The organism is Plesiocystis pacifica SIR-1 (genome assembly GCF_000170895.1).
GTDB lineage: Bacteria > Myxococcota_A > Polyangia > Nannocystales > Nannocystaceae > Plesiocystis > Plesiocystis pacifica.
Genome location: NZ_ABCS01000047.1, coordinates 1 through 57,671 on the forward strand (window position 1 = coordinate 1; position 57,671 = coordinate 57,671).

General features: G+C 71.7%; 43 protein-coding genes (1 of these 43 running past the window's edge). 31 read left to right on the top strand and 12 right to left on the bottom strand.

Features of this window, described 5'->3' with window-relative positions; all coding sequences use genetic code 11:
* The 4 genes from PPSIR1_RS22445 to PPSIR1_RS22460 all read left to right on the top strand — a co-directional run.
* A partial coding sequence (locus PPSIR1_RS22445; RefSeq protein WP_006973449.1) for a DUF6603 domain-containing protein occupies positions 1 to 4,733 on the top strand: 4,733 nt, incomplete at its 5' end.
* Positions 4,733 to 6,475: a hypothetical protein gene (locus PPSIR1_RS22450; protein WP_045116545.1), complete on the top strand. Its 1,743-nt coding sequence runs from the start codon at positions 4,733 to 4,735 to the stop codon at positions 6,473 to 6,475. The genes PPSIR1_RS22445 and PPSIR1_RS22450, both read left to right, overlap by 1 nt.
* 8 nt (positions 6,476 to 6,483) lie before the next feature.
* Positions 6,484 to 7,632: a hypothetical protein gene (locus PPSIR1_RS22455; RefSeq protein ID WP_006973451.1), complete on the top strand. Its 1,149-nt coding sequence runs from the start codon at positions 6,484 to 6,486 to the stop codon at positions 7,630 to 7,632.
* A complete protein-coding gene (locus PPSIR1_RS22460) occupies positions 7,632 to 11,789 on the top strand; it encodes a hypothetical protein (protein ID WP_006973452.1) in 4,158 nt (1,385 codons plus the stop codon). The genes PPSIR1_RS22455 and PPSIR1_RS22460 overlap by 1 nt, the downstream gene beginning before the upstream one ends.
* A 103-nt stretch (positions 11,790 to 11,892) precedes the next feature.
* Here PPSIR1_RS22460 and PPSIR1_RS22465 read toward each other — a convergent pair whose 3' ends face one another.
* The 6 genes from PPSIR1_RS22465 to PPSIR1_RS22490 all read right to left on the bottom strand — a co-directional run bounded on the left by PPSIR1_RS22465 (position 11,893) and on the right by PPSIR1_RS22490 (position 23,209).
* Positions 11,893 to 13,068 carry a cystathionine gamma-synthase gene (locus PPSIR1_RS22465; protein ID WP_006973453.1) on the bottom strand — a complete coding sequence of 392 codons (1,176 nt, stop codon included), beginning with the start codon at positions 13,066 to 13,068 and terminating at the stop codon, positions 11,893 to 11,895.
* 4 nt (positions 13,069 to 13,072) lie between these two features.
* Entirely contained in the window at positions 13,073 to 14,479 is a 1,407-nt protein-coding gene (locus PPSIR1_RS22470) for a cystathionine beta-synthase (protein ID WP_006973454.1), read from the bottom strand.
* Positions 14,480 to 14,645: 166 nt separating this feature from the next.
* Positions 14,646 to 17,801, bottom strand: a complete 3,156-nt coding sequence (locus PPSIR1_RS22475) for a serine/threonine-protein kinase (protein WP_006973455.1) — start codon at positions 17,799 to 17,801, stop codon at positions 14,646 to 14,648.
* Positions 17,802 to 17,932: 131 nt separating this feature from the next.
* Positions 17,933 to 20,971, bottom strand: coding sequence for a tetratricopeptide repeat protein (locus PPSIR1_RS43505; protein ID WP_006973456.1), 3,039 nt, complete (start codon positions 20,969 to 20,971; stop codon positions 17,933 to 17,935).
* A 218-nt stretch (positions 20,972 to 21,189) separates the two neighbouring features.
* Positions 21,190 to 22,107, bottom strand: coding sequence for a hypothetical protein (locus tag PPSIR1_RS22485; RefSeq protein WP_006973457.1), 918 nt, complete (start codon positions 22,105 to 22,107; stop codon positions 21,190 to 21,192).
* Between the two features lie 133 nt (positions 22,108 to 22,240).
* Positions 22,241 to 23,209 carry a UbiA-like polyprenyltransferase gene (locus PPSIR1_RS22490; RefSeq protein ID WP_006973458.1) on the bottom strand — a complete coding sequence of 323 codons (969 nt, stop codon included), beginning with the start codon at positions 23,207 to 23,209 and terminating at the stop codon, positions 22,241 to 22,243.
* Between the two features lie 73 nt (positions 23,210 to 23,282).
* On the opposite strand from PPSIR1_RS22490, the gene PPSIR1_RS22495 reads away from it, so the two are divergent.
* The 6 genes from PPSIR1_RS22495 to PPSIR1_RS43515 all read left to right on the top strand — a co-directional run bounded on the left by PPSIR1_RS22495 (position 23,283) and on the right by PPSIR1_RS43515 (position 28,049).
* Complete coding sequence (locus tag PPSIR1_RS22495; RefSeq protein WP_157595846.1) at positions 23,283 to 24,287, top strand: hypothetical protein; 1,005 nt, start codon at positions 23,283 to 23,285, stop codon at positions 24,285 to 24,287.
* 55 nt (positions 24,288 to 24,342) lie between these two features.
* Positions 24,343 to 25,050, top strand: a complete 708-nt coding sequence (gene ung / locus PPSIR1_RS22500) for a uracil-DNA glycosylase (protein WP_006973460.1) — start codon at positions 24,343 to 24,345, stop codon at positions 25,048 to 25,050.
* A 38-nt stretch (positions 25,051 to 25,088) separates the two neighbouring features.
* Positions 25,089 to 25,799 (top strand): arsenical resistance protein ArsH, encoded by a 711-nt coding sequence (arsH, locus tag PPSIR1_RS22505; RefSeq protein WP_157595856.1) that lies wholly within the window; start codon positions 25,089 to 25,091, stop codon positions 25,797 to 25,799.
* Between the two features lie 72 nt (positions 25,800 to 25,871).
* The gene (locus PPSIR1_RS22510) at positions 25,872 to 26,336 is read left to right on the top strand and encodes a hypothetical protein (RefSeq protein ID WP_157595847.1); all 465 of its coding nucleotides are present in this window, start codon (positions 25,872 to 25,874) and stop codon (positions 26,334 to 26,336) included.
* A 151-nt stretch (positions 26,337 to 26,487) separates the two neighbouring features.
* Positions 26,488 to 27,681: a hypothetical protein gene (locus tag PPSIR1_RS43510; protein WP_006973463.1), complete on the top strand. Its 1,194-nt coding sequence runs from the start codon at positions 26,488 to 26,490 to the stop codon at positions 27,679 to 27,681.
* Between the two features lie 65 nt (positions 27,682 to 27,746).
* Entirely contained in the window at positions 27,747 to 28,049 is a 303-nt protein-coding gene (locus PPSIR1_RS43515; RefSeq protein WP_006973464.1) for a putative quinol monooxygenase, read from the top strand.
* Positions 28,050 to 28,149: 100 nt separating this feature from the next.
* Here the strand turns inward: PPSIR1_RS43515 and PPSIR1_RS22525 are convergent, their stop codons facing one another.
* The 3 genes from PPSIR1_RS22525 to PPSIR1_RS22535 all read right to left on the bottom strand — a co-directional run bounded on the left by PPSIR1_RS22525 (position 28,150) and on the right by PPSIR1_RS22535 (position 30,556).
* Positions 28,150 to 29,088: an NAD-dependent epimerase/dehydratase family protein gene (locus tag PPSIR1_RS22525; protein WP_006973465.1), complete on the bottom strand. Its 939-nt coding sequence runs from the start codon at positions 29,086 to 29,088 to the stop codon at positions 28,150 to 28,152.
* Positions 29,089 to 29,106: 18 nt separating this feature from the next.
* Positions 29,107 to 29,928: a lysophospholipid acyltransferase family protein gene (locus PPSIR1_RS22530; protein ID WP_006973466.1), complete on the bottom strand. Its 822-nt coding sequence runs from the start codon at positions 29,926 to 29,928 to the stop codon at positions 29,107 to 29,109.
* 73 nt (positions 29,929 to 30,001) lie between these two features.
* Positions 30,002 to 30,556: an Lrp/AsnC family transcriptional regulator gene (locus PPSIR1_RS22535; RefSeq protein ID WP_006973467.1), complete on the bottom strand. Its 555-nt coding sequence runs from the start codon at positions 30,554 to 30,556 to the stop codon at positions 30,002 to 30,004.
* A gap of 201 nt (positions 30,557 to 30,757) precedes the next feature.
* Between PPSIR1_RS22535 and PPSIR1_RS22540 the strand changes: the two genes are divergently transcribed.
* The 5 genes from PPSIR1_RS22540 (at position 30,758) to holA (ending at position 36,638) form a co-directional block, all read left to right on the top strand.
* A complete protein-coding gene (locus PPSIR1_RS22540; protein WP_006973468.1) occupies positions 30,758 to 31,972 on the top strand; it encodes a threonine/serine exporter family protein in 1,215 nt (404 codons plus the stop codon).
* A 101-nt stretch (positions 31,973 to 32,073) separates the two neighbouring features.
* Positions 32,074 to 33,291 (top strand): hypothetical protein, encoded by a 1,218-nt coding sequence (locus PPSIR1_RS22545; protein ID WP_006973469.1) that lies wholly within the window; start codon positions 32,074 to 32,076, stop codon positions 33,289 to 33,291.
* 18 nt (positions 33,292 to 33,309) lie between these two features.
* The gene (locus tag PPSIR1_RS22550) at positions 33,310 to 34,044 is read left to right on the top strand and encodes a DUF434 domain-containing protein (RefSeq protein ID WP_006973470.1); all 735 of its coding nucleotides are present in this window, start codon (positions 33,310 to 33,312) and stop codon (positions 34,042 to 34,044) included.
* A 57-nt stretch (positions 34,045 to 34,101) separates the two neighbouring features.
* Positions 34,102 to 35,550 carry a class I SAM-dependent RNA methyltransferase gene (locus PPSIR1_RS22555; RefSeq protein ID WP_006973471.1) on the top strand — a complete coding sequence of 483 codons (1,449 nt, stop codon included), beginning with the start codon at positions 34,102 to 34,104 and terminating at the stop codon, positions 35,548 to 35,550.
* Positions 35,547 to 36,638, top strand: a complete 1,092-nt coding sequence (gene holA, locus PPSIR1_RS22560) for a DNA polymerase III subunit delta (RefSeq protein ID WP_006973472.1) — start codon at positions 35,547 to 35,549, stop codon at positions 36,636 to 36,638. The genes PPSIR1_RS22555 and holA overlap by 4 nt, the downstream gene beginning before the upstream one ends.
* Before the next feature lie 87 nt (positions 36,639 to 36,725).
* On the opposite strand, the gene rpsT is transcribed toward holA, so the two are convergent.
* Positions 36,726 to 36,998, bottom strand: a complete 273-nt coding sequence (gene rpsT / locus PPSIR1_RS22565) for a 30S ribosomal protein S20 (protein WP_045116556.1) — start codon at positions 36,996 to 36,998, stop codon at positions 36,726 to 36,728.
* A gap of 242 nt (positions 36,999 to 37,240) precedes the next feature.
* On the opposite strand from rpsT, the gene PPSIR1_RS22570 reads away from it, so the two are divergent.
* Positions 37,241 to 38,062: a peptidylprolyl isomerase gene (locus PPSIR1_RS22570; protein ID WP_232296533.1), complete on the top strand. Its 822-nt coding sequence runs from the start codon at positions 37,241 to 37,243 to the stop codon at positions 38,060 to 38,062.
* Positions 38,063 to 38,473: 411 nt separating this feature from the next.
* A complete protein-coding gene (locus tag PPSIR1_RS43520; protein ID WP_157595848.1) occupies positions 38,474 to 40,630 on the top strand; it encodes a serine/threonine-protein kinase in 2,157 nt (718 codons plus the stop codon).
* On the opposite strand, the gene PPSIR1_RS22580 is transcribed toward PPSIR1_RS43520, so the two are convergent.
* The gene (locus PPSIR1_RS22580; RefSeq protein ID WP_006973476.1) at positions 40,600 to 41,130 is read right to left on the bottom strand and encodes a hypothetical protein; all 531 of its coding nucleotides are present in this window, start codon (positions 41,128 to 41,130) and stop codon (positions 40,600 to 40,602) included. The two genes, PPSIR1_RS43520 and PPSIR1_RS22580, sit on opposite strands and share 31 nt — an antisense overlap.
* A gap of 249 nt (positions 41,131 to 41,379) precedes the next feature.
* Positions 41,380 to 45,294 carry a hypothetical protein gene (locus PPSIR1_RS22585; RefSeq protein ID WP_157595849.1) on the bottom strand — a complete coding sequence of 1,305 codons (3,915 nt, stop codon included), beginning with the start codon at positions 45,292 to 45,294 and terminating at the stop codon, positions 41,380 to 41,382.
* Positions 45,295 to 45,520: 226 nt separating this feature from the next.
* Between PPSIR1_RS22585 and PPSIR1_RS43525 the strand changes: the two genes are divergently transcribed.
* From PPSIR1_RS43525 to PPSIR1_RS43530, 14 genes are all read left to right on the top strand, one after another.
* Positions 45,521 to 46,258, top strand: coding sequence for a YceD family protein (locus PPSIR1_RS43525; protein ID WP_086001606.1), 738 nt, complete (start codon positions 45,521 to 45,523; stop codon positions 46,256 to 46,258).
* Between the two features lie 100 nt (positions 46,259 to 46,358).
* On the top strand, positions 46,359 to 46,544 hold the full coding sequence (gene rpmF / locus PPSIR1_RS22595; RefSeq protein ID WP_045116547.1) for a 50S ribosomal protein L32: 186 nt from the start codon (positions 46,359 to 46,361) through the stop codon (positions 46,542 to 46,544).
* 144 nt (positions 46,545 to 46,688) lie between these two features.
* Complete coding sequence (locus PPSIR1_RS22600) at positions 46,689 to 47,876, top strand: phosphate acyltransferase (protein WP_006973479.1); 1,188 nt, start codon at positions 46,689 to 46,691, stop codon at positions 47,874 to 47,876.
* A gap of 11 nt (positions 47,877 to 47,887) precedes the next feature.
* Positions 47,888 to 48,841 carry an ACP S-malonyltransferase gene (fabD, locus tag PPSIR1_RS22605; RefSeq protein WP_045116561.1) on the top strand — a complete coding sequence of 318 codons (954 nt, stop codon included), beginning with the start codon at positions 47,888 to 47,890 and terminating at the stop codon, positions 48,839 to 48,841.
* A gap of 361 nt (positions 48,842 to 49,202) precedes the next feature.
* Positions 49,203 to 49,973, top strand: a complete 771-nt coding sequence (locus PPSIR1_RS22610) for a 3-oxoacyl-ACP reductase family protein (RefSeq protein WP_045116548.1) — start codon at positions 49,203 to 49,205, stop codon at positions 49,971 to 49,973.
* A gap of 59 nt (positions 49,974 to 50,032) precedes the next feature.
* On the top strand, positions 50,033 to 50,269 hold the full coding sequence (locus tag PPSIR1_RS22615) for an acyl carrier protein (protein ID WP_006973482.1): 237 nt from the start codon (positions 50,033 to 50,035) through the stop codon (positions 50,267 to 50,269).
* 96 nt (positions 50,270 to 50,365) lie between these two features.
* A complete protein-coding gene (fabF, locus tag PPSIR1_RS22620; RefSeq protein WP_006973483.1) occupies positions 50,366 to 51,610 on the top strand; it encodes a beta-ketoacyl-ACP synthase II in 1,245 nt (414 codons plus the stop codon).
* A 139-nt stretch (positions 51,611 to 51,749) separates the two neighbouring features.
* Positions 51,750 to 52,217 carry an RpiB/LacA/LacB family sugar-phosphate isomerase gene (locus tag PPSIR1_RS22625; protein WP_006973484.1) on the top strand — a complete coding sequence of 156 codons (468 nt, stop codon included), beginning with the start codon at positions 51,750 to 51,752 and terminating at the stop codon, positions 52,215 to 52,217.
* A gap of 6 nt (positions 52,218 to 52,223) precedes the next feature.
* Positions 52,224 to 53,012, top strand: a complete 789-nt coding sequence (nrdR, locus tag PPSIR1_RS50810) for a transcriptional regulator NrdR (protein WP_086001607.1) — start codon at positions 52,224 to 52,226, stop codon at positions 53,010 to 53,012.
* A gap of 13 nt (positions 53,013 to 53,025) precedes the next feature.
* Complete coding sequence (ribD, locus tag PPSIR1_RS22635; RefSeq protein WP_006973486.1) at positions 53,026 to 54,126, top strand: bifunctional diaminohydroxyphosphoribosylaminopyrimidine deaminase/5-amino-6-(5-phosphoribosylamino)uracil reductase RibD; 1,101 nt, start codon at positions 53,026 to 53,028, stop codon at positions 54,124 to 54,126.
* Between the two features lie 66 nt (positions 54,127 to 54,192).
* Positions 54,193 to 54,813 carry a riboflavin synthase gene (locus PPSIR1_RS22640; RefSeq protein WP_045116549.1) on the top strand — a complete coding sequence of 207 codons (621 nt, stop codon included), beginning with the start codon at positions 54,193 to 54,195 and terminating at the stop codon, positions 54,811 to 54,813.
* 39 nt (positions 54,814 to 54,852) lie between these two features.
* Positions 54,853 to 55,998, top strand: coding sequence for a 3,4-dihydroxy-2-butanone-4-phosphate synthase (gene ribB / locus PPSIR1_RS22645; RefSeq protein ID WP_157595851.1), 1,146 nt, complete (start codon positions 54,853 to 54,855; stop codon positions 55,996 to 55,998).
* Between the two features lie 134 nt (positions 55,999 to 56,132).
* A complete protein-coding gene (locus tag PPSIR1_RS22650) occupies positions 56,133 to 57,482 on the top strand; it encodes a bifunctional phosphopantothenoylcysteine decarboxylase/phosphopantothenate synthase (RefSeq protein WP_006973489.1) in 1,350 nt (449 codons plus the stop codon).
* On the top strand, positions 57,479 to 57,671 hold the beginning of the coding sequence (locus tag PPSIR1_RS43530) for a uracil-DNA glycosylase (protein WP_006973490.1). The gene runs 1,202 nt beyond the window's last position; the window shows 193 of its 1,395 coding nt (coding positions 1-193); its start codon is at positions 57,479 to 57,481; its stop codon lies off the right edge, out of view. The genes PPSIR1_RS22650 and PPSIR1_RS43530 overlap by 4 nt, the downstream gene beginning before the upstream one ends.

Genomic DNA, 57,671 nt, shown 5'->3' on the forward strand with positions numbered 1-57,671 from the left:
CCGGCGCCGCAGATCGTCCAGCTCACGTCGACGACGCCCACCAGCGCGCGTGCACCCTCGACGTCCTCGGCAGCGACGCGCTGCTCGTCGACCTGGGCCGGCTCGCCGCCTTCGTGCTCACGGCCTGGCTTCACGACGAAGCCGACAGCTCCTCTGGGGGCCCGCCCTCCGAGGTGTTCACGCGCCTCGACACCCACCTGCTCCCGCTGCTCGGCGGCTGCGGGCTCATGGACACGCCGATCGGGCCGTTCCCGATCTTCGACGCGCACGCGGCCATGGGCCAGGCGCCGAGCTTCGACCCCTGGGTCGACTCGATCTTCACCACCAACGACGACGGCGCCGGCCCGCTCACGGCGCTGTGGCACCTCAAGGCGCTGATCACCGGCGACGAGAGCAAGAGCCTGTTCGGCGGCTCGTGCTGGATCCCCCTGCACACCATGGTCGGCAGCGCGCTCGGGGCCCTCGACCCCAGCGGCCGGCTGGCGGGGGACACCAGCATCGCCAACCTGACCGCGCTGAGCTCGGTCGCGAACGCCGACGGCGTATGGCTGGGCCTCGACGACTCGACGGCGGGGGAGTACGCGCTGGTCTTGCGCCTGCGTCAGGGCGCCATGGACCTGCCCCTCGACCTCCTGCGCTTCGCCCAGGACCCGAGCGGGAAGTGGTCGCGCATCGCCCAGGTCTCGGCCACGGGCATCGAGCAGCTCGTCGGCAAGGACTTCAGCGAGCTCCTGCGCATCGACCAGGGCCCGTGGCGCTTCACGCTGCTCGACGAGGCCCTCGGGACCCCGCCGTGGGCGGAGCCGGCGGCCCCCGAGTGGTTCGTGACCATCGAGCTCGAGGTCGGCCACGACGGCTCCAGCGTCCTGGCCGTCGAGCTCGGCCCCGAGGGCAGCCCGCTGATCGAGCTGCGCCTGTCCTCGACGGGGGACCCCATCGAGCTCGTCGCGCCCGGTATCGACGCGATCGTGGCGATGCTCGGCGTCCCGGTGCTGACGGCGTTGGCCGAGGTCATCGACGATGTCATCGACGACGACGGCAACCCGACGGGCGCGCCCTCGTTCCCGGCCATCGTCCGCCTGCTCGAGGCGATCCGCGGTGCGGACGAGCTGTCCTTCGACTTCGGCCCGCTGACGCTGACCATCGACGACGAGCCCAACTCGGTCATCATCGAGCCGCACCTGCGCCTGACCGGGCTGCAGCCCGAAGAGGGCGAGGGCGCGATCCACATCGGGGGCGTCGACGCCTCCGTCGAGATCGAGGTCTCGGACAGCTCGGCGCAGATCAAGTCCATCTCGCTGAAGTTCGAGGACCTGCGCTTTGGCGAGCTGGGGGGCGAGGAGGCGGGCGGGCTGATCGGCTCGCTGATGCCCGATCTGCGCGAGGTCGAGGGCCTGGACCTGGGCCTGAGCTGGACGGGGGCGGGGGACGTCATCCCCAGCGGCGGCGCCGTGATCCCGATCCAGCGCTCGATCGGACCCTTCGAGCTCAGCACCATCGAGTTCGAGATCGACCGCGACGGCCTCGACGTCGGCATCGACGGCGAGTTCTCTTTGGACGGGCTGATCGTCGCGCCCTACGGCTTCGGCTTCTCCGTACCCTTCGGCTCGGGCGGCCCCGAATTTCGCCTCGACGGCCTCGGCGTGCACTTCGACGCGGGCGGCCTGCGCCTGTCGGGGATGTTCGCCAACATGGGCGGGGACTTCCTCGGGGCCGCGGTGCTGTCGTGCTTCGACCTGTTCGAGCTCGCGGCCATCGGCGGCTACACGGAGATCCCCGTCAGCCCCGACAGCAGCGACACGGAGCCCTCGCTGTTCGTATTCGCGGCCCTCGACGCGCCCTTGGGGGGGGCCCCGTGGTGCTTCGTCACCGGGGTCGCGGCCGGCTTCGGCTACAACCGCCGGCTCCCGACCTCGGGCAAGGTGTCCGACAACGCCTTCTTACGCGTGCTCAAGGGCGAGCCCCTCGACACGAGCAGCGCCGAGGCGATGCGCGCCTCGCTCGAGCGCCTCGGCCAGCAGTTCGCCCCGGAGAAGGGCAGCTTCTGGGTCGCGGCGGGCGTCGAATTCCTGTCCTTCGGGCTGATCCAGGGCAAGCTGGTGGTGGCCCTCGGCTTCGGCAACCACTTCTCGTTCAACATCATCGGCTCGGCCGCCCTGGGCCTCAAGCCGCTGGCCTTCTTCGAGCTCGACTTTCGGGTCACGGCCGACACGGAGCACTTCGAGCTGGTCGCCGAGCTGTCCAGGAACAGCTACCTGCTGCACCCCGATCTGTTCGGGGTCCACGGCGGCTTCGGGCTCGCGGTGTGGTGGGCGGGCGAGCACGCCGGCGACTTCGTGCTCACCATCGGCGGCTACCACCCGGGCTTCCTGGCCCCGAGCCACTACCCGGTGGTCGACCGCATCGGCGTCAAGGCGGTGGTCTACGGCTTCATCCACTTCGCCATCGACGCCTACTTTGCGATCACGCCGCGGGTGATGATGGCCGGCGCCTCGGCCTCGCTGTGGGCCGAGTTCATGGGCATCGAGGCCGGCCTCGACGTCTACGTCGACGTGCTGATCGAGTGGGACCCCTTCTACATCGAAGGGCGCATGGGCGTGTCGGTGTGGTTCTACTTCCTGGGCCGCCACGAGATCGGGGTCGACCTGACGATCTGGACGCCGCCGCTGGGCGGACGCGCGACCATCGATCTGGCGCTGGTCAGCTTCGACATCGAGTTTGGCTCGAAGCGCGAGAGCCCGGGCATGAGCCTGCCGGCGTTCTTCACCCGCCAGCTCGACGTCCCGGCCGAGGGCAGCAACTCGTGGCTGACGTTGCCGACCTTCTCCTCCGAGGACATCGCCGGGCTGCTCCGCGTCGACGTGCCCTGGGGTCGGGCCGCGCGGGCAGGGGAGGACGACCCCAAGGGCCAGGAGGGCCTGCCCGGGTCCCAGCCGATCCCCGTCGGCCCCGAGTTTGGCGTCACGCTGCGCTCCAAGCTGCCCTCGGGCGCGGCTCCAGGCGGTGTCGAGGACGACCCGCTGGCCATCCCGCCCGGGTCCAATCACCAGGTCGCTACGCAGGGCGACGTCGACTTCCCGCTGTGCAAGAAGTCGAACTACATCTCGACGCTCGCGCTGACGATGCAGGGGGCCAACAGCGCCTTCGTGCGGCGCCGGGTGATCGTCGGGAAGTTCCCCCAGGCGCAGTTTGGTGAGCGGGTCGACAACGCCCAGGCGGACGATCCTGCGCGCTACGCCAAGGCGATCAAGGAGAGCGAGGAGCCGGCGGTGCTCAGCGCGGTCGCGGGCATCGCCCTCGACTTCACGCCGGTGATGGTGCCGGCCAACGGACACTTCGTGACCACCCGGGAGGAGCCCTCGACGCCCTCCGAGACCTACCCCCTGGCCCTGGGCCGGAGCGCGGTCAAACCCAGCGGCGGCCGGCCCAGCGCGGGCTCGCCGGTGGGCAGCGGGAGCCGTGGAAGTAACATTCCGACGACGCCGATCGGGGACCTCCGGGGTAAGCTCGGCGGCCTCCGAGGCAAGGTCGGCAAGTCGCCCTTGCAGGCGCGGACGCCGATCGCCCGCAAGCCAACCATCACCCGCAAGCCGGCCTCGCTGCGCTCGGCTCGGACGCTGCGGACCCTGGGCGGGGCGGCCTCCAAGAGCGCCGCCGTGGCAGGCGCTGCGCTGCGCCTGTGGCAGGTCGAGCTCCCCCGGATCGCTCGCCCCGCGCGGCCGTCCGGGGGCGTCAGCAGCCGCGCCCGGCGGATCGAGGTCCCGAGCTCTCCGGCGCGCGGCCCTGCGCTCGCGGCGGTCGAGCTCCGGGTGCTGAGGCCCAAGGGAACGCGCGCGGGCGTGGCCGCGAACGCCTCGCGCACGGTCACCCGACTGCCGCGCCTCGAGAGCACGGTGCCCATCGCCAAGGGGGCGCTGCGCCGGGTGGTGAAGGGCGGCGGGGGCTCGCCGCGGCCGAGCATCGACGTGCCCTCGGGCAAGGCCGTGTTCGTCGACCTCGCCCAAGGCCGCGCGGCCCGGGGCCGCATCGTCGTCAGCGGCACGCAGATCGTCCGCGCGGTGTTCCTGGGCAAGTTCGGGGAGCCGGTCGGATCGGCCTGGGTCGACGGCCGCGGCGTGCTGGCGATCCCCGGGCGCGCGAGCGCGGCCGTGATGGTGGGGGAGGGGCGCGACGCGCCCGTCGACCCGCGCACGGGCCAAGCCCGGGAGGCCGTGGGCGTCGAGCGCTCGAGCCTGCTGTTCGCCGCCGACCGGGACACCCTGGTCGGGCACGGCTGCGTGCTCGACCTGTCCGAGCGCCTCGGGGCGGACGTCCAGCCCCTCGACCTCGTGCCGGGCCCGCTGGCGCTGCGCTCGGCCTCGACCCTGCACCTCGAGCTGCCCGCCCTGCCCAAGGCCGGCTGCCTGGTGGTCATGGTCTCGGCCCGCGTGGCCAAGCCCAGGCCCCTCATCGAACAGATCGGGGGCCAGAGCGAGGGCGCGACCCTCGACCAACCGACCCTCGTCGGCGCCGGTGAGCGCGTCGCCCTGGTGTTCCCCGTGCGCTGCCGCGGCCCCTGGTCGTTCGAGTACGAGGCCGGGCAGGACTGGGCCCTGGACGGGATCGCGGCCGTGCCCAGGGCCGCCGCCGGGGTCGTCGAGCGCCTGCGCTCGACGGCCTCCTGGGACCTGATTGACGACCGCTGGGCCCCGCCCGCCAAGACCGCCTCGACCCTTCGCCTGGAGCTCGCGTGATGTCCAAAGACCTGATTGTCATCGACCGCCCCAACGATCTTCAGCTCTTCGATCGCTGCGATCCCGTCCTCGACGCGGGCGAGGCCTACACCATCGAGGCCACCCAGACCCTCGACGACCCCCCGCCCGAGGGCGGCGAGCCCAAGCGGGTGTTCGAGGCCACTGGTACGGTCTCGATCCGCGTGGTCGGGCCGCAGATCGGGCTCGAGGCGGCCGACGTCGTCGGCATGTACCCGGCGCCGGGGAGCACCGACTCGCCCCTCGAGTTCCTGCCCCACGTGGCCCTGGCCCGGCGCACGCTGCCCTGGGAGCGGACCGGGCCGATGCAGGCCAAGGCCTGGGTCGCGCTGCTGCTGTTCACGGACGCGGAGCTGCCCAAGGCCACCAAGGGCGCGCCGACCCGGACCGTCTCGCTGGCCGAGCTGGGCCAGGAGGCCCCGAGCGCCCACGCGGTGATCCAAGACGAGGTCGGGGCGGACGCGCGGGTCGAGCTCGTCGACGTGCCGACGCACCTGCTGCGCAAGGTCCTGCCCAAGCACGCGGAGCTCGAGTCGCTGTGCCACATGCGACGCCTGCTCAGCGAGGGCGCGCCGATGTCCGAGCTCGACGACGACGGCGACGTGGCCATCGTCATCGGCAACCGCTTGCCGGTCAAAGGCGGCGAGACCCACCACGCGATGCTGGTCTCGCTCGAGGGCCGCAGCGAGCTGTTCCTCGACGGCTTTCGCCAGGCGAGCCACGCCAAGCGCTCGCGGCCCTCGCTGCTGGGCAAGAGCTCGGGTTCGTCGATCCGCCGGACCACGCTGCTGTCCCGGAGCTCCCGCCTGCGCAGCCGCGCCGGGATGGCGTCGCGGGTGCGCAAGCCGATCACCTCGAAGGCGACGATCACCAAGATTCCCGGCAAGACCGCGCCGATCAATCCAGAGAACTTCCCCACGATCCCGGGGTTGATCGAGACCACGCCGCTGGTCGTCCTCCACCGCTGGAGCTTCGTGCCCAGCGCCGAGGACGGCGACTTCGAGGCGGTGATGAAGCGGATCCGCTTTCGGCCCAACGGCGGGGTCTTGCCCTTCGGCATGCTCCCGCGGACCTTCACGGCGGCGCCGCGGTCCATCCTGAGCGCCGAGGGGCACCTCGCCGAGCCCCTGGAGTTCGCCCAGGCGAGCTCCGGGAAGGGGCGCTACCGCGGGCCCCTGGTCCAGGACCCCCCGCCGGATCCGCCCGAGGCCTTCGCCCTGCGGGCGCGCCCGGCCGAGCTCGAGACCGAGCCCGGGGAAGCTCCGGCCGACGTCTCGCGGCTGGCCGCCTTCGAGCTCGGCCGCCTGCTCGCCCTCGCCGACGACGGCGTGCTCGCGGCCCTGCGTCAGATCTCGTGGCGGGTCGAGATGGTCGAGTTCGAGGAGCCGCGCGCCTACGACGATCGGCCCGAGGCGCTGCGCTGGGTCGACGAGCGCATCAACCCCCACAGCAAGTACAGCGACCCGGCCGGGCCGCTCGTCAACGTGGCGAAGTTCGACTACGCCCAAAACCCCAGCCACGCGGCCGACATCGCTGGTGTCCGCGGGGTCGAGGCGCGCATCGCCGAGTTCGGCGGCAAGGCCAAGCTGCACCAAAAGCTCGGCGCCCAACACAGCCCGGGCCCCGGGCCCGGGGGTGGCTTCGACCCCGGCGGGGTGCTCGACGAGCTCGAAACCCTCGCCCTCGACGAGATGTTCGCCGACCTCCTCAACGCAGGCTCCTGAGCAAGACCATGGCTTACGAGAAGATTCACCAAAACACCGCGATCACGGCGCAGTCCTTGGTCCTCGACCAGCTGCGCCAGGGCATCGAGGACGCCCTGAGCGAGGCGGCGTTCAGCGAGGACGACGGCATCGACGACGGCTTGATGCTGGTCCCCGAGGCCGGCATCGAGCCCCCGGCCTCGGTCGCCAACATGGAGCTGCACCTCCCGGCCAACCTGGGCGGGTGGCTGCGCGACCTGGCCCTGCTGCGCGGCGTCCCGCTGGCCTACCTGATCCCCGACCCGCGCCTGCTGCCCCTCGAGTCGATCCGCCTGTTCCACGTCGACCGCGGGTGGGTCGACCGGATGATCGACGGCGCGCTCTCGGCCGCCAACCTCGGCAGCCTCGACATGACCTACCGGCTGCACACGATGGTCGGCATCCGCGACGCCATCGACGAGTCCCTCGACGAGCTGGTCCGCTGGCCGGGCGACGAGGGCCACGGCTACGCCTACACGGACCACTGGACGGCCCACGAGCACGACCTGCCGATCACCGGGATGTTGATCCGCTCGGAGCTGGTCCGGCGCTGGCCCGAGCTCATCGTCGACGGCTTCCGCGTGGACGGGGCGCTGACCGACATCGATCAGCGCTACCGCCAGCGCGTCCGGCTGCTGCGCAAGGAGCTGCTGGCCAAGGACCTGATGATCGTGCTGTTCGCCGGCTCGCCCCGGCGCGTCGAGGTCCGCGAGCCCAACGTCGCGGTCCGCTTCGGGGTCGAGGCCCACGGCAGCGGGCACCGGGTCAACCGCCGGGCGCAAGACGGCACCTACGTCGACGACCAGTTCGTGTCGGTCGGCTTTGGCGACGCGCCGCGCCGGGTGCTGGACGTCGGCAAGCTGGCGGACGACATCGTCCCCGGGTCCGGGGCGGCGCCGCCGAGCTGGGTCGGCCTGTGCCTCGAACAGCTGCCCTACGTGCAGGTGTTCGAGGGCGGCAAGGTGAGCGACGGCTCCAAGGTCGCGGGCGTGCTGTCCAAGATCCCCAGCCGGATCCTGGGCCAGCGCGACGAGCTGCGCCTGCGCAACGGTCACCGGCTGCAGCTGGCGAACCAGGTTAGGGCTTCAACGACAACCCTGAACCCCAAGGCTCCCCTCGGAGCGCGGGAGGACGACTGATGGTCGCGCTTTTGGTCCCGATCCACCTCGACGCCAAGCCGGTCTCCGGGTCTCCGCTCCCGGTGCCCAAGCTCGACGGCCCCCACTTCAACACCTCCGAGAGCCTCGAGCCCGGGATGCACCTGCGCTGGGCGCTGCCCGACGCGCTCACCCGCGCGCGCACGGTCGAGAGCCCGCAGGGCACCCAGGCCCTGTTCCCGGCGGTCCCCGACCTGTGGCTGATCGTCCGCTTCGAGCCCGACGCCGGCGCGTCGCCGCCGAAGGTCGACCTGGGCAAGGGCCCGAGGCTCCCGCTGGACCTCGCCTCCAAGGCGCGGCGGCCGAGCCTCCGGGGCGGGGTCGGCCGCAAGTTCCTCGGCGCGCGGACGAAGAAGCAGGCGTCCGCCTTCAACGCGCGCAAGCTCAACCTCAGCAAGCTCTCGCGCTCGCGCACGCCCGTGGCCCGGACCCCCGTGGCCAAGCGGCCCAGCAAGGGTCTGAGGCCCTTCGGGGGCGCCACCAAGAAGCCCGGGGCTTCCCTGCCGGGGTCTACGATTCCGGGCTCGGTCGGGCCGGGCTCGGGCGAGGCCACGCTGTCGACGAAGCAGCGGCGCTGGAAGGCCTGGGTGCTCGACTCGCGCACGGGTCAGGCGAAGCCGCTGGCCAGCTGGGAGCCCTCGCAGCCCGAGGACGCGGGCTCGCTGCTGACGGCGATCGGTCCGCTGCCCGCCGACGCGGCGCACCCGGGCTGGGCGCGCTTTTCGGAGGCGCAGGCCGAGGGCGAGCCCCTCGGGGTCGGCTACTACCCGCACATCCGCAACCGCTTCGGCTTCCACGACGATCTGGCCGGGGCCCCCGGGGGCGCGGGGCGCTTTAGCTACGCCGTGGTCGGTTGGTACGCGGACCACCGCGACGACCCGCTGTACCGCGCGAGCAACCGGACCGAGCTCCTCGATCGCTGGGGCCTGCGCGCGGGGGACCAGCCCTCGCGCCGCGCGGCGCTCACCCACATCACCAAGCAGGTCGCCGACAAGGTCGCGGCCTTCGTGCCCAAGTCGACGCGGATCGAGCCCTCCAAGGGGAAGCGCAGCCTGAGGCGCAGCCTCGGTCCCGTGAACCAGGCAGCCTCGTTGGCCGAGTCGCTGGCGGGCACGCTCGGGCCCCTCGTCCCGGGCGCCCTGGCCGCGAGCGGGCCGAGCGAGATCGTCTGCCACGGCGCCGTCGTCGACGTCTCCCGCGTGTCCCAGCCGGCGCCGAGCCAGGACGAGCTGACCTGGGAGGTGGTCGCCGTGCCCTCGATGCGCAAGGCGATCGCCGAGACGGTCAAGACGCCCGAGTGGCACCAGATCATGACCGAGGCCCTGCTCGCGGGCCAGGACGGCAAGGCGACGACCCTGGCGGGGCTCGAGGGCATCCCCGCGGCGCTGCACGCCCTCGACTTCGTCGGCGCGCCGGGGCGGAGCCGCTTTTATGCCCAGCTGACGATCCGCGCGCGCTCGGTCTTCGACGGGGTCTTGGGCAAGGCGGAGATCGATCCCCACCAGGTGTTCACCGCGACCGAGCAGTTCAGCTCGAGCTTTGGCAAGCGCCTCAGCGGCGTCGACAAAGCCCCCGGAGTCGGCGGCGTCGGGTCGGCTGCGGCCGCCGGACTCGGGCAGGCGAGCAAGGGGGGCAAGGTGCCGAGCAAGGTGCCGGGCAAGGTCCCCGACTTTGGGCTCCCGGGGCGGACCAAGACGCCGAAGGCTCGGCCCTACGAGCCCACCAAGGCCGAGGTCGAGGCCCGACAGGCCGAGCTGGCGGCCGCCTTGGCGCAGCTCGTGGCCCAAGCCGCCGGCCAGGACAAGGCCGTGCACCCCCGGCTCCTCCGGGTCCTCGATACGCGTCGGCGGGCCCAGCCCGGACAGCTCGCCCCGCTCGTGCGCGGCAGCGACGGCGCGAGCTGGTGGCTCGACGTCGAGAGCGCGGAGGCCGTGCGCGCGCTGATGCTGGCCACGCACGCGGGCAACCCCGTGGTCGAGGCGCCCTCCCTCGAGACCCTGCACGAGCAACCAGGGCCGCGCTGGTATCGACCGAGCGCTCCCCACGTGCTCATCGAGCAGGTCGACCGGGGCTACGCCCACGGCTACGACGGTCGCTTCGAGCCCGACGGCACGCTGCGCTGCCGCCTGGCTGGGGACACCTTCACCGCCGTCGATCCGGTCGTGGGCGACCGGGCCTCGGACAACGCGGTCCCCGGCTCGGTGCTGCTCCACGCCCCGGCGGCCTTCTCGGCGGCCAAGGGCCTGCCCGGGGCCACGGCCGGCGTGCTCGTCGAGGCCCTGCTGCTCGATCCGGGCTCGGCCAACCTCCTCGCTCGGCACTGGCGCGAGCGCCATCCCGACGCCGCCCCGAGCCACGCCGAGGCGGTCGAGGCCTTCGAGGCCCAGGCCCTGGGCTGGATGGAGCTGCGCGACCCGGAGCTCAGCGACGAGGAGCGCGACCAGACCGAGAGCGGCCTGGCCTACGTCGGCGACGATCCGAGCCCCGTCGCGCTGGCCCCGTGGCGCGAGCCGTGGCTGCCGCTGTTCGCCTACGTCCGCCACGCCCAGTTCGCGGCCGGGGTCGAGTCGGACTACACCCTCGGCGACATCGAGCACGAGATCGTCGATCCCTTCCCGGACTCCGCGGCCGAGCTCCGCAGCGAGCGCTGCTTCTTGACGGGCGCCGTCACCAAGGTGCTCGAGCGTGAGGTCGGCGGAGGCACCATCGAGGTGCAACACGGCGAGATCCACCACATCCCCTCGACCCTGCAGATCGAGCGCTACGACCAGCTCTCGCTGAGCCTCACGGCCCTCGACGACGCGCTCTACGACGCCGACCGGCGCGAGCGCAGCGGCCTGCTCCGCGTCGAGGCCCTCGAGGTCGTGGACGTGTTCGGGAGCCGGCGGGTCTGGTCCTCGGCCAAGGCGATGACGCCCAACCAGGCGGCGGTCCGCGACCCCGAGCAGCACAGCGCGCCCAGCTTCTTGACCGAGCTCCCCCCGCGCCTGCCGTGCTGGGGGAGGACCATGTGTCGCTTCACCTCGGCGGACGACCCCAACACCGAGGCGGACGTCGGCCTCGGCATCTCGCCGATCTGCGGCTACCTCGTCCCGGACTTCGTCGAGCACGCCCTCGAGGTCTTCGACGGGCAGGGGAGGGCGCTCGGCCAGATCGTCAGCACGCGGGCGCGCTTCGTCGAGGACCCCGGCCCGGCGCTGTTGATGGCCCGCTTCGTGCCCCACGCCTGGGTCTCGCCGAGCGCGGACCCCCTCGACACCATCGAGAACGGCTACCTGCGCGACCTCGTGGCCGGGGTCGTCTCGCACACGACCAACGCGGCGGACAACGCCGGCCCTGGGGACCTGCTCGAGACCGCCCTGACGGCGCTGCTGCGGGTCATCGACACCGTCGCGGGGACCGTGCAAAAGCAGGACAAGAGCGGGGACCCGCGGGTCCGCATGTTGGGCAAGACCATCGCGGTGGTGCGGGCGCGGGCCTGGCTGGAGGCCGACCCCTCGGCGCACGGGCCCAAGGGCGACCAAAACGCGGTCCCCGACTTCCCCCGCCTCGACGTCCACGTGGGCGCGTCCGACCAGCCCGACGACGGGGTCTACGGGGTCTACGTCCACGGCGCCACGCCGGCCGAGGGTCGCTTCGCCCCGGTCAGCGCCGAGGTCGCGGACAAGGCCGTGCTCAACGGCCTGTTCGACGCCGTCTCGGTCAGCTTCGGCAAGAACCGCATCGAGCACCCCTTCATCACCGATCTGGTCGAGAGCCGCTTCGCGCTCGGGCCCGGGGAGCACCGGGACCTGACCGTGCTCTTGGACCTCGAGGGGGGCATGCACCTGACCACGGGCGTGTTCCCGCGCAAGAAGCTCCAGGTCCCGCGGGCGTTCACGGACGCCGCGCTGGCCCGCCTCGAGCCGACCTTCCACGTCGGCCCGGTGCTCGCGCTCCCGGGTCGCCAGGGCCTCGAGCCCCTGCTGCCTTACCCGGACCTCCCCGAGTACGAGGAGCGCTGGGTCGAGGAGCCCAAGCCGGGGCAGCTGTGGGGCGAGGCGACGCCCCCGGCCTTGCCCAACCCCGGGGCCTTGCCGGCGGCGAGGGTCTCGCTGACCCGCGGCTGGGTCCGCCTCGAGCCCCGCGACGACGACTGACTGCTGCTCTACGCCCACGAGCATCTGAGGACCGGGGGCGCATCGTCGCTATCCGCTCCTCCGCGCCCCCGGTCCCCAGCTCCCTGTGGGGGCAGAGCAGCGCTCAGACGGCCGCGAGCGCGCGCTCGAGATCGGCGATCAGGTCGTCGATGTGCTCGATGCCCACGCTGACGCGGATGAAGCCGTCGGCGATGCCGAGCTTGTCGCGGTTGGCCTTGGGCACGGAGGCGTGGGTCATGAGCGCCGGGTGCTCGATGAGGCTCTCGACGCCGCCGAGGCTCTCGGCCAGGGTGAACACGCGCACGGCCTCGAGGAAGCGGCGGGCGCCGTCGAGGTCGCTGTCGACGTAGAAGCTGACCATGCCGCCGAAGCCCGACATCTGGCGCTTGGCCAGCTCGTGCTGCGGGAAGCTCTCGAGCCCGGGGTAGATGACCCGCTCGACCTTGGCGTGGCCCTCGAGGTACTCGGCGACGCGCTGGGCGTTGCTGGCGTGCCGCTCCATGCGCAGCGCGAGGGTCTTGAGGCCGCGCAGGGTCAGGTAGCAGTCCTGGGGGCCTGGCACGGCGCCGCAGGAATTTTGCAGGAAGTGCAGCTCCGCGTGGAGCTTGGCGCTGCGCATCACGACCGCGCCGCCGACCACGTCGGAGTGCCCGCCGCAGTACTTGGTGGTCGAGTGCACGACCAGGTCGGCGCCCAGGTCGAGGGGGCGCTGGAACACCGGGGTCATGAAGGTGTTGTCGACGACCAGCAGCACCCCGCGCTGGCGGCACATCTTGGCGATGGCCTCGATGTCGCCGAGCTTGAGCATGGGGTTGGTCGGGGTCTCGAGCCAGACCATCTTGGTGCGGGCCTCGAAGGCGGCCTCGAAGGCGTCGAGGTCCCGCGGATCGACGAAGGTGAAGCGCTGGCCTCGGCGGCGCATGACCTTGTCGAACAGCCGGAAGGTCCCGCCGTAGATGTCGTCGCCGGCGATCACGTGGTCGCCCGCGTCGAGCAGCTGGATGACCGTGGTCGTCGCCGCGCAGCCCGAGGCGAAGGCCAGCCCGTGGGTCCCGCCCTCGAGCGCGGCCATCGCCCGCTCGAGGGCGAAGCGCGTCGGGTTTTGGGTCCGGCTGTACTCGAAGCCGGTGTGCTCGCCGGGGGAGCGCTGGACGTAGGTCGAGGTCTGGAAGATGGGCTGCATGACCGCGCCGGTGATCGGCTCGGCCTCCTGGCCCCCGTGGATGGCCAGGGTCTCGATGCGCTGGCTGTGCTCCTTGGACGCGTCGTAGTGGGCCATGGTCTCAGCCCTCCCGCCCGAGGCTGCCGGGCGCCGCGTCGCGGGCCAGGTAGTCGATGAGGTCGATCTTGGTCAGCAGCCCGCGCAGCTCGTCGTTCTCGGTCACGAGCACGACCTTGGCGTCGTTGAAGATGCGCTTGAGCAGGGTGATGCGGGTCTGGGGCGTGACGGTGGCGTAGTCGCCCTCGACCAGCTCGCCGATGGGTTTCTCGAGGGCGTCGGCGCCCTCGACCAGGGCGTTGAGCAGGTCGAGCTCGGCGACGATGCCCTTGTGCCGACCTTTTTGGTCGAGCACGGGCAGCTGGCTGATGCCGTGCTCCTTGAGCGTGGCCACGGCCTCGCGCACGGTGGTCTCGGCGCTGACGGTGATCAGCTTGGGCTTGCCCTTGAGGATGTGGGCGACGGTGCCCTCGTCCTCGGTCTCGAGCAGGAAGCCGTTGGAGCGCATCCAGTCGTCGCTGAAGATCTTCGACAGGTACTTTTGGGCGTTGTCGGGCAGCAGCACGAGGATGCGCTTGGGCTCCTTCAGCGTGCGCGCGTACTTGATCGCGCCCATGACCGCGGCGCCGCACGAGCCCCCGCAGAAGATGCCCTCGCGGCGCACGAGCTCGCGGGTCATGATGAAGCACTCGCGGTCGTCGACCTGCACGACGTCGTCGAGGATGTCGAGGTTCATGGTCGAGGGCAGGAAGTCCTCGCCGATGCCCTCGACGTAGTAGGAGAAGGCCTTGGTCAGGCGCCCGGTCTTGACGTACTCGTAGTAGAGCGAGCCGACGGGGTCGACGCCCACGAGCTGGATGTCGGGGTTCTTCTCCTTGAAGTAGCGGCCGCAGCCCGAGAGCGTGCCGCCGGTGCCCATGCCGGCCACGAACACGTCGAACTCGCCGCCGGTCTGCTCCCAGATCTCGGGCGCGGTGCTGACGAAGTGCGACTCGGGGTTGGCGGGGTTGTGGTACTGGTTCGAGTAGAAGGCCCCGGGGGTCTCCTCGACCAGGCGCCGGGCCGTCGAGTAGTAGGAGCGGGGGTCGCTGGGCTCGACGGCGGTCGGGCAGATCACGACCTTGGCCCCGTAGGCGCGCAGGGCGTCGACCTTCTCGGCCGACATCTTGTCGGGCATGACGAAGATGCACTTGTAGCCGCGGATCGCCGCGACCATCGCCAGGCCAGCGCCGGTGTTGCCCGAGGTCGCCTCGATGATCGTCCCGCCCGGGCCCAACATGCCGCGCTTTTCGGCGTCGCGGATGATGTTGAGGCCGACCCGGTCCTTCATGGAACCGGCCGGGTTCATGTACTCGACCTTGACGTAGATCTCGGATTCGATGTCCCCAACGACGTTGTTGAGCTTGACGATGGGCGTACCGCCGATCGCGTCGACGATGGTCGGGACGGCACCCTGCATGAGCTTGGCCATGGCGGGACCATAGACCGGACGCGTTGGGGGGAAAACGCTCCCCGGGCGGGGGACCCGTGAGCTGCTGCACGGGCTCCAAAACGGCGCTGGTGCGGGTGTCGGCGCGGTGTCGAGGGGCCTTTGGGTGCCGCGAGGTGTGCAGCTGCGAGCGCGGCCGCAGAGTCCTTCACTGCGCTGTGATTGCGGCCTCGGGCGGGCGCGCGGCGTCCTCGATTTGTCGGCGTAGCTCGGCCGCGAGCTCGGTCAGCGCGGCCCCGCGAGCGGGATCGCTCTGGGCCACGAAGGCGCGCATGTCTGCGAGCACGACGAGGGCGCGCTCGGGGTTGCCGTCGGGTCCGAGGGTGAGGGCGAGGGCCCGCTCGTAGGCTTGCCGGGCCTGCCCGTCGTGGCCTTCGTGGCGCTCGAGCTGGGCGCGCAGCAGGGCCAGCCGCCAGAGCCGTCGGTCGTTGGGTTGGGCCGCGGGGCCGTCGGTGGCGATGCGGGCTTGGGCCAGGGCGCCGGCGTGGTCGCCCTGGGCGAGGCGGGCCTCGATGATGAGGAGGTCGCGGTAGGGCAGCTCCTCGGTGCGCGACCCGTAGACCTCGAGGGTGAGCTCTCGGGCCGCGGCGGCCTCGGCCTCGGCCGCGGCGAAGTCTCCCTCGCGCAGGGCGAGTAGCGCTCGCGCGTAGTGGGCCTTGCCGAGGCTGTCGGGGGTGGACGCCGCCTCGTAGATGGCCAGGGCCGCGCGCCGCTGAGCGTCGGCTTCGTCGCCTCGGTCGAACTCGACGAGGACCTCGGCGAGCGCGAGGTGGGTGTCCGCTGTCTTTGCGTGTGCCGGTCCGTGGCGATCGCGGTAGATGGCCAGGGCCTCGCGAAGGTGCGCCTCTCCGACGACGCTCATTCCCAGGTCGACCTCGGTTCGCCCGAGCCCGAGGGCGAAGGCGGCGGCCCTCGGGTGGCGGGGGTCGAGCTGCGTCCGGGCGAGCTCGAGGCCTCGCAGGTAGTGCCCGCGGGCCGCCCGCGTCTGCCCTTGGCTGAGTTCGATGCTGGCCAGGTTGATGGTCGGGGCGAGGTTTTGTGGGTGGTCGGGGCCTTGGACGAGGGCTTGATTGTCGAGGGTGGTCTGAAACTCGACGCGCGCCTCGTCGAGCTCGCCGCGGAGCTGGTGGACGGCGCCGAGGTTGTTGTGCACCGCGGTGACCGAGGTGTGCAGGGGACCCAGGTGCGTCTGCCACAGCTCGAGCGCTCTGCGGTACTGACGCTCGGCCTCGTCGAGGTCCTTGCTGCGGAAGGCGAGGCTGGCCAGACCGTTGTAGAAGGGGGCCAGCTCGGGGTGGTCGTCGCCATAGATGGACCGGGTGAGCTCGAGGCCGTGCTCGAGCAGGGCCTTGGACTCGTCCCAGCGCTGCTGCTCGCGGTAGATCGTCGACAGCTTGGCGTCGAGTTGGGCCTCGAGGATCTTGCCCAGCCGCGCGTCGCGGACGAGGGCCTGGGCGACGAGGCCAACGCTCTCGGCCCTGTCGAAGTCCCCGAGCTGGGCGTAGTTGCGAACGAGCAGGATCTGGGCCCGGGCCTGGGTCTCCTCGTCGCCGGCGAGCGCGGCGGCGTGGATGGCCTCGTGGCCCGACTCGATCGCGTCTTCGTAGCGGCCCAGCCCGCTCTGCGCGAACATGGTCGCGAGCTTGGCCCGCCCCGTGCCCCCGACGTCGCCGAGCTCGGCCGCGAGGGTGGTGGCCCGCGCGCTCGAGCGCAGGGCCTCTTCGTAGCGCCCCAGCTCGGCGTAGGACTCGGCCTTTGCGACGGTCGCCTCGACCTCCAGGGACTCCTCGCGCGTCCGCGTCGTGGGGCCGCTGCGCGCGAGGTCGCGGCAGGACTCCGGCGGCACGAGGGAGCTGACCGAGTCGGGGGCCTGGGCGACGGTCCCGGCGTCGGCCTGCTGAAGCACGGCGGTCAGCCCCGCGACGCGACGCAGGCCGCGGTCGAGGCACTGCATCTGCTCGGCCATGACCTCGAGGGGGACCTCGCCGCGGACCATGGTCGCGGCGCAGACCTCCGCGTTGACGTCGCGCCAGCGCTGGACGTGGGTGTCGAGGCCGGCGCGCACGCGGCCCAGGGCGTCGTCGGCGAAGGGGGCGTCCGTGGCTCGGAAGCTCTCGGCGATGTTGCGCTGGACCTCGACGTCCCAGATGCCCGCGAGCTTGTCCGGGGGGAGCTCGCACAGCTGGGCCGAGGACGAGGCGTCGCGCGTGAGCAGCACGGCCGCGGCGAGGGCCAGCGCGCCCGCCAGGCCGGCGACGATGAGGCGCCAGCGCCGGCCGCTGCCGAGCTCGGGCCGCATCGCGTCGAGCAGGGCGTCCATGTCTGGGAAGCGATCGCTCGGGGCAGGGGAGAGCCCCCGAGCCAGGGCCTGACGCAGCGGCGCGGGGACCTTCGCGGTCGAGGCGCTCGACGAAAGCTCGCCAGCCTCGAGGACGCCCTCGAGTTCCATCCAGCTGCGGGCTCGGTAGGGGCGCTCGCCGTGGATGGCCTCGTAGCAGGCGACGCAGAAGCTGAACTGATCGCTGCGGGCGTCCACGAACTCGCCCCGGAGCTGCTCGAGGGACATGTACGCGGGGGTGCCGAGGCGGGCCCCGGTCCGCGTCAGCTGGGTCTGGAGGATGTCGAAGCCGTGCGGAGCGGTCTGCTCGTCGTCGAGCGCCTCGTCGGCGGCCCGCCCGGTCCGCGCGAGTCCAAAGTCCATGACCCGGACCAGGCCGTCGTGTCCAATCATGACGTTGTCTGGCTTGAAGTCACGGTGCACGAGCCCCGCGGCGTGGGCCGCCGCGAGGCCTCTGCCGGCGGCGTCCAGGGTCTCCATGACCTGCTCCCAGGGGTGCGGCCCCTCATCCATCCACTCGCGCAGGGTCTGACCGGCGATGAACTCCATGGCGATGAACAGCTGATCGTCGTGGATGCCGACGTCGTAGACGGTGACGACGTTGGGGTGATTGAGGCGGGCGAGGGCCTGGGCCTCGCGCTTGAGGCGAGCGTGGGCTTGGAGGGCGACGGGTCCGCGGCGCTTGATCAGCTTCAGCGCGATCTTGCGATCGAGCTCGGGGTCATAGGCGGCGAGGACCACACCCATGGCGCCGGCGCCGAGGGGATCGAGGACGACGTAGCGTCCGATCTCTTCGCCCCGGGTCGGCGCGGTGGAGGCTCGCGCGGCGAGGAAGCCGAGGCCCGGGTCGGCGTCGAGGGCCGCGGTCCGTCGTCGCCCGAGCGGCTCGAGCGAGCGACGTCCATCGCTCGCCAGGGTGTCGTCGGTGTCGCCGGAGTCAGGCGACGGACTCGATGAAGCGCTCACGCATCGATGGTAGCGCCCGCTCGCGGCCCCGGGGTGGCCGATCGAGTCAGAGACTGCCAACGAATCCACAGTCTCTGACTATTTTAGCCGTCGTGGACGACGCCACGCCCTCCCTGCCCCACGTCCACGACTCAGGGCTCCGCGGGGGGGAACTCGGCGAGCTCGCGCCGGAGCTGGGTCGCTACCTCGCTCAGCTCCGCGGCATGAGTGGGATCGCGCTGCTGCTCGAGGGGCAGCCATTCGTCGAGGATCAGGAGGGCGCGCTGGGGGTTGCCGTCGGCGCCCTGGGTCAGCTCGAGGGCTCGCTCGTAGGCCTGGCTCGCGGCGCGGGGGTGCCCCTGGTGCCGCTCGAGGCGGGCGAGGAGCAGGGGCAGGCGCCACAGTCGGCGGTCGGTCGGTTGGGCGGCGGGGCTCTCCGCGGCCTCGCGAGCGCGCTGCAGGGCGAGCTCGTGCACGCCCTGCTTGGTGAGCGCCTCGATGATCACGAGGTCGCGGTGGGGGAGCGTTTCCGTGCGCGGCCCGAACACCTGGACCGCGAGCTCGCGCGCCTGCACGGCGAGCGCGTTGGCGCGGGCGAAGTCCTGGTCCTGGAGGGCGAGCAGGCTCTGGGCGTAGAGGGCCATGCCGCGGCTGTCGTCGTCGGCGGAGTAGATGTCGAGGGCTGCGCTGCGCTGGGCGGTCGCGGCTTCGTCCTGGCCCTGCTCGAGCAGGCAGTCGGCGAGGGCCATGTGGGCCTCGGCGGTCTTGGCGTGGTCGGGCCCGTGGCGCTCGACGTAGATGCCCAGGGCCTCGCGGATGTTGTGCTCGCCGAGCTCGGGTTGGCCCAGCTCCATCTCGGTCTTGCCCAGGGCCAGGGCGAAGTCGGCGACGCGCGGGTGCCGGGGGTCGAGGATGTCCCGGGACATCTTCAGGCCCAGGGCGTAGCGCTCCCGGGCGAGCCGCGTCTGCCCCTGGCTCAGCTCGACGCTGGCGATGTTCAGGTGCAGGGCGAGGTTCTGGGGGTGGTCGTCGCCGAGCAGCAGGCTCTGGCTGTCGAGCGCCGCCTCGAACTCCTGGTGGGCGAGCTCGAGCTCCCCGCGCATCTGGTGCACGGCCCCGAGGTTGTTGCGCGCGGCCGCGACCGATGGGTACTGCTCGCCGTAGTGGGTGCGCCACAGGTCGAGGGCGGAGTGGTAGTGGCTGGCCGCGCGGCCGAGGTCCTGACGCGACATCAGCAGCAGGGAGCCGAGGGAGTTGTGGAAGATGGCCAGCTCGGGGTCGTCGTCGCCGGACAGGCTGCGGTTGAGCTCGAGGCCCTCGACGAGCAGGGCCTCGGCCTCGGTCCAGCGCTGCTGCTTGCGGTAGACGAGGGCCAGCTGCAGGTTGAGCATGGCCTCGATGTGCTTGCCGAGCTTCGCGTCGCGCACGAGGGCCTCGGTGACGAAGCCGATGGCCTCGGCGGCGTCGTACTGGCCCAGGGAGGCGTAGGTCCGCAGCAGCCAGATCTGGGCCCGCGCGCGGGTGACCTCGTCTCCGGCCCGGGTCGCGGCGTTGATGCTGTCGCGGCTGACCTCGGCGGCCTCTTCGTACTTGCCCAGGCCCCACAGCGCGCGCATGTGGGCGAGGGCGGCCCGGCCCTGGCCGCCGACGTCGCTGCGCTCGGCGGCCATGTCCGCGGCCCGGGTGCTCGACTCGAGGGCCTCCTTGTAGCGGCCGTGGTCGATGTAGGACTCGGCCTTGGCGACCTCGGCCTCGACGTCGAGGAGCTCGTCGCGGCGGGAGTCGCTGACGGCCTCGGGCTTGTCGATGTAGATCTTCTTGCACGAGTCCGGGGGCTCGAGGGACTGGACGGAGTCGAGGGCCCGGGCGACGGTCTTGGTGTCGGCTTGTTGGAGCACGGCGGTCAGGCCGGCGACGCGCCGCAGGCCGAGGTCGAGGCAGTGCATCTGCTCGGCCATGACCTCGAGGGGGACCTGCTTGCGGACCATGGTGGCTTCGCAGATCTCGGTGTTGAGCTCGCGCCAGTGATCGACGTGGGCGTCGAGCCCCGACTCCACGCGCTCGAGGGCGCTCTCGGCGAAGGGGGCCTTGGTGGCGCGGAAGCTCGCGGCGATGTTGTCGCGGACCTCGAGGTCCCAGATGCCGGTGAACTTGTCGGCGGGCAGCTCACACACGGCGCTCTGGGACGCGTCCGCCTTGCCCAGCTGGGTGAGGGTCAAGGTCGAGGCGACGAAGATGGCGGCCAGGCCTCCGCCGACTAGCCAGCGCCTTCGGTTCTGCGCGGGATCGCGGTGCAGGGCGCTGAGCAGCGCCTCCATGCTCTCGAAGCGGTTTGGAGGCTCGGGCGCGAGGCCGCGGATGACGGCGGTGTGCAGCCACGCGGGCACGTTGCTGTGCCGGGGGACCGGGCGGATCTCGTTGGCGAGCTTCGCGGCGCCGAGGGTGGCGCGGTCGCGGCCGGCGTAGGGGCGCTGGTGGTAGAGGGCCTCGTAGAGCGCCGCGCAAAACGAGAACTGATCGCTCACCGGGCCGACCTCGCCGCCGAGGTGCTGCTCTGGGGACATGTAGGCCGGCGTGCCCGCGATGGTGATCCGGCCGCCGATGCGCCGGAGCTCCGCGGAGGTTCTGGCCAGGCCGAAGTCGAGGACGCGGATGCGCCCGTCTCGGCCGAACATCGCGTTGCTGGGCTTGAAGTCGCGGTGGACGAGCTTGCGCTCGTGGGCGGCGGCGAGGCCCTTGCCCGCGTCGATGAACACGTCGACGATGGTCTGCCAGTCGTGGTCTTCGCCCATCCACGCGCGCAGGGACTGGCCCGCGAGGAACTCCATGACGATGAACAGGCCGGCGAGGCCGGGCTCTCGCTCGGCGCGCTCGATGGTCTGCACGTCGTGGACGGCGACGACGTTGGGGTGGGACAGCTGCGCGAGGGCCTTGGCCTCGATCAAGCGCTCGTCGAGGAACTCGCGGTCGACCTCGGCGTCGTCTTCTGCGAGCAACATCTTGATCGCCACGCGACGATCGAGCTGCGGGTCGTAGGCCGCCCACACCGAGGCGAAGGACCCCTGGCCGATGCGCTCGAGCAAGACGTAGCGATCGAGGCGCGTCAGCTCCGAGATGATCTCGAGCTCGCTGTTGGACGCGCTCGGCCCCGCCGAGGTCGAGCTGAACGACTCGACCTGCGTCTGTGCCATGGGGTCATGCACCCGGTGAAGGTAGCTCTACACCATGGCCATTTCGACCCCAGGCGCCGGTAGAGAACGCAATTTAGGGGGATTGCTTTGGAACTTTTCCACCTGCGTTGGGGATGAACGCCCCAGCAGGGAAAAACTCCCGAAGTCCGTCGAGGAAAACGCCCCAAGCCGCACCCCGCGTCGCAGCGAGAGGCGATCCGAGCGCACTCGAACGGCACTCAGGGCGCGCGGCCCTCGGCCTCGACGCGCTTGCGGGCACGCTTTTCGCGGCGCTTGGTCCCGTCGAAGAAGGCGCCCGCGTGCAGGCCCAGGTAGAAGCGAAAGCGCTTGTTGTTCTCGGCGTAGTGGATGAGCTGCGACTGCATCCCGCCGACGGCGAGGGCGAAGGTGAGCGCCGTGCGATCGATGCGGCTGGTGACCGAGAACTCACCCATCACGACATGATTGCGCGAGATCCACGGCTGCTCGAGGGCCGTGCTCAGGGGCGCGAGGCGCCTGGGGCCCGAGGCCAGGGTCCAGTCGAAGCCGTAGCCGAACGCGGCGCCCACGACCTTGCCCTGGACGCCCACGTAGGCCTGGGGGAAGAGCGAGACGGGCTGGGCGTTGCGGGTGTTGGCCACGTTCCCGCCGATGCCGAGGGCCAGGCGGACCATGACGTACTTGAGGAACTGCGCCTGGTAGCCCAGGTCGAGGTGCATGGGCGCGTAGTGGAAGCGCTCGAACTCCTGCGTATTGTCGTTGAAGGCCCGGGTCAGGCGGACGTAGTGGGCGTGCAGGGTCAGGCGGAAGCGGTGCGTCCGGGGGAGCTCGCGGCCGCGGGGATCGACCTCGCCCATGCTCGTGTCAAAGTTGCGATCGCGGCTGCGCTTGGCGGCGATGGGCGGCAGGCCGACGAACATCGCGGGCATGGCCGGCGGGGCGCTCAAGCGCGGCTCGACGAGCTCGGGGAGCGCGGGCAAGTCGGCGAGCTCCGGGAGGGCGTCGCGCTCGGCGGGCTCGGGCCCTTCGCTCGGGCGCGGGGTGTCCTCGAGCTGCGCCGCGTCGGCGCTCCGGGGCAGGAGCGCGAGGGTGCACGCGAGCGCGAGCGAGGCCAGCGCGGACGAGGCGGGGTCGAGGAGGCTGCGGCCGCGACTCACGGATAGAGCATCCGAGCCGAGGTGCCCGCTGTCAAACCGGCGACGCACGAATTCGCCGGTTCACCCCAGGCTCGGGGCGCGCGGGCGGAAAGCGTGAAGGCTCCGCGAGCGCGCGGCCATGGACGCCGGGGTCTCAAGAGAGCGCCGGCAGGACCACGATGTCGAGGAGCACCGCCGCGAAGTAGGCGATGCTGATCCACCCGTTGAGGTCGAAGAAGGCCTTGTCGATGCGGCTGAGATCGTCGGGGCGGACGATCCAGTGCTCGTAGATCAGGATGGCCACGACCAGCCCGGCGCCCACGAGGTGGGCCGGGCCCATGCCCGCGAGCCAGTGCAGGGCGCCCAGGGCCGCCGCCGTCAGCAGGTGCAAGGCCGCGCTGAACACGAGGGAGCCGCGCACCCCGAAGCGGGCGGGGATGGAGTTGAGCCCCGCGCCGAGGTCGAAGTCGCGGTCCTGGAGGCTGTAGAGGATGTCGAAGCCGGCGACCCAGGTGCCGACGGCGACCATCATCACCGAGGGCAAGAGCGCGCCCTCGAGGCCGCCGGTGATCGCCACCCAGGCGCCGCCCGGGCCGAGGGCGAGGGCCAGGCCGAGGATGAGGTGGGCCGACCACGAGAAGCGCTTGAACAGGCTGTAGCCCCCGACGATCACCAGGCACAGCGGCGAGAGCAGCAGGGCGGTCGTGCCCAGGGCGCCCGCGGCCCCCACGAACACGGCGCTGGCGAGGACGGTCAGCACGATCGCCGCGCGCAGGCTGATCTTGCCCGCAGGCAGCTCGCGGTTGGCCGTGCGGGGGTTGGCCGCGTCGATGTCCCGGTCGACGATGCGGTTGAAGCCCATGGCGGCCGTGCGGGCGCCGGTGAACGCGAGGACGATCCACACCAGCTTCAGCCAGGTCATGCCCACGCCGTCGCCGAGGCCCGTGGTGGTGGCTGCTCGGTGGGCGAGGATGGCCGAGGCGAGGGTGAAGGGGAGGCCGAAGATGGTGTGGCTCAGGCGGACGAGGCTGGCGTAGTGGACCAGGGTCGACCACAGCCCGGTCGCGGGCACGGTTGGCGCGTCCTGCGGGGCGGGATCGGCGGGAGGGCTGGGCTCGGCCATGGACGGGCGCAGCGTAGCGCATGGCGGGGTGGGGGGCCTTGAACCCTGGCGGGGGGCTCCTATGCTCCGGCCCATGACGAGCCTCCCCACCTGGGCTGCCGCGCTCGGCACTCCCGCGCGGCTGACGATGTTCGAGACGCAGGTCCGCGGGTGCCTGCAGGCCTGCGTGGACGAGCAGCTCCACGGGCGCGAGGCCAGCGCGAGCCTCGACGGCGGGGTCGCGAGCGTGCGGATGCGTCGGGGCGAGGGACGCCGCGGTTGGATGCAGGCCCAGCTCGGGCTCATGAACCTCGCCCAGCGCTGGGCGGTGGAGGTGCCCGGCGACGCGGGGGAGACTGACGCCGAGAGCGTCGCTCGGGGCCACGCCCTGATCGCCGAGCACGTCGCGGTCTCCGTGCGGCGCATGGCCCAGGCCGAGCACGACGACCAGGCGCTGCGCCCCGAGGCGCTGCGGGTGCGCCTGATGAACGAGCGCCACGCGGTCGAGTACGCCGAGGGCCTGGTCCAGCGCCGCCTCGCCCGAGGGCTGCACGCGGCCCTGGTCTTCGACCTGCCCGAGGTGTTGCGCCCGCTGACGCCCGAGCGCGCGGCGAGCTGGGAGCGGGAGCTCGACGCGGTGTGGGCCGAGGCCCTCGAGCGGACCCAGGCGGGCCTGAGCGAGGGGGAGGGCGCGGTGGTGGTCGAGCGCCTGCGCCTGTTCGACCGCGTGCCGGTGCTCGCGATCACCGGCGACAGCTTCCTGACCACCTCGCGGATCCTCGACCTGGGCGCGGTCCTCGACGCCGCCGAGCTCGGCGAGGGCTGGCGCGAGTTGGGGGCTGTGGTCGTGACACCCAACCGGCACACGGCGCTGGCCCATGCCCTGGGCGGATCGACGGACTTGGCGACGGCGCTGGCGGCCCTGCAAAAGGCCGCGGCCTCGCTCTACGAGCAGGGCCCGGGCTCGCTGTCTCCGGAGCTCTACTGGTGGCGCGGCGGCGCCCTCGAGCACATCCACGCCGGCCGCGACCGCTCGGGACGCCTGATGCTCGGGGCGCCAGAGGCCTTCATGCGCGAGGTCGTGGGGGAAGCGGGCTGATCCCGACCCAGAGGTTGGCATGCGCCACCGATTGAGCCGATGATGCGGCCGTCCCATGTCCGACGCCTTCCCGCCCATCCCCGATAGCTGGTCCGAGGCCCTCGAAGCCGACCTGGGCCAGCACAGCCTCGATCTGCGCAACCTCCAGGGCCTCCAGGACTTCGTAGCCAAAGAGCGCGCGGAGCATCAGGTGTTCCCGCCGACCGACGAGGTGTTCGCGGCCCTCGAGGCCACACCCTTGGATGGGGTCCGCGCGGTCATCCTCGGCCAGGACCCCTACCACGACGACGGCCAGGCCCACGGCCTGTGCTTCTCCGTTCGGCGGGGCGTCAAGGTGCCGCGTTCGCTGCACAACATCTACAAGGAGCTCGCCGCGGACATCGAGGGCTTCACGGCCCCGGACCACGGCTGCCTCGAGGCCTGGGCCGAGGAGGGCGTGCTATTGCTCAACACCGTGCTGACCGTTCGCGCCCACAAGGCCAACTCGCACCGCAAGAAGGGCTGGGAGCGCTTCACCGACACGATCATCGCCGCCTGTGCCCGCCGAGAGCAGCCCATGGTGTTCGTGCTGTGGGGCAAGCCGGCGCAGCAAAAGCAGGCGCTCATCGAGGGCCACGGCGAGGGGCGCCACCGCGTCCTCAAGTCCGCCCACCCCTCGCCCTTGTCGGCGCGCAACGGCTTCTTTGGCAGCAAGCCCTTCTCGACGACCAACGCCCAGCTCGAGGACTGGGGCCAAGCGCCCATTGACTGGAGGCTCGATTGAGCAGCGACTACCGCGACGGGAACCCGCCGGCGCTCGCCCTGCCGCGCTTTCCCGACGCGCCCAAGCTCGAGCTGCGCCTGGATCCGCCCAAGATCCTGCTGCTCTACGGCTCCCTGCGCGAGCGCTCCTACAGCCGCCTGCTCGCCGAGGAGGCCGGGCGCGTGCTCGAGGGCCTGGGCTGCGAGGTCCGCTTCTTCGACCCCAAGGACCTGCCGGTCAAGGCCCCAGGCCTCGACGATCACCCCGAGGTCCAGCGCCTGCGCGCGCTCTCGCTGTGGTCCGAGGGGCAGGTGTGGTCGTGCCCGGAGATGCACGGGACGATCACCGGCGTGTTCAAGAACCAGATCGACTGGATCCCGCTGTCGATCGGTTCGGTGCGCCCGACCCAGGGTCGGACCCTCGCCGTCATGCAGGTCAACGGCGGCTCGCAGAGCTTCAACACCGTCAACACCCTGCGCGTGCTCGGCCGGTGGATGCGGATGTTGACCATCCCCAACCAGTCCTCGGTGGCCAAGGCCTACCAGGAGTTCCACGACGACGGGCGCATGAAGGACTCGGCCTACCGAGACCGCGTGGTCGACGTGATGGAGGAGCTCTACAAGTTCACGATCTTGACCCGGGACATCCGCGAGTTCCTGGTCGATCGCTACAGCGAGCGCCGCGAGGCCGAGGCCAAGGCGGCCCGGGATGCGCTCTTGGATCCGGACAACCCCAAGCACCGCATCCAGGCCGACGGCTCGGGCCTGTAGCTCATCTGCGGGCCGTTCTCGCCGGCAAAAAAACGTTGGGATCACTCGCTGCCCTGGGTGCACTGCCCAGGCATGCAATCGTCTGACACCGCTCCCCGTCCCCGCCTGGCCATGGGCCGTCGCCGCGCCCTGCGAGCCTTCACCGGGCTCGCGGCCCTCGGCCTCGCCTTCACCGCAGCCCCGGCCGTCTCCCAGGCTTGGAGTGTCTACAACTTCACCGACGAGCCCACGCCCAAGCTCAAACTCGTCGAAGACGCAGCCGGGGACCTGGTGCTGGCTGACGGAGACGTCCAGGGTGACCATCTGACCAGCGCCTTCTCGGGCACCTCCGTGACCGTGATCCTCAAGGCGCCCGCGGGCTGGACCCTCGACTCGGTCAGCTGGTCGGGCGGTAGCGGGGGCGTCTTGACCGTGCCCGCCCCGGGCGTGGAGGAGACCCACACCTTCACCTACGTGGCGAGCCAACCGGCGACGGGGACCTCGGGCACCGGCGCAGGGTCGTTCAAGATCCGGCGCGCGGGTTCTGGGGGCACCTGAAGCTTCAGACTCGGCGCAGCCTCGATGCGGGGACCCGGACGGGGACCGGCCAAGGGGCTGCAAAAAAAGACTCGACGGCTCCTGGGATATCGGTCATGAGCAAGCCATGACGCGGCTCTCTTCGCCTGCTTGGACCGTAGCCTTCGCCGTCGTGACCGCCGCCCTCCCGCTGGCCTGTGTGCCAGCTGAGGAGGGGGGAGAGGACGAACTCGGGGATACGGGGACCGAGACCGAGACCGGCTCCACGGAGACGGATACGACGGAGACGGACTCGACGGACACGACCGAGACCGAGTCGACGGACACGACCGAGACGGATACGACGGAGACTGAGTCGACGGACACGACCGAGACGGATACGGACACGACCGAGACGGATACGACCGAGACCGATACGGACACGACCGATACGGATACGACCGAGACGGACACGACCGGCAGCGTCGTCGAGGCCGTGCCGCCCTCTTGCGCGATGCACCTGATGCACCACGCGGAGCTGTCCTTCCACATCACCCAGGGCGAGTGCGTCGACGGCGTGTGCACCTGGGACTACGACCCCGCGGGCGCGGTCGTGACCCAGATCGTCGGGGAGTACGCCGCGGCGACCGGCGAGTTCTCGTGGACCGTGGCCTACGATCCGGCGCACTGGCGCGCCTCGACCACCGTCGCGGGCACCGCGAGCTTCACCGAGTCCGGCGACGAGAGCTCGGACTACGGCGTCGAGACCCTCGACAGCCTCGGCGTCACCCACCTCGAGACCGTCCACCTCGAGCGCAGCGAGTGCGAGTTGACCAGGACGAGCACCCGCGACGGCCTCGACTACGTGCTCCAGGGGACCTACAGCACCGGCGAGCCGCTGTTCACCTACACCGACGGGCAGATGCCGCCGATGTGGACCAGCGCCGCCTTCGTCGTCGACGCGAGCGGGAGCTTCGCCAGCGGGACGGCGAACGAGTCCCTCGACGTCCCCAGCCCCAACATCGACCTCGACGAGTTTTGGTGGAACTACGTGCACACCCGCGAGTACGACCTCGACGGCAACGACAGCGTGGACTTCCAGCAGTACAACGGGCTGTCCGACTGGAGCCGCCAGGGCACCTGCAGCTGGGACATCGCGGGCACCGAGACCTGCGACGTCGCCGTCGACAGCGAGGACTGGGGCGGGAGCGCGGAGTGGACCAAGGACTACGCCGGCAACGGCGAGGGCGTGTTCTCGGCGTGGTTCTACAACCAGATGACGATGGAGTGGGGGCCGCAGGATTGCCCGATCACCTGGGTCGAGGGGTCGTGCTCCTACGCCTGCCCGGGCGGCCAGATGGACGACTGCGGCTACTTCCTGATGTAGCAGGGCGGGGGCGCGCCCGTGTTCGCGTTTGGGTGATGGGGGGTCATCCGTGAGAGCCTGGGCCCATGTCCCAGACTCCCTCCGTCGCCCTCTGCGTTCGCCTGTCCGTCAAGCCCGAGCACGCAGACGCCTTCGCGGTCGGCCTCGCTCAGGCCGCGCCGAGCACCCATGCTGCTCCGGGCAACCTCGGCTTTTCCGCGGGCCGCTCCCGCGAGCAGCCGGCGGTGTTCGTGCTGTATGAGCGCTGGGCCTCGCAGGCCGAGCTCGACGCCTGGCACGGCTCGCCGATGATGCGCGAGCGGATGGCCAGCTACCCGGAGCTGCTCGCGGGGCCCCCCGAGGTCACGATGCTCGAGGACCTGGCTTAGCCCTCTGTCTATTTTAGCCGTCGTGGACGACGCCACGCCCTCCCTGTCCACTTTAGCCGTCGCGGACGACGCCACGCCCTCCCTGCCCCACGTCCGCGACTCAGAGCCCCCGCCGCTCGCGGAGGATCGACGCGTCGCGGAAGCTACCCATCGTCGCGTGCTCGTCCCAGTGGTAGTCGAAGCCCGTCGCCTCGCCAAAGGCCGAGTTGTCGACGACCACCGGGTGCTTGAGGTGGGTCAGCGCGCCGCGGGGGAGGTGGGGGAGGCCGAAGCGACCGAGCACGCGGGGCAGCATGCCCTCGGGGATGGGCACGGCGGTGCGTCCGGTGGCCTGGCACAGCACCGAGAGCGGCACCGGAGGCGGCCCGGCGATGTTGAACACGCCGGCGATCTTGGACTCCGCGGCGAGCACGATGGCCTTGGCGGCGTCGTCCTCGTGCATGACGTGGAACAGGGGGTCGAAGCCCAGGGCCATGGGCACGCGCGGACCGGCGAGGAAGCTGGCCAGGGTCCCGCGGCCGCTCGGGCCGAGGGCGTAGACGATGCGCAGCACGACGGTGCGCATGTTCTTGCAGCTCCACAGCGCCCGGCTGGCGTAGAGGTCGGCGGCGACGAGGTCGGCGAGCTCGGGGAAGGTCGAGACGGCCAGCGGGGGCTCGTCCTCGTTGCGGTACAGGGGCGCGTCGGCGGCCGCTCCGTAGATGGTGTGGCGCCCGACGAACACGGCCTCCTCGACGCCGAAGTCGTTGCAGTGCTTGAACACCGCCTGGGTCCCGCGCAGGTTGACGCGGTAGCGCTGCTCCCGGCTGGCGTCGAAGTGGGTGACCGTCGCCATGTGGATGACGACCTTGGGCCGGTGCACGCGGAACACGTCGGCGGCCGGACGCTTGCGCACGTCGGTCTGGAAGATCTTCACGCCTCGGGGGGCGCCCTGCCAGGGGCGCACGTCGATGCCGAGGACCTCGTGGCCGCGCTCGACGAGGCGCAGCGCGACGAGCTGGGCGTGGGCGCCGGCGATTCCGGTGATCAGGACTTTCACGGCGGGGACTCTCCGCTCTCAGGGGGTGTCGGCGAGGTTGCGCGAGCGAGAGCTGCGGCCGTCGGCGATGAGCTGCTCGATGCGCTCTTTGACCTTGGCGACGTGGCCCTCGATGACGTCGTCCGGCTCGTTGCCCGAGCCCGAGAACTGCATCGGCTCCCCGTAGTGAATCTCGCAGTGGACGGGCAGGGGGAGCGGGAGGAGGTAGGGGGTGATCGGCACGTAGGGGGCCTTGAACAGCTTGGCCAGGGCCTTGGCGTGGTAGACGGTGGGGATGGCCTCTTCGCCGCCGATGAAGGCCAGGGGGACGATGGGGATGCCGACCTCGAGGGCGATGCGCATGAAGCCGGTGCCGAAGCGGACCAGCTGGTAGCGGTCGCGGTAGAGCTTGCCCGTGCCCCGCGCGCCCTCGGGGAAGGCCATCAGCACGCGGCCGTCGGTGAGCAGGCGCTTGGCGTGCTCGGGCAGGCCGGGCAGCTGCCCCACGCGGCTGAACCAGGGCGACAGGAACGGCCAGTTCTGGGCGAATTTTTCGACCATGCCGTGGGCCAGGCGCGGCGGGTCGTGGTCGAAGAACATCGACGCGAGGATCATCCCGGCGTCGACGGGCAGGCCCCCCGAGTGGTTGCTGATCAGCATCACCGGGCCGCTGCTCGGCACGCGCTGGATGTTGTGCGCGCGGACCCGGAAGTAGTGCTTGTAGAGCACGCCCAGGCTGGTCAGGAACAGGCCGAGGTGGGCCTTGGAGACGCCGTAGGGGTCGAGGCCCCAGCGGTTGAAGGGCAAGTCGAGGGCCTCGATGCGCTCGCGGACCTCGGGGCTGGTGGCTTGCCTCAACATGCGGCGCGCCAGTGTAACGCGGCGTGCGCAGGGGCAAAAGCTCCGTTTTGGTCAATCGGGGAGGTCGGCGGGGTCAGGGCTCGGTGGCCTTTCGCCGGGTCTTTCGAGGCGGCTTCGATCCCGACCGGGTGGCCTTGGCGGGCTCGGGCTCGGGGGCGTAGTTGGGCAGCACGGCGCTGCGGTGGTGTTGGAAGATCAGCGATGTCTCGATCTGCCCGAGGTGCTCGAAGTCGGAGATCGGCTCGGCGACCAGCTCGCGCAGGTGGTCCACGTCGCGGACCCCGACGTGCACGACGAGATCGTGGGAGCCGGCGACGTAGTAGAGGTCGAGGACCTCCGGGAGCTCGAGCAGGTGGTCCCAGTAGGCCTGCATGTCGCGCGGCTGGTGCCTGGCCATGCGCACGAACACGAGGGCCTGGATCCCGATGCCGACGGCCGCGGGATCGACCTCGGCGTGGAAGCCCGCGAGCACCCCGTCCCGAACCAGCTTTTGGACCCGCGCGAGGCAGCTCGAGGGCGCCAGGCCGACGATCGCGGCGAGCTCCTTGTTGGACAGCCGAGCATTGTTTTGCAACTCGGCGAGGATTCGATGATCGATTCGGTCGAGGGCTGGCTTGGTGCTGTCCATGCGAATTCAATTTGGTGGAATTTATCTCAAACGTAGTCAAATTCGAGATTCAGGGACCCAAGCCAAGGAATATTTCTCATGACCCATGTCACTCAGACTCGCCTGGACCACGGATCGGTTGGAGTCAGCCCGGTTGGAGTCAGCCCGGTTGGAATCAGCCCGGTTGGAATCAGTTCGGTTGGAGCCAGTGAGGCGTTCGTCGTGGCTGCAGCGACGGCGCTGCAGCGCCTGGGGAACTCGGCCCACGAGCTCGAGGCTACCCTCGCGGCCCTCGAGCTCGAGGCCCTGGGGCCGGTGCAGGTGTTCGCCACCCCGACCTCCGTGGAGCTGGCCTTTGGCCGGGACGCCCAGCGCACGCGGCTGCTCCGGGTCGAGGCTGGGGAGGCGCAGCTGGGGCCGCTGGTCGAGCTTCACCAGGTGATCGCCGCGGTCGCGTCCGGGTCGATGGCCGCCGGGGCCGGGCTCGAGGCCATCGAGGCCATCACGGGTGCGCCGCCGCGCTTTGGTCGGGCCATGACCTTGCTGGCCTTCGCGGCCGCTTCGGCCGGGGCCGCGCGCTTTTTGTCGGGCAGCCTCGCCGACGTGATCGTCGCGGGCGGGCTCGGGCTGCTGCTCGGCGCCCTGGCCCTGGCGAGCAGCGGCCGGCGCGGGCTCGGCCGGGTGTTCCCGAGCGCGGCGACCTTCGTGGCCGCCGGGCTCTCGGCCGCCCTGACCGGGCTCGTGCCCGGGCTCAACGAGGGCGTGACGACCCTCGCGGCGATCATCGTCCTGGTCCCGGGGCTGAGCTTGACCCTGGCCATGGGCGAGCTGGCGACCCGTCACCTCGTGGCCGGGACCGCGCGCTTCGCCGGGGCGATGCACACCTTCGTGACCATGGCCCTGGGCGTGGCGCTGAGCCGGGCCCTGGTCGAGATGGGCGACGCGCGGGTGCTCGTCGAGCTGCGCTGGGCGCTGCCCGAGCTCTACCTGATGCCCATGGGCGAGCCCTCGCGCCTGCTCGCGCTGATCCTCGCGCCGATCGGCTTTTGCGTGCTGTTTCAGGCGCGCTGGCGCGACGCCCCGGCGATCGCGTTGACGGGGGTGCTCGCGGCGGAGCTGGCCCGGGTGGTCGGCGCGGGCTCGGGGCCGGAGTGGGGGCCGGAGCTGGGCGCCTTCGCCGGGGCGATGGTCGTGGGCCTGGGCGCGCGGCTGTATGCCAACTGGGCCGAGGTGCCGCGGGCGGTCGTGCTGCTCCCGGGGCTCTTGCTCCTGGTCCCCGGATCCGTGGGCTTTCGCGGGGTGACGGCGCTCTTGGCCCACGACCCGAGCGCGGGCATCGAGGGGGTGTTTCGCATGCTCCTGGTCGCGGTGGCCCTGGTCGCGGGGGTGCTGGTGGTGCAAGGAGCGGACGCGGAGGTCGAGGGCGCTCGGTCCTGATAGGTTGTCGGGGCGACGTGCCTCGGCTGCCCACAGTTCTCGGTCTCGGTCTCGGTCTTGGTCTCGGTTTCGGGCTCGCTGCGCTGAGCGCCGGCGCGGCGATGGCGGGGCCGGCCGAGACCGATCCGGCCGAGACCGATCCGGCCGTCGGCGAGGACGGCGAGGCGCGGCCGCTGGTCGTCCTGCTGATCGAGACCGGAGCCGAGGGAGCCCTCGACGAGCACCAGGCCCTGCGCCGGGCCGTGCGGACCGAGCTCAACGACGTCGCCGTCGACTTCGACGCTCAGATCGTCGCGCCCGTGGCCAGCCTCGACCAGCGCCTCGCGTCCGCGGAGTCCGTGCGGACCGAGCGGGGGGCGCTGTTGGTGGTCTGGGTCGAGGCCGGCGCCGACGGGCGCGTGCTCGACTTCGTGGCCGAGCCAGGGCTGGTCCGGCGCCCCTTGCCGGGCGCCAGCGCCGAGGCGGCGGCTGTGGTGATCCGCTACTTCGTCGCGGATCTGGCCGCGGGGCGTGCCCTCGGCTTTGGGGTCGCCGCGGTCGAGGGTGGCGCGTCGACGCGAGCGGGCAGCGAGGGCGGGGAAGCGCCCGAACCGGAGCGTAGGGGCGGCGAGCGCCCGGCCTCCGACAGCGGCGAGCCGAGCTCGCCGGACACGCCGGGCGAGGACACGGGGGACAGCCCGGAGCTCGCGCTGCTCCTCGGCGACCGCGACCGCGTGGCCCTCGGCGCGGGCTACCTCGGCCAGACCTGGGTCTACGAGCGGCCCTGGGAGCACGGCGCCGAGCTGACCCTGGGCTGGCGCCATCCCCTTGCGGCGGCGTCGAGCGCCGGCGCCCTGCGCCTGGGCGCGAGCTATCAGATCGCGCCGGCCTACCAGTCCGAGACGCCGACCCAGACCAGCCTCGGCCTGGTGTGGTTTCGGGTTCGGCGGGCCCCGGCGGCCCTCTACGCCGGCTACCAGCACGAGTGGCCGGCCCTCGATCTGCTCGTCGACGCGTCGGTGCGCGTGGGCGTCGAGGTCAACCCGCGGGAGGCCTTCTCGGGCGTCGACGGCAGCGGCACCGACAGCACGGGCCGCCTCGACCTCGGCCGCGCCCGGGTCACCCCCTTCGTCGAGCCGCGCCTGGGCCTTTCGTGGGTGGTCTCGACCCCCGTCGCGGTGTTCGTCGCGGCCGGCCTGCGGGTGATGCCGCTGCGCCACGAGCACACCTTGCGCCTCGAGAGCGACGAGGGCGTCACGGAGGACATCGAGTACCTGCGCCCGCGCACGGTCGTGCCGACGGTGTTGGTTGGCCTGGGGGTCTACCTCGGGGCCCAGTGAGCGCGGTAGAGTGCGCGCGTGCCCCGGGGTCCCGCCCAAGACGACGCCGTGGACTTCGGAGCCGAGGCGCTCCCGGGTCTGCGCACGGCGGTGTCCGAGCTCGCCTGGCTGCTCAGCCGGGGCTACGCGACGACCTCGGCCCTCGAGCTCGTCGGCAACCGCCACGACCTGCGCGCGCGCCAGCGCACGGCCGTGCTGCGCTGCACCTGCACCGATGACGAGGCCGAGGCCCGGACCGCGCGACGCGTCGGAGCCGCGCAGCTGCGGGGGCGGGCCGTGGCCCTCGACGGCTTCAACGTGCTGATCGCCGTGGAGTCGGCCCTGGCCGGGGGCGTGGTCCTGCGCGGGCGCGACGGGGCGCTGCGCGACATGGCCAGCGTGCACGGTAGCTACCGACGCAGCGAGACGACTCAGGCGGCCGCCGAGGCCATCGGCGAGCAGCTGGCGGCGCTGGGGCCGAGCGCCGTGCTGTGGCTCCTCGATCGGCCGGTCTCCAACAGCGGCCGGCTCAAGGTCAGCCTCGCCGAGCTCGCGCAGGCGCGGGGCTGGCCGTGGACCATCGAGCTCGACTTCGATCCAGACAAGCGCCTGGCGCAGCTCGGAGGGGAGGGCGCCAGCGCCAGCCCGCCGCCGGTGGTTGCGAGCGGCGACGGCTGGATCCTCGACCGCGTCGACGCCTCCTTCGACCTGGCCGCGCACACCATCGCGGCCGCGCGCCCCGACGCCTGGCTCCTCGACCTGGGCCTGCTCTGACGGGGTTGGACCCCAGGGCATTGCCGGTCGGGGTCCGTGGGGCTACAACCGCGGGTCATGGCCGAGAGCTCTCAGATGGAAGCCGTCGAGCTGACCGTGCGCATTCACGACCTGGCGCACGGCGGGGCGGGGGTGGGTCGGCCCGAGTCCGAGACCGGGACCCCCGAGGGCGAAGCGGAGACTCGCGTCTGCTTCGTCGACGGAGCGCTGCCCGGGGAGCGCGTGCGCATGCGCGTGGACACCGAGAACAAGCGCTGGTTGCGGGGACACTGCGTCGAGGTGCTCGAGGCGGCGCCAGAGCGCAGCGAGGCGCCCTGCGCCCTGGCCGATCGCTGCGGCGGCTGCGGCTGGCAGCACGTCGAAGCCAGCGCCCAGGCCAAGCTCAAGGCCAAGATCGTCGAGGGCCAGCTGCGGCGCCTGCCGGTGGTCGTGGCCGAGTCCCTGCCGAGCCCCTCGCCCCTGGGCTACCGCCGGCGCGCGCGGGTCCACTACCGCAAGACCGCCGCGGGCCTCGAGCTGGGCTTTTACGGCCAGCGCAGCCACGCGATCGTCGACTGCGCGACCTGCCCGGTCCTCGACCCGGCCCTCGACTGGGCCGTGCAGCAGGTCCGCGCGTGGGCGCAGTGGCTGCCCGAGCGCGGCGAGGTCGTGGGCCTGAGCAACGGCAGCGAGGTGGTCCTGGGCCTCCCGGGCGTGCGCCATGACCCGGAGCTCGAGGCGGCGATCCGCGCGGTCCTCGGCGAGCCCAAAGACGGCGAAGACAGCGAAGAGTCCAAGGAGCCCGTGCTCCTGGGCGTGCAGCTGCGCGGCGGCCGGGAGCGCGTCGGCGTGGGCCGGACCCACCTCGAGCTCGACGGCGACGGCCCCACGCCGCCCGTGAGCCAGGGGCCCTTCACCTTCAGCCAGGCCCAGGCCGCCCAAAACCGCAACCTCGTCGAGCACGTCGCCGCGCGCGTGCGCGAGAGCGGCCGGGACGCCCGGGTGCTCGAGCTCCACGCGGGCGTGGGCAACTTCTCCCGGGTGCTCGCGCGCTCGGCCAAGGCCGTGTGGGCCGTCGACGGCGACCGCGAGGCCATCGCCAACCTCCAGCGCACCGCCGAGCGCTGGGGCCTGCGCATCAACGCCAAGCGCGGCCAGGCCGAGCGCCTGCTCGCCAAGCTGGCCACGAGCGGGCGGCGCTACGACGTCGTGGTCCTCGATCCGCCGCGCTCGGGCATCGGGGAGGCCGCGGCTCGGGACCTCCTGTCCGTGGTCCGCGATCGGGTCGTCTACGTGTCCTGCGACCCCGCGACCCTGGCGCGGGACCTGGCCGTGCTGCTCGCCGAGGGCTCGGGCCTCGAGCTCGCCGACCTGCGGGTGTTCGACATGATGCCGATGACCCCGGAGGTCGAGGTCGTGGCGACGCTCAACCGCGTCGGCCCGAGCCCCGAGCCGCCCGGGCGCGCCAAGCCTGGGGGCAAGGGCAAAAAGGGCGCCAAGAAGGGCAGGGGAGGCCCGCGGCGGTGAAGGACCTGCTCGACGCCGCCAAGAACGGCCAGCTCGCCCCGGTCTACCTGCTGTGGGGCGAGGACTCGGCAGCCGTCAAGGCGGTGGTCGACGCGGTCCGCGAGGCCGTGCTCCGCCCCGGCGGCGTGTCGACGGGCATGGAGGCCTTCAACCACGAGCGCTTCGACGCCCCCTACGTGCTCGCCGCCGCCGAGGTGCTCAACGCCTGCGGCCAGGTCCCGATGATGGCCGATCGGCGCCTCGTCGAGCTGAGCAACCCCGAGGACTTCGGCAAGCACAAGCGCGCCGAGGAGCTCGACGGCGAGGTCAAGGCCCTCGAGTCCAAGCGCGACGACGCGATCGGGGCGCTCATCGAGTACTTCGACGACCCCAACCCGACCACGGTGCTGATCATCACCAGCGCCGGCATCAACGGCACCTCCAAGCTGGTCAAGGCGGCCAAGAAGGCCAAGGGGGTCGTCGAGCGCAAGCTCGCCCCGGCCTCGGAGCAAGAGGCGGCCGACGAGCTCCTCGACGAGGCCCAGCGCCGCCAGCTGCCCCTGACCCGGGGCGGCGCCCAGGCCCTCGTCGCGGCGGTCGGCACGAGCCTCGCCGATCTCGTCCCCGCCCTCGAGCGCGCCGTGGCCTTCGCCGAGGGGGCGTCCGTCGAGCGCGAGCACGTCGAGGCCGTGGTCGCGACCACGCGCGAGGCCAACGTCTTCGATCTCACTGACGCCGTCGGCCGGGGCGATCACGTCCGCGCCCTCGAGATCCTCGCGCACATGTTCCGCACGGCTGAGAAGGACCCCGGCCAGGCCATGCGCCTGCTCGGCATGCTGACCTGGCAGATGCGGCGGCTGTGCACCGTGGCCTTCGCCCGCGACCCCGCCCGGGCCCTCAACATCAAGCCCTTCGCGGTCCGCAAGCTCCAGCAGCAGGCCTCGCGCTTCGACGAGCGCCGGCTCCGGGCCGCCTACGCCGGCCTCGCGCGCCTCGACTCGGACCTCAAGGGCGGCTCGAAGCTCGCCTACGAGTCGCCCTACGTCGCGCTGCAGCGGTGGATCCTCGACACCTGCGGCGCGCTCCCGGGCGTCGATCCGCTGGGGTGAGCGCCCGAAGGCGAACGAGAAGAGCCCCGCTCGCGGGCGCGAGGGGGCTCTTTGCTCTTGGGATGGCTGAGCGGTGACGAGGCGAGGTCAGGCTTGGGCCGCCGCCTTGTTGACGGCCACGGTCAGGCGCGAGGCGTAGCGGGAGGCGGTCCGGCGGTGGATGACGCCCTTGGAGTTGGCCTTGCCGATGGCGTGGAGGGCCTGGGGGAGGGTGCTCTGGGCGGTCTCGAGGTCGCCCTCTTCGATGGCCCGGCGGACGCGCTTGATGTAGGTCCGCATGGTGCTCAGGTGGAGCAAGTTGCGGGCGCGCCGCTTGAGGCGTTGACGGTTGCGCTTTTCGGCCTGCTTATGGTTCGCCATGGTCGAGTCTCGTCTCGTGGGGGTCTCGTCGTGCTCGTTCCGCGAGTTCGCGGCCCTGGCCGCCATCCCGGGGCCGAGGGTCGCCTGTTGTGTCCCTTTCCCCGGGGCTTGTCAAGCAGGTCCGGGCCAGTCACCCTGGCCCCCGGATGCGTCCGCACTCTCGCCCAGGCTCCCCCCGCCCCCGCCTCGCCCTCGTCGCTGGCGTGGGCGCCGCGCTCGTGTGCACTGGGCTCTGTGCCTGCGTGTTCACCCCTCCGCCGCCCTTGCCGGGGGAAGAGGAGGCCGAGCCCCTCGGCCGCGGGCGGACGGCCCAGGGCCCAGGGCCTGGGGCAGGCGGGGCAGGCGGGGCAGGCGGGGCTGGCGGGGCGTCGACGAGCGAAGACGGCCGGGATGTGCGCGAGTTCACCCGCGGGCAGGAGGCCCCGGTGGGCATGAGCCTCGACGAGATTCGCGCCTACAACGAGGCCCAGGGCGACCCCGTCGAGGGCTTCGTGGACATCGACGTGGCCCTCGCCGGGATCCCGGGCCCCGCCGACGGCGAGCTGTGGGCCGAGATCGTCACCAGCCGCGGCGTGATCGACTGCCGGCTGTTCGAGCGCCTGACCCCGGTCACCGTCGCCAACTTCGTGGCCCTCTCTCGGGGCTTGCGGCCCTGGTACGACCGCGACGCCGACGCCTGGGTCGACGGCGAGCCCTACTACGACGGCTCGACCTTCCACCGCGTCATCCCGGGCTTCATGATCCAAGGCGGCGACCCCACGGCGACGGGCCGGGGCAACCCGGGCTACGTCATCCCCGACGAGGTCCACCCCGAGCTCGCCCACGACGGCGGCGCCCTGAGCATGGCCAACAAGGGCCCGAACACCGGCAGCGCCCAGTTCTTCGTGGTGCTCGAGCCGGCCCCGCACCTCGACGGCGCGCACACGGTGTTCGGCCGGTGCACGGTCGGCGGGGTCGAGGTCGCCAACGCCATCGCCAGCGTGGCCGTGGGCGCCAACGACAAGCCCGTCGAGGACGAGCGCGTCGAGACGGTCCGCATCGTCCGTCGCCCGCCCTCGGAGTGAGCTGGCAGCCTGACGGAGGGCGAGGGCGCCTGGGATCCTGCGTTGCGCTGCAGCGTGGGCAAAGTCATGCTCGTGCGCTCAAAAAATACGGGCACATCGCTGCCCGGCAAATGCTCATAGTTTGATCTTGCAGAGGCGCGTGCTTCGTCGGCCCGAGGGTCCGCGTCGTCGCCAGGATTGTTTGCCTGGGGGTGGCAGGCGGATATGTCGTATTTTTCAATTTGCGGCCAAGCTCACGCGAGCGGTGTCCCCCGCGAGCTGGGACGATCTCGCTTGGATGGACGGTGGTGGGTCTGGAGCGCGCGTCAACGTTCGCTGTCCCGAGCATCAGCCACGCACTTTCGGGAACACTACAGTGCGGGCGCTACGCTTTACGCCGAGGGCGCAATCGACATATTCGGGACCCCGGTCATGGCGAGGTCCAGCACATCCAACACGGCGTCCGGGCGGTGGGCGGCGCCAGAGCGCCTGGGCCGCTACCTCTTGCTGCGCTCGATCGGCGCGGGGGGCATGGGTGAGGTGTTCGCGGCCTGGGACCCCCGGCTCGAGCGCGAGGTCGCCGTCAAGGTGCTCACGCTCCTGGGCGAGGACTCGGCCGGCCGGGCGCTGTCGGAGGCCCGCTGCCTCGCGCGCCTGCGCCACCCCAACGTCGTCGGCGTCCACGAGGTCGGCGAGTGCGGCGGGCGGGTGTTCATCGTCATGGAGCTCATCGACGGGCCGAACGCGCGGGTCTGGCTGGGCAGCGCGGCGCGCTCGTGGGAGCAGATCCTCGACGTGCTCGCGGGGGCCGGGCGGGGGCTGGTGGCGATCCACGACGCGGGCCTGCACCACGGGGACTTCAAGCCCGCGAACGTCCTCGTCGACCGGGACGGGCGGGCGCGGGTCGTCGACTTTGGCCTCGCGGGGGCGGTCGAGCCGGGCTGGCGCCGGCGGGCGAGCACCTCCAAGCTCGACGTCGACGCGCTCGTGGCCGAGGCCGCGGGCTGGGCCGCCGAGCATCTGGAGGGCCCAGGCGCGCCAGCGCGGAGTGATTCCTGGACTGGGACCGGGACCGGGACCGACGGCCTGTCCGTGGCCGGGACCGTGCCCTACATGGCCCCCGAGCGCCTCACCGGCGCGGCCGGGGACGCGCGCTCGGACCAGTTCAGCCTGTGCGTGGTGCTGTGGGAGGCCATCCATGGCGTGCGGCCCTTCGTGGGCGGGTCGGCGGAGCAGCTGCTGAGCGCGATCGCGGTGGGTCGGGTCAGCAGCGGGGCCCAGCACGGCTCGACGATGGCGCCGAGCCTGGCCCGAGAGCTCGACGCGATCTTGCTGCGCGGCCTCGAGCCCGACCCGGGGCGGCGCTGGCCGACTCTGCGCGCGCTCTTGGACGCCCTCGACGGCCTGCGGGAGCCCGCGCGCGTTCGAGAGCGCGCAGACACACCCGCGAGCGGAGGAGGGTACCGCCTGGGCTTGGCGGGGGCCCTGGGCGCCGCGGTGGTCCTCGGCTTGGGCTTGTTCGCGCAGGCCGAGCCCCCGGGCCCGGGCCCGATCGCGCCCGCGTTGGCCGAGGCCGACGAGCTGGGCGCCTGCGCCCCCGTGTTCGACGGCCCTCGCGGCGACCCGGGCAGCCCGAGCTGGCGCGCCTGGACCGAGTCGGCGCGGCGGGTCGAGCTCGCCCTCGGCGTCGGGGCGCACGAGCGCGCAGCCGAGGAGTTCGAAACCCTGGCCGAGCTCCGAGAGCAGGCGGAGGGCGAGGACTGGACCGCGCGGGCGAGCATCCGCGAGGCCGTGTGGCGGGCGGAGGTCGAGCGGGCGAGAGGGTCCTTCGAGGCCAGCGCCGCGCGCCTGGGCGAGGCCCTGGCTCGAGCGGAGCAGCAGGGCCTCGAGCGAGAGCGGCTGCGCGTATCCACGGCGCGCCTGCGGCTGTGGACCAGCGCAGGCGTGCGCGAGCGGATCGTGGGGGACGACCTGGCCCGGGTCGCCGCCTTGAGCCCGCGCCTGGAGCTCGGTTGGGTCGAGCAGCTCGACGTCGCCGTCGCGCAGCTTCGCGCCGGCGCGCGGCTCCGGAGCGTGGACACGGACGCGCTGACGGACGCGGCCTCGAAGCTCGCGGGGCTGGTCGGTTGGGAGCCCTCGCGGCTTCGCGTCGAGCGCGGGCTCGCGGAGCTCGAGCTTGCGCTGGTTCAGGGCGAGGTTGGAGCGGAGAGCCTGACTCGGGCCGAGGCCATCCTCGAGCAGGCTCGCTCGCAGCTTCACCCCGAAGCCCCCGAGCGCGTCGCGGCCGTGGTGGTCGCCGCTCGCGTCGACGCGTGGCTCGGAGACGAGCTCCGGGCGGCAGCGCGCCTCGAGAGCTACGCCCATCGAGGTGCGCCCGCGGGGCGGGGTCTGGCGCTCGCTCGGGAGCTGCTCGCCGCCCCAGAGCCCCTGCCTCCGAGCTTGCGGGTCTACGTTCTCCAGGCCGCCTCGGAGGTGGACGACGCGGAGGCTCTACTCGCGCGCGCGTGCCCAGGGCTGAGCGAGGCGAGCGGCGGGATCACGCTCGAGCTGTGCCGGGCTCACAGCACGTTGCCCTCGAGGCAGCTGTAGGTCCCGTCCTCGTTGCTGACCCCATCGTGGCACCAGACTACGGAGCCGCCGCAGGGCCCGGCGAGCATGTAGCACTGGTCCATCCCGTGGCAGCACATCGCGTACTCCTCCCCGAGCTCCGAGCCCTCGTCGTAGTCGCCCGCGCAGCCGAACACCTCGCAGTAGCTCGGGGCCTCGTAGACGCAGGTGACGTTGCCGTCTGAGGCGAGCTCGGCGAGCTCGCAGTAGACCAGCGACAGCGCCCCGCAGCCGCCCACGGGGACCTCGGCGCAGCGGCCTTGATCGCAGCACAGCTCCTCGCCCCACCACGGGCCGCGGCCTGGCGCGGTTGGTTCGCAGTAGCGAGGGTGGCCGAATTCGTCGAGCTCGTCGCAGTAGTCCGGGGCCGTCGGCCCGGCGGCGGCAGGGCCCGTCGACAGGCCGATGGCGGCGACGAAGGCGGGGATCGAGACGCGGGCGAGTCGCCCGGAGGTGGGGAAGGGAGATGCTTGACTGCGCATGGCTCCGATCTAGCCAGCGCCGGCCCCGAGCGCCGCAATCGGAGCGACTCGGGGCGAGCTCGCTAGGTTCGTCAAAACGGCCCGAAGACCCGCCACGATCGAGCGCGGATCTTCGTGGCGAGGCAGCGGCGATCGATCGGGCTCAGGGCTTGGCGTCGCCGCCGGTCTCCGCCCCGGCTCCAGCCTCGACCTCGACCTCGCCCTTGCGCTTTCGCTTCCGCCGCTTGCGCTCCTTCGAGCGTTTGGGCTTCAGCGCCTTGGGCTCGAGCTTGATCTTCCCGCCGAACAGCCACAGGTAGCGCTCGCCGTCCTCGTTGCCGCCGCCGACGATCCAAAACAGCGCGCGCCAGTGCAGCTGCGGGGGCTGGCCCTCGGCCTCGCGCCGCCAGCTCGCCAGGCCCGGGCCGATGAGGTGCCCGACCTTCTCGGGGGTCGCCCGGCGGGCGTAGAGCGCCGGGACCAGCTGGGTCTCGGTCTCCTTGTTGGGGTTGCGGACGTCGTACCAAAGCGGCATGCCCACGGTGACGCGGCGCTTGTCGTTGGCGAAGTGCCACACGAGCGGGAACTGCACCGCGTTGTTGTGCTTTTTGTTGCGGTGCTGGACGAACAGGCCGGGGATGACCGCGGTCCACTTCTCGCCCTTGGCCATGTTGTTGTCGCGCAGGTAGAGCGGCAACAGCCAGTGCAGGCGCCGCTCCTTGTAGGCGTCGCGCAGGAAGAACAGCGGCGGGAGCACGGCGGTGCTGACCTGGTGGGGGCGCTTGAACTGCCACACCAGCAGCGACGACTGCCACCAGCTCCGATCCTCGCGGTGCCGGCTGATGTACAGCGGCGGGAGCGCCCAGGTCGTGCTGATGTCCTTGTAGGGCTTGCCGTCGGGGCCCTTTCGGTAGCCCTTGTGGTAGGCGATGATCGGCCACAGGAAAGTCGTGGCCTGCTCGTTGGTGACCTTGCGGTAGACCAGCGGCGCGTACCAGCCAGCTCCTTGCCGGGCTTGTGGGCGACGCCGCCGAGCAGGGTGTAGAACTTGAAGCCGGGCTCCTCGCCGCCGCGCTGGCGGTCGAACCAGTACAGCGCCAGGGCCGAGTGGGTCCGCCGACCCTCGCCCGCGGGCCGCCCGTCCTTGCCGTAGAAGAACAGCGGGAAGCTGCCCCACAGCGTGTAGCGCTTCTCCGGGAGGTCCTGGGCCTGGAAGCCGCCCTTTTGGTAGCGGAACAGCAAGGGCACCACGCCGGTGAAGCGGTAGTTCTTGCGCAGGCGGTGGATATCGTAGAAGAGCGGGAAGGCGATGCCGGCCTTGACGAAGTCGTGGTTGCCGTGGACGCCGACGACGAAGGGGAAGGCCATCCAGGTCCGCCCGCCGCTGGGCCGCACGCGGTCGAACCACAGCGGCAGCGCGACGGTGGTCCGCTCCCGGGCTTCCTTGTCCTCGAGGCTGACGATCAGCGGCGGGACCACGAGCAGGCGGCGCTTGTCCGAGTCCTCCCAGTAGGCGAGGGGGCCCAGGCCGCTGATCAGCTTGTCGCGGGTCAGCCGGTGGTAGTAGGGGCCCGCGACCAGGGTGTGGGTCCGGCGGGTGCGGTCGCGGGAGTAGAACACGACCAAGCTGGCGTCGATGTCGACGCCCCCGGGCTGGCGCTGGCCGAAGTACAGCGGCGCGATGGCCAGGGTGTTGCGCGGCTTGTCTCCGCGGATGCGCCCGCGCCAGATCAGCGGCGTCCAGATGTCGAGGTCGCGCTCGGGCCGGCGGTCGCGGACGTAGAGCGGGAACAAGACGTCCGTCGAGCCCGTGCGCTGGCCGGCGCCGTCGAGGCGGACCTCGTGGTGGAACAGGGGCGCCAGGCCGCCGCCGCGCTTGCCCGCCTCGGCGCCTTGGTTGTTGAAGCCGTAGGCGAGCAGGCCGACCCAGCCGTTGCCGTCGGGCCCGCGCTTGGCCCCGCCCAGGGGCGACAGGTGCAGGGTCGAGTCCCCGCGCTGGCGTCGGTAGTAGAGCGGGAACAGGGCCGAGTCGCGGTGGCGGACGCTCTGACCGTCGAGGGTCAGCTCGCGGCGCACGTCCCAGGCGAGCAAGCCCGCGCCGATGGTCTGGCTCGTCGGCGTCTTGGTGCGCACGAACAGCGGCCAGACGGTCCGGCTGGTCTGGGCCTGCTTGTCCTCGACGTGGCCAAAGAGCAGGGGCGGGATGACGGTGTAGCGCTGGCGATCGTCGTTGGCGGCGACGAACAGGGGGACCAGGCCGGCGCGGAAGCCCTGGGCCCGGCGCTGGACGTAGAGCGGCGGGACCACCCAGGTGTCGTGCTGGCGCTCGGGATCCTCGCTCTCGTCGCGCACGTGCCAGAACATCGGCGTGACGACCTGGTAGCTGCGCGTGCCCTTGCGCCCGGCGAAGGTCAGCAGGGGCGGGGCGCCGAAGCGGGCGTAGCCGCTGCCGTCGGTGGCCCGGGCGTCGCCGAGGGTGCTGCGGTAGACCAGCGGGCCCACGCCCCAGGCGCTGCGCTCGGCCCCGGGGGTCTCGAAGTTGGCGTCGCGCCAGAACAAGCCGGCGGCGACGAGCTGGCGGCTGCGCTCGGGCGAGTGGTGGACCCAGGTCAGCAGCGGCAGGGATCCGCCGCCGCCGCCTCGGGGCGTGCCGTCGGGGCCGCGGTCGCGCCACATCGAGAAGGCCAGGGTGTGGACGGCGGTGCGCTCGGGGCTGCGCCGCCACATGGCCAGGGGCGCGAGGATGTTGAGGGAGGCGTCGTTGCGCAGGTCGGCGAAGCGCAGCCACAGCGGCGCCGCCCAGGTCACGCGTTGGTTGGGGTCGCGGATGTGCCCGACCAGCGGGCTCGCCCAGGTCTTGCGATCGACGAGCTTGTCGTGGTGCCCCCAGACCAGCGGCGTGACCATGGTCAGGCTCGCGTCGCGGTCTTGGGTGCGGAAGGTCAGCAGCGGCGGGATGGCCCAGGCCGAGCGCTCGCGGGCCGCGTCCGTGCGCCGGATCCACGGGATCGTCCACAGCTCCTTGCGGTTGCCGAACTCGCGGCTTTGCCAGTGGAACAGGGGCAGGACCGTGCGGTGGGTGACGCCGGTGCCCTCGTTGCGGCCGCCGAAGTAGAGCGGGCTGACGTCGAGGGTTCGCAGGCCCTTCTTGAACCGGAAGAACACCGGGGCGGCGACGAAGTGGCGGCGGTCGTTGTCGACCAGATCGTCGTCGAGCTTCGAGTGCCCGTACCAAAACAGCAGCGCCGACATGCCGAAGAAGCGGTCGGGCTCCTTGGTCTGGTAGTGCAGCGGGAAGACGAACAGGTTCTTGACGTACTTGTTGCCCCACCACCACACGAGGGGGAACTGCCCGAAGTTGAACTCCTCGCCGACGCGGCGGTAGCCCATCAGCAGGGGCAGGGCTGCCCACACCGTCTTGTGCTCGCTGAAGCCTCCAAAGTAGAGGCCCAGGGGGTTCATCCACCGCTTCTTGCCGCGCTCTTTGTTGTAGTACGCGAAGGTGAAGCTGAGGTCCGCGTGGAACAGCTTCTCGGGGTGGCCGTCCTTGGGCTGGCGGTGGACGAAGAGCGGCGGGAAGGTCAGCGCCTTGGTCGTGTGCGTGTCGTAGTCGCGCTCGAGCCAAAAGGGCGGGACGGTGCGCTTGCGCTGGAGCGTGGGCGTCTCGAGCTCGAACTCGGCCTCGCCCTCGCCGGCCAGCGTGGCGTCGCCTTCGGTCTCGCCTTCAGTCTCTACGGGAGCCGCGGGCGTCGTCGTGGCCGCGCCAGGGCGCACGGGGATGGTCGCGCCGCTGGGCACGGGGGCCGGCTGGGTCGCGCCGCCGGGCTGACCGGGCTGACCGGGCTGACCGGGCTGACCAGGGCTGGGAGGCGGCGCCGCGAGGGCGCCCGCCGAGAAGCCAGCAGGGGAGGGCGCGCGCAGCCGTCCCGGGAGGTCGAGGGCGCGGCTGCGGGCGGCGGCCGGGTGCGGCTGGAGTCGGGCCGCGACGGGGGCCGAAGGCGGGGGCAGCAGCAGCACCCGCTCGTGACCGTCGAGGGCGCTCGCCTCGGTGAGGGCGGGGCCTTCGGGGTCGTCCAGCTCCGAGGCCGACGCGACGCCCGTCCACGACAGCACGAGCCCGAACACGGCGAGGGCGAGGGTCCGTCGTGGGCGGCGGCGGGGGTTCTTGCGGGGGCGCGGGCGCATTCGAGTGCGGGGGTCGGGTCGGTCGGGCCAACGCCGTGGGCGTCTCCGACTTGCAGACCCGGGGTCCGAAGTCGCGCGAGGGTATGCGAAGCGACCGGGGAGGGCCAGCGTGGAGTTGGCGCAAAGTCCGCTCGCCGCGTCCATCGAGTCGCTCCGTGGACACCGCGGACGGACCGGGGTCTGCGCTTGCCTGGGGCAGACCCCTGTACTACCTAGACTCGCTCCAATGGCCGAAGCGCAGACTCCAGAAGATCCCTTGGCGGCCCTTCGCATCGATCTCGACGAGCTCGAGGAGGGTCGCCACGAAGTCGAGGCGAGCTTGCCCCAGGCGTGGATCGGCGAGGTGCTGTCGAGCACCGACGCGCAGACGCGCGACGACGGCCGGGCGCACCTCGAGCTCGACGTCCAAGGAGATCGGACCGTGCTGGTCCGCGGTCGCCTCGAGCTCCGCTACGTCGTGCCCTGTGCCCGCTGCCTCGACGACGCCTTCGTCGACGTTGGCTCGGAGACGCAGGACCTGTGCGTGACCTACGTGCCCGCCGAGCGCCTGCGCCAGTGGGCCGAGGTCAGCGGCGAGGCCCTCGAGGGCGAGGGCGACGAGATCGAGCCCCTCGATCCCAGCGAGCTCGACGAGCTCGGCTACGAGGGCAAGCACCTCGACCTGCGCGAGCTCGTCAGCGAGCAGATCCTGCTCGCCTATCCCATGCGGGCTCTGTGCGCGCGCGGGGAGGCCTGCCTGGGTCTGTGCTCGAACTGTGGGGCCAACCTCAATCACGCCGTCGAGGGCGACCCCGAGCTCGCGGCGGCCGGATCGCCCCCGAGCGCGTGTCCCAAGTGCGGTCATCGCCTCGACGGATCGGAGCCCGAGGGCGCCGCGGACACGCCCTGGAAAAAGGCCCTGGCTGGGGTCTCGCTGCAGGATTCGGGGTCCGAGGGGAAGGGCGGCGGGGGCTCGAAGGGCTGAGCATCCGTACCGCAACCGTGAGCTGAGTCTCCAAGAAAAAGCGCTCCCCCTCTTTCATCTCGTCGCCAAACCATTCACACTCCCGCTCCCCGAGGAGCCCATGGCAGTCCCCAAAAAACGCAAGTCCAAGTCTCGACGCGACATGCGGCGTGCCAATCACGACCGCCGGACCGCGCCGGTGCTCTCGTCCTGCCCCAACTGCGAGGAGCTGATGCTCAGCCATCGCGTTTGCCCGGCCTGCGGCTACTACAAGGGTCGCCAGGTCGTCGAGGTCGAGCAGGACTGAGCGCCTCGGGCCACGTTGGTGGCCCGCAGCGACAGGTCCAATCAATTGGGCTCGGGCCAAGAGGCTCGAGCCCATCGGTAATTGTCATGGCCGTGTCCCGGCTGGGCTCTCACGTCCACGACTCAGCCCTGATACCCTCCGCGCATGCCCACGGCTGAGCCCGAGCATCGGGTTGCCCTCGACGCCCACGGCAGCGACGGACGCCCGGGGGTCGAGGTCGCCGCAGCGATCCTCGCGGCCGAGGCCGCGCTCGGCGTCGACCTGGTCGGCGATCGCTCGCGCCTCGAGCCCGCCCTGCGCGAAGCCCTCGACGCGCGCGCGCGCGCGGCCAAGCTCGACGGGCCCGCGCGCGAAGCCCTCGAAGCGGCCGTCGCCGAGCGCGTGGCGATCGTCCACGCGAGCCAGGAGATCGCCATGGACGAGAGCCCCGCGCGGGCGGTGCGGGCCAAGCCCGAGGCCTCGCTGTGCGTGGCCATCGCCCGGGCGCGCGGGGGAGGCCCCTGCGTCGGCGCGGTGTCGGCGGGCAACTCGGGGGCGCTGCTCGCCGCCGGTACCATGGGTCTCGGGCGTTACGCTGGCGTCGATCGTCCCGCGATCCTGACCGCGATTCCGCAGGTCACTCACGGTGCAAAAGACGAGGGCTCACGTGGGGATTCGCGTGCAAGCTCGACCGCGGCAGGGCCTAGCACACTGCTCCTCGACGCCGGCGCAAACGTCCGCTGCCGGCCCCTGAACCTGGTGCAGTTCGCGGTCCTCGGGGCCGTGCACGCGAGCGCTCGGGCCGGTCGCGAAGCGGGCGCGCGGCCCCGGGTGGCAGTGCTGGCCAACGGCACCGAAGCGGGCAAGGGCACGGAGCTGACGAGGACCACCCACGACCTGCTCAGCGCCCATTCCAGCCCCTCTTTCGAGTTCGTCGGCTACGTCGAACCGGCCCAGCTGTTCGGCCCGGCGTGCGACGTGGCCGTGACCGACGGGTGGACCGGCAACATCACCCTCAAGGTCGCCGAGGCGGCCATGGCCGCGTGGCCTCAGCTGCTGCGCGAGGCCCTTCGCGGCAATCCCTTGCCGGCCCCTGCACGATCGGCACTCGCCGCCGTTCGTGGCCGCGTCGACCCCAACGCCCACGGCGGCGCACCCCTCGTCGGGGTCGACGGCACGCTCATCATTTGCCACGGTGCCAGTGAACCCAGGGCGCTGGTCCACGCCGTGAACTTGGCTGGACGCTACGCGCGAGCGAAGATAGGCGAGGCCTCGCGCGAGGCCCTCGCCGCCCATCGAGAGCTGTTCGCAGCAGCCTCGAGTCAGCGCCTCGGGAGGTCACAGCGACAGTGAGCGACACCGTGATGAACGAGAACACGACCACCGCGTTCATGTTTCCAGGGCAGGGCAGTCAGGCCGTCGGCATGGGCAAGGCCCTCTACGACCAGTTCGAGGAGGCCCGCCAGACCTTCGCCGAGGCCGACGCGGCCCTCGGGGAGAACTTCACCAAGCTCGTCTTCGAAGGTCCCGAGGAAGAGCTGGCGATGACCGCCAACACCCAGCCGGCGGTGTTCACCACCTCGATGGCGGCGCTGCGCGTGCTCCGGGCCCGGGTCGATGTCGAGCCGCGCCTGTGCCTGGGCCACAGCCTCGGCGAGATCACGGCGCTGGTGTCCGTCGGCAACTTCAACTTCCGCAACGGCGTGCGCCTGGCCCGGCTCCGCGGCCAATCCATGCAAAAGGCGGTGCCCGCGGGCATCGGCGGCATGGCGGCGATCATGGGCATCGACCCCGAGGCCGTCGACGCGATGTGCACCAAGGCCAGCATCGACGGCGAGGCCGTGCAGCCCGCGAACATCAACGGCCCCTCGCAGGTCGTCGTGGCTGGCCACGCCGCCGCCGTCGAGCGCGTCGCCGACATGGCCCACGACATCGAGGGCGGCCGCGCCGTCACCCTCAAGGTCAGCGCGCCCTTCCACTGCCAGCTGATGCAGCCGGCCGCCGAGGCCCTCGACGAGATGCTCGGGATCCTCGACTTCCACGCGATGTCGGCCCCGGTCATCTCCAACGTCGAGGCCGACGCCAACTTCGACCGCGAGCGCGTCCGCGGGCTGCTGGTCCGCCAGGTCACCAGCCGCGTGCGCTGGGACGCCTCGGTCCGCAAGGCCATCGAGCTCGGCTGCACCACCGCCGTCGAGCTCGGCCACGGGAAGGTGCTCCGCGGCCTGTGCCGGCGCATCGATCGCAGCCTCAAGGTCCACTCCTGCGGCGAGCCCAAGGACATCGCCAAGCTGATCGAGATCTTCGGCGAGCAGTGAGCTGACTGCTGCGAGGGGACCGTCGTTACCCAGGTCACGGTTCACCCCGCACGCTTGGCGCGCAACCCCTTGCACGTTCTGAGCGTGGCCCGAGCAGACCCGAGAGGCGAGGGGACCCCCACTGAGCCGGGGAGTGTCGGAGAAAGGGCGCCGTAGGGCGCCCGACGACGCCCCCGGCTCTCGCGCGTGCGCGCGGCGAGTCCGGGTCACGCCGGGCCCCTTCGTCGTGGGGCCTCGGCAGGCGTCTGCACAGACCGTGCAGGCGCGTCGAGAGCCCTGCGCGAGGTTGTGACCCCGCGGCGAAATTCAGCTCCCCAGACCAGTGACAAGCGATTTGTCGTGCGCTACACGTCGTCCCGCGATGACGGGCCTGCCGCCATCTTGGTCCCTTTCTGACTCCGTAGCCCTCGTGACTGGCGGCTCCCGGGGCATCGGGCGATCCATCGCCCAAACCCTCGCTGCGCGCGGGGCCGCGGTGGCGGTCAACTATGCGCGCAACGAGGCCGCGGCCCAGGAAGTCGTGGAGGCCATCGAGGCCGCGGGTGGCAAGGCCATCGCCGTCGGCTTCGACGTCGCCGACCCCGACGCCGTCGCGGCCGGGGTCAAGCGCGTCGTCGGCGAGCTCGGCGGCCTGCAGATCCTGGTCAACAACGCGGGCATCTCCATCGACGCGCTGCTGATGCGGGCCAAGCCCGAGGACATGCGCCGCATCCTCGCGGTCAACCTCGAGGGCGCGCTGACCTGCAGCAAGGCCGCGTCGCGCCACCTGCTCCGGTCCAAGGCCCGCGGCCGCATCATCAACCTGTCCAGCGTCGTGGGCGAGACCGGCAACGCCGGCCAGAGCATGTACGCCGCGTCCAAGGCCGGCCTGCTCGGGCTGACCAAGTCCATGGCCCAAGAGCTCGCCGCCCGCGGGGTCACGGTCAACGCCGTCACCCCCGGCTTCATCGAGACCGACATGACCGACGCCGCGCTCCAGGGCGACGCCCGCGACAAGCTCATGGCCAAGATCCCGCTCAAGCGCATCGGCCAGCCCGCGGACATCGCCGAGGCCGTCGCCTACCTGGCCTCGCCCGCCGCCGCCTACGTCACCGGACACGTGCTCCGGGTCAACGGCGGCATGGCGATGTAGCCGCTGAAAATTTTCTCACCCAGAATTCAAAACCCCCAGACACTTCGAAAGTAAGCATCATGTCCGACGACATTCTGAACAAAATCAAGGGGATCATCGCCGAACAGCTCGACGTGGGCGAGGACGAGGTGACCGCCGAGAAGAGCTTTACGGACGACCTGGGCGCCGACTCCCTGGCCATCGTCGAGCTGGTCCTGGCGCTCGAGGAAGAGTTCGAGGTCAAGATCCCCGACGACCAGGTCGACGGCATCAAGACCGTCGGCGACGCCGTCAACTACATCCAGAACAACAAGTAGTCGAACCGTCCCGCACGGGACGAGTCGCCCCGCCTCCCTCCGCCGTCGCACGACGGAGGAGCGGTAGTCGGGGCGAAAGCGATTGAGAGACTCTTCGTGGCAGACCGCAAAGTAGCCGTCACCGGCATCGGCATCATCTCGCCCCTGGGCAACGACCTCGAGTCGACCTGGGCCTCCGCGCTCGCGGGGCGCAGCGGGGTGGGGCCGATCACCAAGTTCGACGCCAGCAGCTTGCCGACTCGGATCGCGGCCGAGGTCCGCGACTTCGAGCCGACCAAGTACTTCTCGAAGAAGTACCTGCGCCAGATGGACCCCTTCATCCAGTACGCCGTGGCGACCTCGTACATGGCCCTGGAGCACGCGGGCCTGCACGAGGACAAGCCGCCGGCGGAGCGCACCGGGGTCTACATCGGATCGGGCCTCGGCGGCATCACGACCATCGAGAACACCTTCGAGAAGATGAAGGAAAAGGGCTGGCGGCGCGGCATCAGCCCCTACTTCGTGTCCGGCCTGATCATCAACCTCGCCGGCGGCCAGGTGTCGATCTTCCACGGCCTCAAGGGCCCCTCGATGAGCCACGTGTCGGCCTGCTCGACCGGGGCCCACTCCGTCGGCGAGGCCGCGCTGGCGATCCGCTACGGCCGCGCCGACGTGATGATCGCGGGCGGCACGGAGTCGACGATCACCCCGCTGAGCGTCGGAGGCTTCTGCGCCGCGCGGGCCCTGAGCCAGCGCAACGACGACCCGACCAAGGCCTCGCGGCCCTTCTCGGCCAGCCGCGACGGCTTCGTGATGAGCGAGGGCTGCGCGCTGCTGGTGCTCGAGGAGTACGAGCACGCCAAGGCCCGCGGCGCCAACATCCTGGCCATGGTCTCGGGCTACGGCGCGACCTCGGACGCCCACCACGTCACCGCGCCGCACCCGGAGGCCGAGGGCGCCCAGGCCTGCATGCGCCTGGCCCTCGAGGACGCTGGTCTGGCCCCGGAGGCCATCGGCTACATCAACGCCCACGGCACCTCGACGATGGCCGACGCCGTGGAGACCATGGCGATCCGCGGGGTGTTCGGCGACCACGCCGAGAAGCTGGCGGTGTCCTCGACCAAGTCCATGCACGGGCACATGCTCGGCGCGGCCGGCTCGATGGAGGGGGCGCTGTGCTGCCTGGCCCTCGAGCGGGGCGTCCTCCCGCCGACCATCAACCTCGACGATCCCGACCCGGCTTGTGATCTCGACTACGTGCCCCACGAGCCCCGCCGCGTGCAGGTCGAGCACGTGCTCTCGAACAGCTTCGGCTTCGGGGGCACCAACGCCTGCCTGGTCTTCTCGCGTCCGCCGGGCTGATTGTTTGCCCAGGGCTTCTCTCCGAGAGGCCCCCGAACGACCCCCGTCGTCGCCACCCATCCGCGGGGCGAGCGGGGGTCTTCGCTTGCGCGAACGCGCGCTGGCGCGAGCGGGGCAAAAACCAGCTACAAACACGGTGATGCGATTCCACGTCGGAAGCGATCACGGCGGCGTCGAGCTGCGCAAGGTCCTGGTGGCGGCCCTCGCCGAGTGGGAAATTCCCGTGCTCGCCGAGTACGGCCCCGCCGCGCCGGGCGAGAAGGCGGACTACCCCAACGTCGCCCGCGAGCTCGCGCAGGCCGTGCTTCGTGACCGCGGCCAAGGCGGCGGCGAGGACGTGTTCGGTCTGCTCGTGTGCGGCACCGGCCAGGGCGTGGCGATGACCGCCAACAAGGTCCCGGGCGTGCGCGCCGGCGTGGTCTCCGACGTGTTCAGCGCCAAGATGATCCGCGCCCACAACGACGCGCAGGTCCTGTGCCTGGGCGAGCGCGTGCTGGGCACGGAGCTCGCCAAGCAGCTGCTCCGAGCCTTCATCGACGCCCCCTTCGAGGGGGGCCGCCACGCCCGGCGCGTGGGGTTGATGGAGCCGGCGGGGGAGGAGCGCTGAGCCCCGGTGGAGTGCCCGGTCTGCGGCGGACGGAACACCAAGGTCGTCGACTCCCGCGACAGTCGGGACGGCGTCCGTCGCAGGCGTGTGTGCAACGAGTGCGGGCACCGCTTCACGACCCGCGAGCGCATCGACGAGACCCTGCCGATGGTGCTCAAGCGCACCGGTGAGCGTCAGCCCTTCGACCGCAACAAGATCCGCCGCGGCCTCGACATCGCTTGCCGCAAGCGCGGCATCTCGTCCGAGGGCCTCGACCGCATCGTGCAGCAGATCGAGACCTGGGCCTCGACCAAGGGCGACCGCGAGATCGACTCCGAGGAGATCGGCGAGCGCATCATGCATCACCTCTACGCCCTCGATCAGGTCGCCTACGTGCGCTTCGTGTCGGTCTACCGCAGCTTCGACAGCATCGCGGAGTTCGAGCAGCTGCTGCGCGAGATGCAAAAGGCCGAGCGCGTGAACATCGAGGGGCAGCGGACCTTGTTCCCCGACGCGGGACCGCGCGGGACCCCGCTCGGCGCCGCCGCTCGCATCGGACGGCGCAGCCGTACGGACGCCAGCGCCAAGGACGGCAAGGACGGCAAGGACGGCAAGGCCGCCTCGGACGAGAGCCCGGCCGCCGCCGAGGGAGAGGTCAAAGCCAAGGCCAAGAAGAAGCCCCGGCGCAGCCGCGCGCGCAAGGCCAAGGCCAAGGCCAAAGCCAAGGACGCGCCAGAGCACGAGCATGAGGCAGCCGTCGCCGACGCGACCACCACCCCCGAGGTGGCGACGCCCGAGGCCGCGGGCACGAACTGAGAGCGCCCCAGCCATGGCAGCCAAGCAGCGAGACGCCGCGCACTGGATGGGTCATGCCCTTCGCCTGGCCAAGTCGGGCACGGGCGCGACCTACCCAAACCCCTGCGTCGGCGCCGTGCTCGTCAAGAAGGGGGTCGTGGTCGGGCGGGGCCGATCGGACGTGACCGGGGGTCCCCACGCCGAGGTTCGGGCGCTGCGCCAAGCTGGCGCGGCCGCTCGCGGCGCGGCCATGTACGTCACCCTCGAGCCCTGCAGCCACCGCGGCCGCACGCCGCCCTGCGTCGACGCGATCATCGAGGCGGGCGTGAGGCGGGTGTGCATCGGCGTCGAGGACCCGGCGCCGCACGTCGGGGGCAAGGGCATCCGCAAGCTGCGGCGCGCGGGCCTCGAGGTCGAGGTCGGCGTGTGCGGCGATCAGGCCCGGTCGATCCACGCCCACTACCTGCACCACGTCGCCACCGGTCGGCCCTTCGTGACCCTCAAGGTCGCCAGCTCCATCGACGGGCGCCTGGCCACGGCCAGCGGCGACAGCAAGTGGATCACCGGCGCGGCGGCTCGCAAGAGCGCGCATCGCTTGCGGGCCCTGCACCACGGCATCGCCGTGGGCTCGGAGACCGTGCTCCGCGACAACCCTGGCCTCGACGTGCGCCACGTCGACGGCGTCGATCCCATCCCGGTGATCTTCGACAGCCGCCTGCGCGTGACCGCGGCCAAGCGCGCCGAGCTGAAGTTGATGCGCGCGGGCGTGCTCGTGCTCTACACCGCGCGGGCGTCGAAGACGGCGCAGGCCCGGCTCGCGCGGACGCCGGTGGAGGGCGTGGAGGTCCCCGGCGACGCCGAGGGGCGCGTCGACATCGAGGCCGCCCTCGAACTCCTCGGCGCCCGTGAGCTGCGATCGCTGATGGTCGAGGGCGGCGGCAAGCTGCTCGGGAGCTTCGTGGCCGCGGACGCCTTCGAAGAGCTGTGGGTGTACCGCGCCCCGGTGATCCTCGGCGAGGGGCGGCCCATCCTCGCGGGCCTGGCCTTCGACGAGGTGGCGAGGGCCCCGCGCCTGCGCCAGCACAGCACGCGCAAGCTCGGCGATGATCAACTCACGGTCTACGCCCGGGCGTGAGTCGGCGTCGATCCCCCGCCGGGGTGGGGCGTCGGTATGTGCATGGGGAGGTGCTATACCGTCGCCGTGTTCACCGGCCTGGTGCAGTCTACTGGCGTCATCGAGGCGATCACCGACGCGTCCGAGGCCAAGCGCCTGCGCATCGGAGCGTCCCTCGCCGAAGGCGACCGAGCGCTCGGGGCGAGCGTGTGCGTGTCGGGGGTCTGCCTGACCGTCACCGACTCCGGCCCGGACTTCTTCACCGCTGACGCCGCCTTCGAGACCCTCGCCGTGACGACCCTGGGCGGGCTCACGGTCGGATCCAAGGTCAACCTCGAGCCCTCCCTGCGCGTGGGCGACTCCCTCGGCGGGCACCTCGTCAGCGGCCACGTCGACGGCGTCGGGCGCCTGCGCCGGGTCGAGGCCCGCGGCGACGCCCGCGAGTGCTGGTTTTGGGCGCCGGAGGAGCTGCGCCGCTACGTCGCCGTCAAGGGCTCGATCACCGTCGACGGCGTCAGCCTCACGGTCAACGCCGTCGACGACGAGGGCTTCATGGTCGGGCTCATCCCGCACACCCTCGAGGTCACGACCCTCGGCGCGCTGATCGACGCGCTCGCTGGGGCAGGGGAGGGCGAGGAGCCCCGCTGCAACCTCGAGGTCGACCTCCTCGCCCGCTACGTCGAGCGCCTGCTCGGCGCGCGGGCCTAGATCGAGATTCAAACCCAAGGACCACAGGGAGCAGTGAGCGTGAGTCGAGAGCAAGAGCGAGTCGAGCGAGCCGTCGAAGCCATCCGTCAGGGCCGCATGGTGGTCATGGTCGACGACGAAGATCGAGAGAACGAGGGCGATCTGGTCATCGCCGCCGAGCACTGCGACGCCGAGGCCGTCAACTTCATGACCAAGTACGGGCGCGGGCTGATCTGCCTGGCGCTGACCTCCGACCGCGTCGAGGGGCTTGGCTTGCGGATGATGGTGCCGACCGATCCCGGGAGCATGGGCACGGCCTTCACCGTGTCCATCGAGGCCCGCGACGGCGTGACCACGGGCATCTCCGCGGCCGACCGCGCGCGCACCATCGAGGTCGCCTCGGACCCCAAGTACGGGGCCGGCGACATCGTCAGCCCAGGGCACATCTTCCCCCTGCGCGCCCAGCCGGGCGGCGTGCTGGTCCGCTCGGGCCACACCGAGGGCAGCGTCGACCTGTCTCGCCTGGCCGGCTGCTCGGCGGCCGGGGTCATCTGCGAGATCATGCGCGACGACGGCGAGATGGCGCGCATGGACGACCTCGAGGCCTTCGCCCGGGAGCACGACATCCCGATCGTGTGCATCGCCGACCTCATCGAGTACCGCCTGCGCCGCGAGTCGCTGATCGAGGAGATTGCCCGGGCGCCCTTCGTGTCCCCGGTGCTCGGCATCACGGCGGACGACGGCTGGACCATCCGCAGCTTCCGCTCGCTCGTGGAGCCGGTCGGGCGCTTCATCGCGCTGACCAAGGGCGACCTGTCCGGCGACGACCCGGTGCTGCTCCGGGCCCAGCGGGCGCAGCTGGTCGGGGACGTGTTTGGCTTTGGGGACGACTCGGCCACGCGCTTGCGGGCCAGCCTGGCGCGCATCGACGAGGAGGGCCGGGGGGCGTTCTTGTACGTGCTCGGCGGGTCTGGCTACGACGTCGAGGCCGAGCTGCACCTGGCGGGCGAGCGGGGCGAGCTGCCCGAGGCGCCGGGCTTGCGGCCGCGGGAGTCGGGCTTTCGGGACTTCGGGCTCGGGGCCCAGGTGCTCAAGCACATGGGCGTGTCGAAGATTCGGGTGCTGACCAACAACCCGCGCAAGATCGTGGGGCTCGAGGGCTTTGGGATCGAGGTCGTTGGCAGCGCGGGGATTCAGGCGCCCTAAGGCGTCGAGCGAAAGCGTTCGACTTGGCGGGGGTGCAGGCGTTGGTCTGCGTCCCCCGCCGGCAGCGCGCGGCCACCCCCACCTGGCCACCCCGTGCGCAGCTCCCCTCCAACCCTGAGCTACACTGCCCCTCCATGGCCGTGGCCGACACGCCGACCAAGCTCCTGCTGATCGTCTCGGGGGGAATCGCCGCCTACAAGGCGCCGGACCTCGTGCGCAAGCTGATCGCCGCTGGGTTCGAGGTGCAGGTGATCGCAACCTCGGCCGCGCTGGCTTTTTGTACGGAGCTGTCGCTGGCGACGGTCAGCGGCCGACCCGTGCGCACGAGCTTGCTCGACCCGGCGCAGGAGGGGAGCGTGGGCCACATCGAGCTCGCGGACTGGCCGGACCTGGTGCTCGTGGCTCCGGCGACGGCGGACTTGATGGCGCGGGCGGCCCACGGTCTGGGCAACGATCTGGCGACGACGGTCTTGCTCGCCACGGTCGCGCCGGTGCTGTGGGCCCCAGCGATGAACACCAACATGTGGCGGCACCTGGCCACGCAGGCGAACCTGGCGACGTTGAGCGCGCGCGGGGCGAGCTTTTGCGGTCCGGACCGCGGGGCGCTGGCCTGCGGCTGGGTGGGGGAGGGGCGAATGATCGATCCGCCGGTCCTCGCGGCGGCGGCTCGGGCTCTGGCCGATGGTGGGGAGCACCCGGAGCTGCGCCGGGGCGCGCTCGCGTCGGCCGTCGGGGCAGCGACGGCGGGGCCACCGAGCGCGGACTGGCGGGGGCGGCGGGTCTTGGTCACGGCGGGGCCGACCCGGGCGTACCTCGATCCCGTGCGCTTTTTGTCCAACGCGTCCACGGGCGTCATGGGCTTTCGCCTGGCCGAGGCTGCCGCCGCCCGAGGGGCTTGGGTCACCCTGGTCGCGGGGCCCGTCGGTCTCGACACGCCGGCGGGGGTCGAGCGCGTCGACGTCGAGACGGGGGCGCAGATGCTGGCGGCATGCCGTCGAGCGATGAACGGGGAGGACGGCGGGGCGGCCGTGGACGCGGTGATCAAGGTGGCCGCGGTGGCTGACCTGGTGCCCGAGCGGGCGGCCACGGAGAAGGTCGACAAGGGGCAGGTGCTCGACTCCCTCGCCACCATGACCTGGCGCAGCGAGGTCGACATCCTCGCGACCTTGGTCGCCGAGCACGGCGAGCGCACGCGCTTTTTGGGCTTCGGGGCGCAGACCGTGGACGGGCAGGGGAGCGAGGCCCAAGTCGAGGCGCGGCTGGTCGAGCTGGGCGAGGCCAAGCGCATGCGCAAGGGCTGCGACGCGCTGTTCGTCAACCGCGTGGGTGTCCCCGACACGGGCTTCGGCACGCCGACCAACGCGGGCGTGTTGATCTTCGCGGGGGGGGAGCACCGCCCCTCGGGGCCGCCCCGAGACAAGGGCGAGCTCGCAGGCTGGATACTCGACGAGCTCGCCAGCGCGTGGTGGGAGGCAGAGTCTTGAGCGAGGCGGGCGAGCTGGATCCGCAGCGCGAGGTCGCCGCGCTGGCGCGGGCCTTTTCGGCCCACCTCGAGCACCTGCGCGACTTCCGAGGGCTGCGCTACGTCGGCGCTTCGGCCATGGAGGTCAGCGAGGGCGACTCGGCGAACGAGGGACTGAGCTACCAAGAGCGGGCAGAGGTCGACTCTCGAG

Coding starts and splice junctions, on each gene's coding strand:
- PPSIR1_RS22450 (WP_045116545.1), top strand. CDS start 4,733: ATGTCCAAAGACCTGATTGTCATCGACCGCCCCAACGATCTTCAGCTC.
- PPSIR1_RS22455 (WP_006973451.1), top strand. CDS start 6,484: ATGGCTTACGAGAAGATTCACCAAAACACCGCGATCACGGCGCAGTCC.
- PPSIR1_RS22460 (WP_006973452.1), top strand. CDS start 7,632: ATGGTCGCGCTTTTGGTCCCGATCCACCTCGACGCCAAGCCGGTCTCC.
- PPSIR1_RS22465 (WP_006973453.1), bottom strand. CDS start 13,068: ATGGCCCACTACGACGCGTCCAAGGAGCACAGCCAGCGCATCGAGACC.
- PPSIR1_RS22470 (WP_006973454.1), bottom strand. CDS start 14,479: ATGGCCAAGCTCATGCAGGGTGCCGTCCCGACCATCGTCGACGCGATC.
- PPSIR1_RS43505 (WP_006973456.1), bottom strand. CDS start 20,971: ATGGCACAGACGCAGGTCGAGTCGTTCAGCTCGACCTCGGCGGGGCCG.
- PPSIR1_RS22490 (WP_006973458.1), bottom strand. CDS start 23,209: ATGGCCGAGCCCAGCCCTCCCGCCGATCCCGCCCCGCAGGACGCGCCA.
- PPSIR1_RS22495 (WP_157595846.1), top strand. CDS start 23,283: ATGACGAGCCTCCCCACCTGGGCTGCCGCGCTCGGCACTCCCGCGCGG.
- ung (WP_006973460.1), top strand. CDS start 24,343: ATGTCCGACGCCTTCCCGCCCATCCCCGATAGCTGGTCCGAGGCCCTC.
- PPSIR1_RS22510 (WP_157595847.1), top strand. CDS start 25,872: ATGCAATCGTCTGACACCGCTCCCCGTCCCCGCCTGGCCATGGGCCGT.
- PPSIR1_RS43515 (WP_006973464.1), top strand. CDS start 27,747: ATGTCCCAGACTCCCTCCGTCGCCCTCTGCGTTCGCCTGTCCGTCAAG.
- PPSIR1_RS22530 (WP_006973466.1), bottom strand. CDS start 29,928: ATGTTGAGGCAAGCCACCAGCCCCGAGGTCCGCGAGCGCATCGAGGCC.
- PPSIR1_RS22535 (WP_006973467.1), bottom strand. CDS start 30,556: ATGGACAGCACCAAGCCAGCCCTCGACCGAATCGATCATCGAATCCTC.
- PPSIR1_RS22545 (WP_006973469.1), top strand. CDS start 32,074: ATGGCGGGGCCGGCCGAGACCGATCCGGCCGAGACCGATCCGGCCGTC.
- PPSIR1_RS22555 (WP_006973471.1), top strand. CDS start 34,102: ATGGCCGAGAGCTCTCAGATGGAAGCCGTCGAGCTGACCGTGCGCATT.
- rpsT (WP_045116556.1), bottom strand. CDS start 36,998: ATGGCGAACCATAAGCAGGCCGAAAAGCGCAACCGTCAACGCCTCAAG.
- PPSIR1_RS43520 (WP_157595848.1), top strand. CDS start 38,474: ATGGCGAGGTCCAGCACATCCAACACGGCGTCCGGGCGGTGGGCGGCG.
- PPSIR1_RS22580 (WP_006973476.1), bottom strand. CDS start 41,130: ATGCGCAGTCAAGCATCTCCCTTCCCCACCTCCGGGCGACTCGCCCGC.
- PPSIR1_RS22585 (WP_157595849.1), bottom strand. CDS start 45,294: ATGCGCCCGCGCCCCCGCAAGAACCCCCGCCGCCGCCCACGACGGACC.
- PPSIR1_RS43525 (WP_086001606.1), top strand. CDS start 45,521: ATGGCCGAAGCGCAGACTCCAGAAGATCCCTTGGCGGCCCTTCGCATC.
- rpmF (WP_045116547.1), top strand. CDS start 46,359: ATGGCAGTCCCCAAAAAACGCAAGTCCAAGTCTCGACGCGACATGCGG.
- PPSIR1_RS22600 (WP_006973479.1), top strand. CDS start 46,689: ATGCCCACGGCTGAGCCCGAGCATCGGGTTGCCCTCGACGCCCACGGC.
- fabD (WP_045116561.1), top strand. CDS start 47,888: ATGAACGAGAACACGACCACCGCGTTCATGTTTCCAGGGCAGGGCAGT.
- PPSIR1_RS22610 (WP_045116548.1), top strand. CDS start 49,203: ATGACGGGCCTGCCGCCATCTTGGTCCCTTTCTGACTCCGTAGCCCTC.
- PPSIR1_RS22615 (WP_006973482.1), top strand. CDS start 50,033: ATGTCCGACGACATTCTGAACAAAATCAAGGGGATCATCGCCGAACAG.
- PPSIR1_RS22625 (WP_006973484.1), top strand. CDS start 51,750: ATGCGATTCCACGTCGGAAGCGATCACGGCGGCGTCGAGCTGCGCAAG.
- ribD (WP_006973486.1), top strand. CDS start 53,026: ATGGCAGCCAAGCAGCGAGACGCCGCGCACTGGATGGGTCATGCCCTT.
- PPSIR1_RS22650 (WP_006973489.1), top strand. CDS start 56,133: ATGGCCGTGGCCGACACGCCGACCAAGCTCCTGCTGATCGTCTCGGGG.